At 31.2% G+C, this 56,107-nt stretch carries 68 protein-coding genes, 1 tRNA gene and 5 pseudogenes (2 of these 74 running past the window's edge); 37 read left to right on the top strand and 37 right to left on the bottom strand.

The window, feature by feature from the left end; genetic code table 11:
* Positions 1-751 carry the 5' portion of a hypothetical protein gene (locus tag B6F84_RS08530; protein ID WP_148691846.1) on the bottom strand. 26 nt of this gene lie to the left of the window's left edge, so only the first 751 of its 777 coding nucleotides appear in the window; it begins with the start codon at positions 749-751; its stop codon lies beyond the left edge, outside the window.
* Between the two features lie 218 nt (positions 752-969).
* On the opposite strand from B6F84_RS08530, the gene B6F84_RS08535 reads away from it, so the two are divergent.
* Positions 970-2,775, top strand: coding sequence for a glycoside hydrolase family 15 protein (locus B6F84_RS08535; protein WP_148691847.1), 1,806 nt, complete (start codon positions 970-972; stop codon positions 2,773-2,775).
* Here B6F84_RS08535 and B6F84_RS08540 read toward each other — a convergent pair.
* Positions 2,761-3,675 carry a glycosyltransferase family A protein gene (locus B6F84_RS08540; RefSeq protein ID WP_148691848.1) on the bottom strand — a complete coding sequence of 305 codons (915 nt, stop codon included), beginning with the start codon at positions 3,673-3,675 and terminating at the stop codon, positions 2,761-2,763. The two genes, B6F84_RS08535 and B6F84_RS08540, sit on opposite strands and share 15 nt — an antisense overlap.
* A 71-nt stretch (positions 3,676-3,746) precedes the next feature.
* Here B6F84_RS08540 and B6F84_RS08545 point away from each other — a divergent pair, with 71 nt between their 5' ends.
* The 3 genes from B6F84_RS08545 (at position 3,747) to tsaA (ending at position 5,400) form a co-directional block, all read left to right on the top strand.
* The gene (locus B6F84_RS08545; protein ID WP_148691849.1) at positions 3,747-4,019 is read left to right on the top strand and encodes a hypothetical protein; all 273 of its coding nucleotides are present in this window, start codon (positions 3,747-3,749) and stop codon (positions 4,017-4,019) included.
* A gap of 413 nt (positions 4,020-4,432) precedes the next feature.
* Positions 4,433-5,008, top strand: coding sequence for an XdhC family protein (locus B6F84_RS08555; RefSeq protein ID WP_148691851.1), 576 nt, complete (start codon positions 4,433-4,435; stop codon positions 5,006-5,008).
* The gene (gene tsaA / locus B6F84_RS08560) at positions 5,005-5,400 is read left to right on the top strand and encodes a tRNA (N6-threonylcarbamoyladenosine(37)-N6)-methyltransferase TrmO (protein WP_148691852.1); all 396 of its coding nucleotides are present in this window, start codon (positions 5,005-5,007) and stop codon (positions 5,398-5,400) included. Before B6F84_RS08555 ends, tsaA begins: the two co-directional genes overlap by 4 nt.
* On the opposite strand, the gene B6F84_RS08565 is transcribed toward tsaA, so the two are convergent.
* The 5 genes from B6F84_RS08565 to B6F84_RS08585 all read right to left on the bottom strand — a co-directional run bounded on the left by B6F84_RS08565 (position 5,397) and on the right by B6F84_RS08585 (position 8,692).
* Entirely contained in the window at positions 5,397-6,449 is a 1,053-nt protein-coding gene (locus B6F84_RS08565; RefSeq protein WP_148691853.1) for a metallopeptidase TldD-related protein, read from the bottom strand. The genes tsaA and B6F84_RS08565 overlap by 4 nt on opposite strands.
* A 74-nt stretch (positions 6,450-6,523) precedes the next feature.
* Complete coding sequence (locus tag B6F84_RS08570; RefSeq protein WP_148691854.1) at positions 6,524-6,763, bottom strand: DUF2207 domain-containing protein; 240 nt, start codon at positions 6,761-6,763, stop codon at positions 6,524-6,526.
* A gap of 45 nt (positions 6,764-6,808) precedes the next feature.
* On the bottom strand, positions 6,809-7,243 hold the full coding sequence (priX, locus tag B6F84_RS08575) for a DNA primase noncatalytic subunit PriX (protein WP_148691855.1): 435 nt from the start codon (positions 7,241-7,243) through the stop codon (positions 6,809-6,811).
* Positions 7,227-8,177: a PP-loop family protein gene (locus B6F84_RS08580; protein WP_148691856.1), complete on the bottom strand. Its 951-nt coding sequence runs from the start codon at positions 8,175-8,177 to the stop codon at positions 7,227-7,229. Before B6F84_RS08580 ends, priX begins: the two co-directional genes overlap by 17 nt.
* 32 nt (positions 8,178-8,209) lie before the next feature.
* Positions 8,210-8,692, bottom strand: a complete 483-nt coding sequence (locus B6F84_RS08585; RefSeq protein WP_148691857.1) for a hypothetical protein — start codon at positions 8,690-8,692, stop codon at positions 8,210-8,212.
* Between the two features lie 76 nt (positions 8,693-8,768).
* Here B6F84_RS08585 and B6F84_RS08590 point away from each other — a divergent pair, with 76 nt between their 5' ends.
* The 4 genes from B6F84_RS08590 to B6F84_RS08605 all read left to right on the top strand — a co-directional run bounded on the left by B6F84_RS08590 (position 8,769) and on the right by B6F84_RS08605 (position 12,498).
* Complete coding sequence (locus B6F84_RS08590) at positions 8,769-9,440, top strand: hypothetical protein (RefSeq protein WP_148691858.1); 672 nt, start codon at positions 8,769-8,771, stop codon at positions 9,438-9,440.
* Between the two features lie 155 nt (positions 9,441-9,595).
* A complete protein-coding gene (locus tag B6F84_RS08595; RefSeq protein ID WP_148691859.1) occupies positions 9,596-10,645 on the top strand; it encodes a DEAD/DEAH box helicase in 1,050 nt (349 codons plus the stop codon).
* Positions 10,646-10,682: 37 nt separating this feature from the next.
* A complete protein-coding gene (locus tag B6F84_RS08600; protein ID WP_148691860.1) occupies positions 10,683-11,075 on the top strand; it encodes a MarR family transcriptional regulator in 393 nt (130 codons plus the stop codon).
* A 211-nt stretch (positions 11,076-11,286) separates the two neighbouring features.
* A complete protein-coding gene (locus B6F84_RS08605; RefSeq protein WP_148691861.1) occupies positions 11,287-12,498 on the top strand; it encodes a radical SAM/SPASM domain-containing protein in 1,212 nt (403 codons plus the stop codon).
* Between the two features lie 5 nt (positions 12,499-12,503).
* On the opposite strand, the gene B6F84_RS08610 is transcribed toward B6F84_RS08605, so the two are convergent.
* Together B6F84_RS08610 and B6F84_RS08615 are read right to left on the bottom strand one after the other, a co-directional pair.
* Positions 12,504-14,096: a sodium:solute symporter family protein gene (locus B6F84_RS08610; RefSeq protein WP_148691862.1), complete on the bottom strand. Its 1,593-nt coding sequence runs from the start codon at positions 14,094-14,096 to the stop codon at positions 12,504-12,506.
* Positions 14,093-14,293 carry a hypothetical protein gene (locus B6F84_RS08615; protein ID WP_148691863.1) on the bottom strand — a complete coding sequence of 67 codons (201 nt, stop codon included), beginning with the start codon at positions 14,291-14,293 and terminating at the stop codon, positions 14,093-14,095. The genes B6F84_RS08610 and B6F84_RS08615 overlap by 4 nt, the downstream gene beginning before the upstream one ends.
* A gap of 185 nt (positions 14,294-14,478) precedes the next feature.
* Between B6F84_RS08615 and B6F84_RS08620 the strand changes: the two genes are divergently transcribed.
* Positions 14,479-15,066: a hypothetical protein gene (locus tag B6F84_RS08620; protein ID WP_148691864.1), complete on the top strand. Its 588-nt coding sequence runs from the start codon at positions 14,479-14,481 to the stop codon at positions 15,064-15,066.
* On the opposite strand, the gene B6F84_RS08625 is transcribed toward B6F84_RS08620, so the two are convergent.
* The 5 genes from B6F84_RS08625 to B6F84_RS08645 all read right to left on the bottom strand — a co-directional run bounded on the left by B6F84_RS08625 (position 15,063) and on the right by B6F84_RS08645 (position 20,873).
* Positions 15,063-16,031 (bottom strand): hypothetical protein, encoded by a 969-nt coding sequence (locus B6F84_RS08625; protein WP_148691865.1) that lies wholly within the window; start codon positions 16,029-16,031, stop codon positions 15,063-15,065. The genes B6F84_RS08620 and B6F84_RS08625 overlap by 4 nt on opposite strands.
* Positions 16,032-16,074: 43 nt before the next feature.
* Complete coding sequence (locus B6F84_RS08630; RefSeq protein ID WP_148691866.1) at positions 16,075-16,635, bottom strand: DUF1404 domain-containing protein; 561 nt, start codon at positions 16,633-16,635, stop codon at positions 16,075-16,077.
* A gap of 32 nt (positions 16,636-16,667) precedes the next feature.
* A complete protein-coding gene (locus tag B6F84_RS08635; RefSeq protein ID WP_148691867.1) occupies positions 16,668-18,230 on the bottom strand; it encodes an APC family permease in 1,563 nt (520 codons plus the stop codon).
* A gap of 197 nt (positions 18,231-18,427) precedes the next feature.
* Complete coding sequence (locus B6F84_RS08640; RefSeq protein WP_148691868.1) at positions 18,428-20,173, bottom strand: ATP-binding protein; 1,746 nt, start codon at positions 20,171-20,173, stop codon at positions 18,428-18,430.
* Positions 20,154-20,873: a DNA double-strand break repair nuclease NurA gene (locus B6F84_RS08645; protein ID WP_148691869.1), complete on the bottom strand. Its 720-nt coding sequence runs from the start codon at positions 20,871-20,873 to the stop codon at positions 20,154-20,156. Before B6F84_RS08645 ends, B6F84_RS08640 begins: the two co-directional genes overlap by 20 nt.
* On the opposite strand from B6F84_RS08645, the gene B6F84_RS08650 reads away from it, so the two are divergent.
* Positions 20,839-21,747, top strand: a complete 909-nt coding sequence (locus B6F84_RS08650) for a thiamine-phosphate synthase family protein (protein ID WP_187152662.1) — start codon at positions 20,839-20,841, stop codon at positions 21,745-21,747. The genes B6F84_RS08645 and B6F84_RS08650 overlap by 35 nt on opposite strands.
* A 355-nt stretch (positions 21,748-22,102) precedes the next feature.
* Here B6F84_RS08650 and B6F84_RS08655 read toward each other — a convergent pair whose 3' ends face one another.
* Positions 22,103-24,541 (bottom strand): MMPL family transporter, encoded by a 2,439-nt coding sequence (locus B6F84_RS08655; RefSeq protein WP_148691871.1) that lies wholly within the window; start codon positions 24,539-24,541, stop codon positions 22,103-22,105.
* Between the two features lie 94 nt (positions 24,542-24,635).
* Here B6F84_RS08655 and B6F84_RS13865 point away from each other — a divergent pair, with 94 nt between their 5' ends.
* Genes B6F84_RS13865 through B6F84_RS08680 form a run of 7 tightly spaced genes read left to right on the top strand, consistent with a single transcriptional unit; the run spans position 24,636 to position 28,276 of the window.
* Positions 24,636-24,794, top strand: a complete 159-nt coding sequence (locus B6F84_RS13865; RefSeq protein ID WP_187152663.1) for a hypothetical protein — start codon at positions 24,636-24,638, stop codon at positions 24,792-24,794.
* Between the two features lie 16 nt (positions 24,795-24,810).
* Complete coding sequence (locus B6F84_RS08660; RefSeq protein ID WP_148691872.1) at positions 24,811-25,425, top strand: hypothetical protein; 615 nt, start codon at positions 24,811-24,813, stop codon at positions 25,423-25,425.
* A gap of 37 nt (positions 25,426-25,462) precedes the next feature.
* Positions 25,463-26,119, top strand: coding sequence for a zinc metalloprotease (locus B6F84_RS08665; RefSeq protein ID WP_148691873.1), 657 nt, complete (start codon positions 25,463-25,465; stop codon positions 26,117-26,119).
* Entirely contained in the window at positions 26,116-26,673 is a 558-nt protein-coding gene (locus B6F84_RS08670; protein ID WP_236748926.1) for a rhomboid family intramembrane serine protease, read from the top strand. Before B6F84_RS08665 ends, B6F84_RS08670 begins: the two co-directional genes overlap by 4 nt.
* Entirely contained in the window at positions 26,670-26,831 is a 162-nt protein-coding gene (locus B6F84_RS13870) for a hypothetical protein (protein WP_187152664.1), read from the top strand. Before B6F84_RS08670 ends, B6F84_RS13870 begins: the two co-directional genes overlap by 4 nt.
* The gene (locus tag B6F84_RS08675) at positions 26,828-27,385 is read left to right on the top strand and encodes an adenylate kinase family protein (protein WP_148691875.1); all 558 of its coding nucleotides are present in this window, start codon (positions 26,828-26,830) and stop codon (positions 27,383-27,385) included. Before B6F84_RS13870 ends, B6F84_RS08675 begins: the two co-directional genes overlap by 4 nt.
* 3 nt (positions 27,386-27,388) lie before the next feature.
* The gene (locus B6F84_RS08680) at positions 27,389-28,276 is read left to right on the top strand and encodes an Mrp/NBP35 family ATP-binding protein (RefSeq protein WP_148691876.1); all 888 of its coding nucleotides are present in this window, start codon (positions 27,389-27,391) and stop codon (positions 28,274-28,276) included.
* On the opposite strand, the gene B6F84_RS08685 is transcribed toward B6F84_RS08680, so the two are convergent.
* Entirely contained in the window at positions 28,262-28,468 is a 207-nt protein-coding gene (locus B6F84_RS08685) for a hypothetical protein (protein WP_148691877.1), read from the bottom strand. The genes B6F84_RS08680 and B6F84_RS08685 overlap by 15 nt on opposite strands.
* 97 nt (positions 28,469-28,565) lie before the next feature.
* On the opposite strand from B6F84_RS08685, the gene B6F84_RS08690 reads away from it, so the two are divergent.
* Positions 28,566-28,913 (top strand): helix-turn-helix domain-containing protein, encoded by a 348-nt coding sequence (locus B6F84_RS08690; protein WP_148691878.1) that lies wholly within the window; start codon positions 28,566-28,568, stop codon positions 28,911-28,913.
* Here B6F84_RS08690 and B6F84_RS08695 read toward each other — a convergent pair.
* The gene (locus B6F84_RS08695) at positions 28,897-29,451 is read right to left on the bottom strand and encodes a LysE family translocator (protein ID WP_148691879.1); all 555 of its coding nucleotides are present in this window, start codon (positions 29,449-29,451) and stop codon (positions 28,897-28,899) included. The genes B6F84_RS08690 and B6F84_RS08695 overlap by 17 nt on opposite strands.
* A gap of 123 nt (positions 29,452-29,574) precedes the next feature.
* Here B6F84_RS08695 and cbp1 point away from each other — a divergent pair, with 123 nt between their 5' ends.
* Positions 29,575-30,009 (top strand): CRISPR DNA repeat-binding protein Cbp1, encoded by a 435-nt coding sequence (cbp1, locus tag B6F84_RS08700; protein WP_148691880.1) that lies wholly within the window; start codon positions 29,575-29,577, stop codon positions 30,007-30,009.
* Positions 30,010-30,011: 2 nt separating this feature from the next.
* On the opposite strand, the gene B6F84_RS08705 is transcribed toward cbp1, so the two are convergent.
* Positions 30,012-31,160: a tryptophan--tRNA ligase gene (locus tag B6F84_RS08705; RefSeq protein WP_148691881.1), complete on the bottom strand. Its 1,149-nt coding sequence runs from the start codon at positions 31,158-31,160 to the stop codon at positions 30,012-30,014.
* A gap of 33 nt (positions 31,161-31,193) precedes the next feature.
* A complete protein-coding gene (cdvB1/B2, locus tag B6F84_RS08710; RefSeq protein ID WP_148691882.1) occupies positions 31,194-31,838 on the bottom strand; it encodes a cell division protein CdvB1/B2 in 645 nt (214 codons plus the stop codon).
* Positions 31,839-31,907: 69 nt separating this feature from the next.
* On the opposite strand from cdvB1/B2, the gene B6F84_RS08715 reads away from it, so the two are divergent.
* Both B6F84_RS08715 and alaXM read left to right on the top strand, forming a co-directional pair.
* A complete protein-coding gene (locus B6F84_RS08715) occupies positions 31,908-32,174 on the top strand; it encodes a hypothetical protein (protein ID WP_148691883.1) in 267 nt (88 codons plus the stop codon).
* Positions 32,175-32,190: 16 nt separating this feature from the next.
* Positions 32,191-32,901 carry an alanyl-tRNA editing protein AlaXM gene (gene alaXM, locus B6F84_RS08720; protein ID WP_148691884.1) on the top strand — a complete coding sequence of 237 codons (711 nt, stop codon included), beginning with the start codon at positions 32,191-32,193 and terminating at the stop codon, positions 32,899-32,901.
* A gap of 10 nt (positions 32,902-32,911) precedes the next feature.
* Here the strand turns inward: alaXM and B6F84_RS08725 are convergent, their stop codons facing one another.
* From B6F84_RS08725 to B6F84_RS08735, 3 genes are read right to left on the bottom strand one after another with little or no spacing between them, the layout of a single operon-like run.
* Positions 32,912-33,346, bottom strand: a complete 435-nt coding sequence (locus B6F84_RS08725; protein WP_236748927.1) for a GtrA family protein — start codon at positions 33,344-33,346, stop codon at positions 32,912-32,914.
* A 23-nt stretch (positions 33,347-33,369) separates the two neighbouring features.
* Positions 33,370-34,326, bottom strand: a complete 957-nt coding sequence (locus B6F84_RS08730; protein WP_148691885.1) for a pyridoxal phosphate-dependent aminotransferase — start codon at positions 34,324-34,326, stop codon at positions 33,370-33,372.
* Positions 34,323-34,904, bottom strand: a complete 582-nt coding sequence (locus B6F84_RS08735; protein WP_187152665.1) for a helix-turn-helix domain-containing protein — start codon at positions 34,902-34,904, stop codon at positions 34,323-34,325. Before B6F84_RS08735 ends, B6F84_RS08730 begins: the two co-directional genes overlap by 4 nt.
* An 88-nt stretch (positions 34,905-34,992) precedes the next feature.
* On the opposite strand from B6F84_RS08735, the gene B6F84_RS08740 reads away from it, so the two are divergent.
* Together B6F84_RS08740 and B6F84_RS08745 are read left to right on the top strand one after the other, a co-directional pair.
* A tRNA-Glu gene (locus tag B6F84_RS08740) sits at positions 34,993-35,083 on the top strand.
* A gap of 113 nt (positions 35,084-35,196) precedes the next feature.
* Positions 35,197-36,456, top strand: coding sequence for a tyrosine-type recombinase/integrase (locus B6F84_RS08745; RefSeq protein ID WP_148691886.1), 1,260 nt, complete (start codon positions 35,197-35,199; stop codon positions 36,454-36,456).
* Here the strand turns inward: B6F84_RS08745 and B6F84_RS08750 are convergent.
* Genes B6F84_RS08750 through B6F84_RS08775 form a run of 6 tightly spaced genes read right to left on the bottom strand, consistent with a single transcriptional unit; the run spans position 36,434 to position 37,947 of the window.
* Positions 36,434-36,721: a hypothetical protein gene (locus tag B6F84_RS08750; protein WP_148691887.1), complete on the bottom strand. Its 288-nt coding sequence runs from the start codon at positions 36,719-36,721 to the stop codon at positions 36,434-36,436. The genes B6F84_RS08745 and B6F84_RS08750 overlap by 23 nt on opposite strands.
* 6 nt (positions 36,722-36,727) lie before the next feature.
* Positions 36,728-36,973: a hypothetical protein gene (locus tag B6F84_RS08755; RefSeq protein WP_148691888.1), complete on the bottom strand. Its 246-nt coding sequence runs from the start codon at positions 36,971-36,973 to the stop codon at positions 36,728-36,730.
* Complete coding sequence (locus B6F84_RS08760; RefSeq protein ID WP_148691889.1) at positions 36,973-37,173, bottom strand: aCcr1 family cell cycle regulator; 201 nt, start codon at positions 37,171-37,173, stop codon at positions 36,973-36,975. The genes B6F84_RS08755 and B6F84_RS08760 overlap by 1 nt, the downstream gene beginning before the upstream one ends.
* Entirely contained in the window at positions 37,174-37,341 is a 168-nt protein-coding gene (locus tag B6F84_RS08765) for a hypothetical protein (RefSeq protein ID WP_236748928.1), read from the bottom strand. It abuts the gene before it with no gap.
* A gap of 38 nt (positions 37,342-37,379) precedes the next feature.
* Entirely contained in the window at positions 37,380-37,631 is a 252-nt protein-coding gene (locus tag B6F84_RS08770; RefSeq protein WP_148691891.1) for a protein D-63, read from the bottom strand.
* The gene (locus B6F84_RS08775; protein WP_148691892.1) at positions 37,624-37,947 is read right to left on the bottom strand and encodes a hypothetical protein; all 324 of its coding nucleotides are present in this window, start codon (positions 37,945-37,947) and stop codon (positions 37,624-37,626) included. Before B6F84_RS08775 ends, B6F84_RS08770 begins: the two co-directional genes overlap by 8 nt.
* Before the next feature lie 126 nt (positions 37,948-38,073).
* On the opposite strand from B6F84_RS08775, the gene B6F84_RS13875 reads away from it, so the two are divergent.
* Complete coding sequence (locus tag B6F84_RS13875) at positions 38,074-38,244, top strand: hypothetical protein (protein ID WP_187152666.1); 171 nt, start codon at positions 38,074-38,076, stop codon at positions 38,242-38,244.
* On the opposite strand, the gene B6F84_RS08780 is transcribed toward B6F84_RS13875, so the two are convergent.
* Positions 38,241-38,546 (bottom strand): helix-turn-helix domain-containing protein, encoded by a 306-nt coding sequence (locus B6F84_RS08780; protein ID WP_148691893.1) that lies wholly within the window; start codon positions 38,544-38,546, stop codon positions 38,241-38,243. The two genes, B6F84_RS13875 and B6F84_RS08780, sit on opposite strands and share 4 nt — an antisense overlap.
* Positions 38,547-38,635: 89 nt before the next feature.
* On the opposite strand from B6F84_RS08780, the gene B6F84_RS08785 reads away from it, so the two are divergent.
* The 6 genes from B6F84_RS08785 to B6F84_RS13880 all read left to right on the top strand — a co-directional run bounded on the left by B6F84_RS08785 (position 38,636) and on the right by B6F84_RS13880 (position 41,438).
* Complete coding sequence (locus B6F84_RS08785; RefSeq protein ID WP_148691894.1) at positions 38,636-38,920, top strand: hypothetical protein; 285 nt, start codon at positions 38,636-38,638, stop codon at positions 38,918-38,920.
* A 16-nt stretch (positions 38,921-38,936) separates the two neighbouring features.
* A complete protein-coding gene (locus B6F84_RS08790) occupies positions 38,937-39,533 on the top strand; it encodes a hypothetical protein (RefSeq protein WP_148691895.1) in 597 nt (198 codons plus the stop codon).
* Positions 39,534-39,537: 4 nt separating this feature from the next.
* The gene (locus tag B6F84_RS08795) at positions 39,538-40,086 is read left to right on the top strand and encodes a helix-turn-helix domain-containing protein (protein ID WP_148691896.1); all 549 of its coding nucleotides are present in this window, start codon (positions 39,538-39,540) and stop codon (positions 40,084-40,086) included.
* A gap of 528 nt (positions 40,087-40,614) precedes the next feature.
* Positions 40,615-40,812, top strand: coding sequence for a DUF5678 domain-containing protein (locus tag B6F84_RS08800; protein ID WP_148691897.1), 198 nt, complete (start codon positions 40,615-40,617; stop codon positions 40,810-40,812).
* On the top strand, positions 40,772-41,215 hold the full coding sequence (locus tag B6F84_RS08805) for a hypothetical protein (protein ID WP_148691898.1): 444 nt from the start codon (positions 40,772-40,774) through the stop codon (positions 41,213-41,215). Before B6F84_RS08800 ends, B6F84_RS08805 begins: the two co-directional genes overlap by 41 nt.
* 52 nt (positions 41,216-41,267) lie before the next feature.
* On the top strand, positions 41,268-41,438 hold the full coding sequence (locus B6F84_RS13880; protein ID WP_187152667.1) for a hypothetical protein: 171 nt from the start codon (positions 41,268-41,270) through the stop codon (positions 41,436-41,438).
* Here B6F84_RS13880 and B6F84_RS08810 read toward each other — a convergent pair.
* Positions 41,435-41,737, bottom strand: a complete 303-nt coding sequence (locus B6F84_RS08810) for a MarR family winged helix-turn-helix transcriptional regulator (protein ID WP_148691899.1) — start codon at positions 41,735-41,737, stop codon at positions 41,435-41,437. The two genes, B6F84_RS13880 and B6F84_RS08810, sit on opposite strands and share 4 nt — an antisense overlap.
* A 95-nt stretch (positions 41,738-41,832) precedes the next feature.
* On the opposite strand from B6F84_RS08810, the gene B6F84_RS08815 reads away from it, so the two are divergent.
* From B6F84_RS08815 to B6F84_RS08825, 3 genes are all read left to right on the top strand, one after another.
* Entirely contained in the window at positions 41,833-42,111 is a 279-nt protein-coding gene (locus B6F84_RS08815; protein ID WP_148691900.1) for a transcriptional regulator, read from the top strand.
* 127 nt (positions 42,112-42,238) lie between these two features.
* Entirely contained in the window at positions 42,239-42,868 is a 630-nt protein-coding gene (locus B6F84_RS08820; protein WP_148691901.1) for a hypothetical protein, read from the top strand.
* 5 nt (positions 42,869-42,873) lie between these two features.
* Positions 42,874-43,398, top strand: coding sequence for a conjugal transfer protein (locus B6F84_RS08825; protein WP_236748929.1), 525 nt, complete (start codon positions 42,874-42,876; stop codon positions 43,396-43,398).
* A gap of 1,651 nt (positions 43,399-45,049) precedes the next feature.
* On the opposite strand, the pseudogene B6F84_RS08830 reads toward B6F84_RS08825, so the two are convergent.
* Positions 45,050-45,646 (bottom strand): annotated as a pseudogene (locus tag B6F84_RS08830) (MATE family efflux transporter); the annotation flags it as partial.
* 486 nt (positions 45,647-46,132) lie between these two features.
* Positions 46,133-46,421: pseudogene (locus tag B6F84_RS08835) on the bottom strand (transposase); the annotation flags it as partial.
* Positions 46,422-47,611: 1,190 nt separating this feature from the next.
* Between B6F84_RS08835 and B6F84_RS08845 the strand changes: the two are divergent.
* A complete protein-coding gene (locus B6F84_RS08845; RefSeq protein ID WP_148691902.1) occupies positions 47,612-48,781 on the top strand; it encodes a glycosyltransferase family 4 protein in 1,170 nt (389 codons plus the stop codon).
* A 220-nt stretch (positions 48,782-49,001) separates the two neighbouring features.
* Here the strand turns inward: B6F84_RS08845 and B6F84_RS08850 are convergent.
* The 3 genes and pseudogenes from B6F84_RS08850 to B6F84_RS08860 form a co-directional block, all read right to left on the bottom strand.
* Positions 49,002-49,781, bottom strand: a pseudogene (locus tag B6F84_RS08850) (IS1-like element transposase).
* Positions 49,782-50,102: 321 nt separating this feature from the next.
* Positions 50,103-50,546: a hypothetical protein gene (locus B6F84_RS08855; RefSeq protein ID WP_148691903.1), complete on the bottom strand. Its 444-nt coding sequence runs from the start codon at positions 50,544-50,546 to the stop codon at positions 50,103-50,105.
* Positions 50,547-50,855: 309 nt separating this feature from the next.
* Entirely contained in the window at positions 50,856-51,137 is a 282-nt protein-coding gene (locus B6F84_RS08860; protein WP_148691904.1) for a hypothetical protein, read from the bottom strand.
* A 742-nt stretch (positions 51,138-51,879) separates the two neighbouring features.
* Between B6F84_RS08860 and B6F84_RS08865 the strand changes: the two genes are divergently transcribed.
* Complete coding sequence (locus B6F84_RS08865) at positions 51,880-53,289, top strand: oligosaccharide flippase family protein (RefSeq protein ID WP_148691905.1); 1,410 nt, start codon at positions 51,880-51,882, stop codon at positions 53,287-53,289.
* A 314-nt stretch (positions 53,290-53,603) separates the two neighbouring features.
* On the opposite strand, the pseudogene B6F84_RS08870 reads toward B6F84_RS08865, so the two are convergent.
* A pseudogene (locus B6F84_RS08870) lies at positions 53,604-53,873 on the bottom strand (dTDP-glucose 4,6-dehydratase); the annotation flags it as partial.
* 507 nt (positions 53,874-54,380) lie between these two features.
* Entirely contained in the window at positions 54,381-55,205 is an 825-nt protein-coding gene (locus B6F84_RS08875; protein ID WP_187152668.1) for an FkbM family methyltransferase, read from the bottom strand.
* Positions 55,206-55,463: 258 nt separating this feature from the next.
* Between B6F84_RS08875 and B6F84_RS08880 the strand changes: the two are divergent.
* Positions 55,464-55,595, top strand: a pseudogene (locus B6F84_RS08880) (IS1 family transposase); the annotation flags it as partial.
* 165 nt (positions 55,596-55,760) lie between these two features.
* Positions 55,761-56,107 carry the 5' end (the start) of a hypothetical protein gene (locus B6F84_RS08885; protein ID WP_148691907.1) on the top strand. The gene runs 634 nt beyond the window's last position, so only the first 347 of its 981 coding nucleotides appear in the window; its start codon is at positions 55,761-55,763; the stop codon falls past the right edge of the window.

Raw genomic sequence — 56,107 nt, forward strand, 5'->3', positions numbered from 1 at the left:
AATCTGTTATAGGTAATTCGTATATTTCCATTTTTATACTTCCTTTCTTAGTTATTAGCTTACCTAAAGCTTCAGAATTAGCATAAGATTTCTCTCCTTCTATAAGTAACATATCAGTTAATTGTCCATTATTTATATAACTCTTAAATGTAAAATCATTACCTTTTATCGATAAGATTCCTGTTATTTTTGGTACGTCTCTTAATACTTTGATAGCCTCATCAATATCTACTTCCTTTGAGTCCAATTTAACTAGTTTAATATCTTGCTTTGTAGTTTTAATGCTCTCTAGGTAAGGAATTATATGGCATTTTACTATATGAGATGCAAAATCCCCATAAGATGACTTAAAAAGCTTGTCAAATAATCCTAATTTGATATTAAATTCAGAATGTACACCAACTCTTATACCATTTGGCAAAGTGGAAAGATTAAACATTATTTTTAGGGTGACTTTTTCATCATTTGAGTTTCCTTCATACGTTATACTATTAGGAAATATGTCTGGCCCTTTCCATTTACCAATGAAAGATTTCACATTACCTTTTTCATCCTGGAAAACTAGTGAAGCTAGGTATTCATTAAGAGGTTTTTTAGCTTGTAAAGGAGGTACGAAAGTATTTGTCTCTTGATCATATACTTTTAGAAGTGCTAAATGTCCGGTAATACCAGCTAAAAGATATGGCTCAGCAAGAATGCTAATTAGTTCTGATTTATTTATTCTTAACGTAATTTCGTCAGTATATTCCATGACTATTAAATTAACTATATTCTATAAAAACTTTTCTCACTTTTTAAATTTCTTTTTATCAGAAAAAACTAAAATATATGTATTTTATTAAACTTAAAAATTTTACGCTTCTTAAATTACATCAATTTAGATGCTATGTAAAAATGATATGAATTATTATATGAATAAAGAATTATAAGGTAGTATTAATATATTCCTTTATAGATTAGATATCATAAATGACAAGGTACATAATTCTGGGTAATAACAAGCTAACTATATTAGCTGATAAAGATTATTATTTGAGAGAATTATATTATCCTTTAAGCACAGATAATCACTTGCATGTAGGAAGGATTGGTATTTGGGTCGATGGAAAATTTTATTGGATTCACGATTTAAATCCTAAGATATCCTTTGAAGAAGATTCTTTAAGTGCTAAAGTTAATTTTAGTGTTTCCGGAGTAAATGTTGAAATAAAAGATTCAGTTGATATGGCGTACGAAATACTATCTAGACGAGTAAAAGTTAATGGAAACAAAGAATTTACAATTTTCTTTGCATGGGATTATCATATTTATGGCACAGAATATGGTGATACCGCATTATATGATCCTGCTACTGATGCAATAATTCATTATAAGAGAGATAGGTGGTTTCTATTCACTTGTGATATACCATCTTATCAATACGCTACTGGATATAAGGAAGTTATGGGATATCAAGGCACATGGAAAGATTGCGAAGATGGGATTTTATCTGATAATCCTATAGCTCAAGGTGCTGTAGATTCAGCAATAAGTTTTAAGCTAAATACTGGAACAACATTTTATTGTTGGCTAATTGCTGGTACCAGTTATGGCGATTTAAGAAGAAAAAATGAGTATGTGCAAAATAAAACTCCTCAAGCTTTATTAGAAAGAACAGACAACTATTGGAAAGCTTGGTTATCAAAAGCAAAAAGTTATGAAGAGCCCGTAAGAAGATCTCTTCTAGTAATAACAGCTAATTGGCAAGATAATGGAGCATTACCTGCATCATTAGACACTGATATAATGAGATTTAATAAGGATACATATAATTATGTTTGGCATAGAGATGCAGCATTTTCCTCTATAGCCTTAACCCTGCTGGGATATGAAGATTTTAGTAGAAAATTTTTTGAATATTCTAGGCAATTATTATATACTGGGTTTCTATTTCAAAAATATACTGTTGATGGTTATTGGGGAAGCACCTGGCATCCATGGACTACAGGTTATATTCCAATTCAAGAGGACGAAACAGCACTTCTAATATATGCATTATGGGTTCATTTTTCTAGATTTTTAGATGTTAATTTTATAAAAGATTACTATAGGCCTTTAGTTAAAGCTGCAGCAGATTTTTTATCCTCCTATATTGATGAGAAAACAGGTCTTCCATTACCTTCTTACGATCTTTGGGAAGAAAGAAGAGGAACCCATTTCTTTACTTCTGCTGCTGTATATGCTGGACTAATATCAGCATCAAAGTTTGCAGAATTCTTTGGAGAAGAAAATGTAAAAGAGAAATACTTTAGTGTAGCTCAAGGTATAAGGAATGCTTTAGATATGTTTTATCAAGAGGATCATTTTGCTAGATCTTTAACGGATAATGGTTTCGATAAAACTGTAGATTCTAGTACTGTATTAGGTGCTATGTTAGTTTATGATCCTATGGATCCTAGAGTCGTTGAAAATAGAAAAACTGTAGAATCTAAATTGTTAGTTAATGGTGGAATAATAAGATATGAAAATGATTGGTACTTAAAGGAGAGCGACAAACCTAATCCTTGGTTTATAACTACATTATGGATAGCTCAGCAGAATATTGCAGAAGGTAATATAAATAGAGCTAAAGAGTATATTGATTGGGTTTTAAAAAATTCTCTACCAACAGGAATAATTCCAGAACAAATAACTCCATCTGGAAATTATCCGTCAGTATCTCCATTAGTTTGGAGTCATGCAGAGCTGATAAAGACTTATTATTTCCTTAAAAATGGATTTTCAAAGTTTGTCTAGTATTTCTTTTTGTTTTTTAAGTATTTCCCTAAAACTGTGCGGAATCATTTTTTCTTTTATTCCCTTTAATGCTAATTCTAAGCCTAACCTGGGTATTTCATCATCTACTATTTGTAAAAAATTCTCAAGTAATTTCTCATCTATCGGAAAAATAAAATTTACTCCAAATGGTAAAGTATGTTTTTCTAAAATTAGGTATTTTTCTATTTTAGTATTGGTAGTCCTAGATAATGATTCTTCTCCTTGATGAAATACTATTGCTTTATTGAAGGTTGCTGATGAATATCCTTCTTTTATTGCTTGTAATGCTAATATTGTCTCATTATAACTTCCTCTTAAAGTGAATTCGATAATTTGCTTTTTTTCAAAAATTTTAGGTTTTAAACTCATATTAACTCCTGCTATAGCTAATGATTTTTCAAAATCTTTTTCTCCTATATTTTCTCTATCTACTGATAATCCAGTTTTAGTTAAAAACGCAGTATATTCAGAAAATGCGATATTATAAGGTTTCATAAACTCAGTATTTTTATATCGCATAAACAAGCTATTAGGATAATTTTTCCATTTTTTTCCTATTACCTTTCCGGAGGCTATAGCAACATTAGGATTCTTCTCATGAAAATCTAAGTGTTCTTCTATCCATTTTTCTGAAACTATAGCATCATCATCAGTAAATAATACAAGATCTTCATCTCCATTTATATTCTTTAATGCTAAATTTATTGCTTCTTCAAAATATCCATTACTTTGTTTGATTACATTTATATCATTTACTGTTAAATCGTTTTTTGTTATGAGTATTATTTCAAAATCTTTATACGTTTGCTTATTTAAAGAGCAAATTGTTTGTTTTAATGTATGCCTCCCTAAAGTAGGGATAAAAACCTTTATTGACATATGTTAACTTAGAATTATTTGCATTTAAAAAAATGAGTAAATTATTTTAAAACACAATATTTTTATATTATATGCCATGGATGCCTGCAAGATCAGCTGACAAATTAGTTATAAGCCAATGCATGAAGTTAGAAAAAGGGAAAGTAATAAGAGTAGAATCTTTTAAAGGAGATAGATGGATAGAAATCAGAAAGTTAGATGAAAACAATTACGAAATTACAGAAAAGGGATATAATAATACAACATATAATATTACGTCAGAAGACTTAAAAAGCTTAATAAGGAAATTATTTGATATTGAGTTTCCAAGAAGCCATCAAGTAAGAGTAAACATAACTTCATAATATTAACATATTCCTATTATAAAGTAATACACGTCAATATATTAAATATGGACATTATATTTGATGATATAATCGATGTAAGTATTCTAAGAAATAAATATGCAGAATATGAATCTAGCATTAAGTCTAACTTTATGTCAGCTATTAAAGATTTTTTATCTTTTGTAAAATATATAAAGGAACATACTAAATCGTCTAAACTTTTAGAGATTTTAAATGAGCAAGAAAAGATATCTAAAAAGATTCTCCTAGTATACAAGATAAGATTTATCCTACTAATATTCTATAGAGATATAATTGAAAAAATGATTAACAGATTATTAAGTTTGATAAATGCATTTATATCTATGATCTAAGGGAACACATGATTTTACCATTATTATTTTTATTTTCCTTTTCCTTATATTTTTCTTATGAGAATTGTAATATTCGCCTCTAGTAGAGAGGCAGAAATGGAAGAGCCAGTATTTTGCGACAAGGATAGTGTAAGGGTTGATTCTTCAAAATGTTCAGGTAAAACATTAACAATAGCTTCTCCATTATCTAGATATTTAAAAGATTTAGGTTTTAACGTGACAGTAATAGACCCTTTTGCGGAAGATGGCGATTATGATGCTGATCAAATAATTAAAGGAACAGTATTTACTATTCCGGATGAGCTAATTAAAGATAGTTACGTAATTGTAGCTACTAAACATGTTTATGATACGTGGGCTATAATGAAAAGTATACAAGCAAAAGCGAAAAGCATATCTGTGGTAATGAGCCTAAAAAGAGCTAAGATTATTTTAAAGAGGCTTATAGAAGCTGGAATATCGAAGGACGAATTAAAGGCTTTAAGAATACCTGCAGGATTAGATATAGGAGCTAAAACAGATAAGGAAATAGCATTAAGTATAGTGGCAGAGATTCTTTCCGTAGACAGGAATACTACTGGTATGCCATTGAGAGAAATTAAGGGCTTTGAAAAGATGGTTGATGAACTTTGAACTTTATTCCTATTGGGTATGTTAGAAGAGGCGAAGGATGTAGCCTAGACGAAGAAGTAGAAATTTATGTAAATAAAGAATTTGAAGATGGATTAAAAGGAATAGAATGTTTTTCTCATTTGATAGTAATATATTATTTGCATCAAGCTAAATTTAATGGATTAATTAAGAATAGGCATGGCTTAGAGGTAGGAGTTTTTGCTACAAGGTCACCTAACAGACCAAACCCAATTGGTATTTCTGTAGTTGAATTAATTAAAAGAAACGGAAATATTCTCAAAGTGAAGAGAATAAATGCTTACAATCAAACTCCAGTACTAGATATAAAACCCTACGATGCATGGGATTCGGTATGTAATCCAAAAGTTCCTAGTTGGCATAATGCGCATTAATAAATTATAGGTTTTGCTTTTAGTCTAATAAATGGAGTTATTGCTCCATGCAATTCATCTATGTAAGCACTTTTCATGTCTTTAGATATTGCATCTATAGTAATTAAGTCTTGTAACGTTATTGCGATTTCTCTTACAAATATTCTTCCACTATTTAGTAATAACGCATTTTTAGGAAATCTTCTTATACTATTTTTTATTATTTCGCTTCTTGTTGAGCCTAATACTAAAAGACCAAATTTTGTATCATCTAATAATTCCTTAAAATTCCAGTCTCCTGGTTTAACTTCTAAATTGAAATAATCTGGATGAGGTAATATACCTCTTGCATTACCTGGATTACCGTATTTGGACGTAAGAGTACCAAGATACTCTGTTACTGTTCCATCTGAGATTACTTGTTTTTTTCTAGTTTTTACACCTTCATCGTCAAAAACTTGAGATCCTATTAGATATGGATTTCGTGGATTATCAAAAATTGAAATATCTTCTGAAAATATTCTTTCTCCTAGTTTTAATTTGGGATTATCTCCTTTAATAAAATTCATTAGTTGATGAAACAAATTAGCAGTGGCTTCTGGATCTAAAATTACATAAGTCCTATCTATAGGCCATACTCTCTCTATACCACTTATTTTTTGTACACTCGATAACTCATTTAATAATCCAACTGCACTTTTTATATCAGATAAATTTCCTATAAATGCGAATTTTTCATTTTCGTATTCGATATAATTCATTATTTTTTCTTCTACACAAGATATAGAATCTTCGAATGAAATTTTTCTGCTTACCTTTTTTACTTTTATATTAGCATCTTGAATCTGAGATAATATGTCAATAGCATTATTCCACTCGTTTATTGATGGATGAATAAACGATTCGCAAACATCATAATTTTTCTCTATTTTATCTTCTTTATCTATTTTTTTATTTATATACCAATTTCCATTTTTAAAGTATCTGACAGTTTTTATCTCATAGTACTCGTTAAATACACCATTAGATGTAGAATTAATTATATTCTCTTTAACTTCGTAAGTTTGCATAGTGTAAATATTTTAATACCTAAAATAAAATGTTTTCTTAAATTCTTATAAGGAGGAATAAAAAAGTTAGTTACTTAAATCGCTAGTCTTCCAAATTTACTTCTTAGAAATACTCCTACTATAAAGAAGAATATAGCAAAACCTACTATTACTGGAGCTACTGCTCTCCAGGGTCCAAAATTAGTTAGATAATCCGCTAACATTATTGATAATATAAAGAAGAATAATAAAGGTCCTATAACGACTCCCCACGTAAATTTACTCCATCTTTTACTATCAGTTTCTTCTTGTTTCTCTTCTTCTCTAGAAGACATATTTTACTCTACTCTTTTACATTAATAAGTCTTATTTAAACAAATTTAACTTAAAATCTTAGAAACTTCTTCATACAATTCTCTATCTTTTTCTTGCAATTTTTTCAGTGACGGTGGCCTAAGTCCTTTTGACTTAACACCTTTTATTACTGACCTTATCCATGCATCGTATATTTTTCCAGAACCATTTTTATAATAAAATTCCTTTAGTCTTTCTAATGCTTCATCTTCGCTTAATCCTTTTACATTAACTAAATATCTAGAAGCTACGTAAAGGATAAACCTTTTTCTACCATCATTTATACCATTTTCCAAAACTTTTTCTATCCATGAGTAATTTACTTTACTAGGTAATGGAGGAAATACGCCATTCACTTCAAAAATTTCATTTCCCTTTTCATCATAAACTTTTGATAAGCCGTTTTCATAAATTACATAACCTGCAGGAGTATCGTCCGGATATCTAAGTTGGATTTTCATGTGCCTTCACCGTCAATTTTAATCTAGTTGCACAAAAAGAGCATATATCTCTATTATTGTTTGTAGGCATTCCGCATATTTTACATTTTCCTAGTGTTAATTTTGGTATGTCTGCCATTAAAGGTCTAAATTTGTCCTCGAAATTTTGTACTAAAGATACCATAAATCCAGGAATTTTATCTTCCATTTCTTCAATGGATCTCCTTATTTTGTCTTGAGTTTCTCCACCTACTCTAAAAGTATGAGGGCAAGATTGATATAGAAATGGAATTTGTTTTACAATAGCATATGTCATTGTTTCTTTTTCCGAAGATAAGAATAATGGCTTTATTTTTTTAATATAACCATTTTCAGCAGGCGAAACAGGAGATAATCTGGCTAAACTTAAAATATCTCCATTATAATAGCCCGTAAGTACATATTGAGAGATATCATTTAAGTTGTGTCCGGTAGCTAAAGTATCAGCACCTTCTTCTTTTGCTGCTTTTTCTAATACGTATCTTTTTGTTAATCCACAAGTGCTACATACTGGTCTTCTTATTTTGAATCTAGCTTCATCAATAGTAAATCCATATTCCTCTTTTATTTTAATTATTTTGTATTTTATTCCTAACATCTCGTAATTTTTTACTGCAAAATCTACACTATTTGATGAATATTTTTTACCCATGTCTATACCTAGATCAATAGTAATTCCTACTAAATCTATACCTTTTTTTAAAGCAATATTATTCATTACATGAAGTAAAGTAGTACTATCTTTTCCTCCGGAAACAGCTATGGCTAACTTTTTAGTTCCATCTAACATATGATATTTATCAATAGTCTTTTCAATTCTATTTTCAAACCATTCAATAAAGTGTTTATTACATAGATACAAATTAGCATATCCTATCTTAATTATTGCAGGATTATTGCACTTTGTACATCTCATTAACATAAGGTAAGGATTAGGAAAATAAAAAACTAGATTTCTGTTATCTTTTTAACAAATTTGCACTTTGAAAGTAGAAGGATCTTGTTTATTCCTTTAGGTATTATTAGCTCGTCAACACCTATAATAGAGTCAATATTTTTTAGTGTATCTTCATCAATGTTTAACTGAAGCTTTCTTATATTTCTAAACGATATTATTTTACCAGATTTGATAATTTCATCCTTATTTAATGTTAGTTCGTCAACATTAGAAATTATAAGCAAATTTTTCTTACTATCTTTGTATCCTTCAATAAAAGACTTACCTGTATCTTTCACTCCTGAAATTAACTTATCTATTTTCTCTTCTGCACTATCAGTTAAACCTAAAAAACTAGATAATGCTTGATTGACTATATCTCCTACGGTTTTTCCTGTCTGCCTAGCAGTTATTACAGCTTTATCATATAAGGAAGAATCTACTCCTCTAACAGTTATGGTTTTCTTTTTTTCTTCGTCATTATTGTTTGACATGTTATACATGTTTTCTTTCTCATTTTAAAATTTTTCTTCTATAAAGCTTAAAAGGTATTTTTAGTATTACTTTTTAATGCAATTATTAGTAGAGCTTCATCCCAAAAGCAAAATCGAAAAGATAAAGAAAGAGATCGAAGATTTAAGTCAATTTGATGGCTACGACATACCAGACTTACCTTTAGGAATCCCATCAGTTCTTCCAGTATCCATAGCATCTTTAGCTAGAGATAAATTCGAAGATAAAAGAATAATAATAAACCAAAGACTCTTAGACGTTAACGAGTTATACGTTCATGGACTATCAATTACTGCTAAGGCATTCAATTTAGAAATAGCATTTACTAAAGGAGATAAGCCGAAAATTGGTAAGGAAGTTGGATATTTATCTTCAGAAGATGCAGTTAGCATAGCTAAGCAATATAATATAAGATCTGGAATGATGCTAAGTTTAAGGAAATCAAAGATAGAGGTCCAATCAAGGCTAGAATTTACTAATGCTGATTTTTTCCTTGGCTTAAACTTCTCAAATGTAGAAGAATTAAAATCCTTAGTAAATATGGAAAAAATCATACCTTATATAATTATAAAAACTGAAAGAAACAAAGATATTTTAGCTAGTATATCCCAGCCATCAATATCAATAGAAAAAGTAAAAAATGTAATAACAGAATTAGAAGATATTGGTGTTAAATCTGTTTTATTGTCTTCTCCAAAAGATTTAGATGCTTTAAGGAAAATTAGTTAAAAATATATTTATATAAGAATGTAAATATTACTATATAAGATTTTTCTTCATTTTTATCTAATTTATATAGAAATTTTATGTTAAAAAAGTTCCTTAATAATAGTAATGTTAATTGTATATAAAGATTTATAAGCTTTAAAAATGAATAGCGGGGTATGTTTAAAAACTTAAGCGAAGATTTGATTAAGGCGTTGAATGACGCAAATTACGTTAATCCTACTAAAGTCCAAGAAAGGGCAATTCCTTTGCTTTTACAAGGTAAAAGCGTATTAGCTCAAGCAAAAACAGGATCAGGAAAAACAGCAGCGTATTTGATACCAGCAATAGAAAGGAAAGAACATACTTTAGTTTTAGTTCCAACTAGAGAATTAGCATATCAAGTAAAAGATGAAGCTAAAAAATTAAGCAAATATTCTAATGTTTCTATTGGCGTGATAATAGGTGGAGTTTCATATTCTGGTCAAGAAAAAGAGGGTAAAAGCGATATAGTTATAGGGACTCCTGGAAGAATACTTGATTTATGGGGGAAAGGAGATTTAGATTTATCAGATTTTAGTTTTGCGGTGGTCGATGAAGTAGATAGAATGTTTGATATGGGATTCATCGATGATATTAAAATGATATTAAGCCATTGTAATCCTAATTTTTACGGTTTCTTTTCAGCTACAGTACCAGAAGAAATAGAAAATTTAGCCAGAGAATTTAGCCCAAATATAGATTTTCTACAATTAGATGAATATAAACCAGTGGAAATTGATCACTTATTTGTAGAAGTAAAAGGTTGGAGAGATAAAATTGAAAAACTAAAAAACAAAGTTAATGACTCTAATAAATCAATAATATTTGTAAATACTAAGAAAAAAGCAGAGGAATTATATGATCAAATTTCTGATTATTACGATGTATCACTTTTACACGGAGATTTATCACAAAAAGAGAGATTAAGGAATTTAACTTCATTTAGGAAAGGAAGAACAAATATTCTAGTATCAACAGACTTAGCATCTAGAGGAATAGATGTGATAGATGTAGATGAAGTTATAAATTTTGATGTACCGAGAGATGTAGAAACCTATATTCATAGAGTAGGTAGAACAGGAAGAATGGGAAGAAAAGGTATTGCAGTAACATTTTACACTAGAAGAGAAATATTAATGATAAATAAAATTAAAGAATTAATAAGTAAAAAGATAGAGATATCCTAGCAATAATTAAATACTCCTTTTTCTAACTTTTATCTGTATGAACGCAAGAGATAAAATACTAGCTTTACTTGACGATAAAGGAGAACTAACAGATGCGGAAATAGCTGAAAATTTAAGGGAAGATATAGAAGATATTCAACTGATTTTAAAGGGAATGGAAAAAGAAGGTTTAGTAGTACAGAAACAAAAAGGAATTATTTTTAAAAAGAAAGTTTATGCATTAACTCCTACAGGTTTAGAAAAAGCTAAGACTATAAAAGAAGAGTTACAAAACAAAGCTAATAAACTGATGGAAGCCATACAAAGAGGCGATGATCCACAGACAATATACGAAGAGTTTGGAGATGTACTTCCATTAATGATGGCTATGTCATTAATAGACATGATGATGCTTCAAAGCATGTTAATGTTCGATTTCTTCAACTTTTAAAGTAATTAAAAATTAATTTGCTTAACGTTAACTTTTATTTCATTATTCTTTAACAAAGTTATACATAATACATGTTAGATTATTTTTAGTTATCTCTATATGTTATCATGATTCTCTTTTTTTATGAACTCTCCAAAAGTAGTAAAAATCCAAAGAAAAACAGGTAGATGTAACTACTCTCCTTCTTGGGGACAATAAGGGTGGGAAGGAGATGAAACTATCTAAATTCAACGTTTTTCTTTACGATTATAATATTATTTTTAATACATTAACAGGTTATGCTATAAAAGTATCTAAAGAAGAAATGGAAAAGTTAGCTAATGGAGAAGTACCTGAAAACCTAAAAGAAATTATAGAAGAAGGTTTTGCAGATCAAGAATTTGATCCAGACAAACTAATTATGAAAAAAGAGTATCTAGAACCTACCCTAGTTTTAACATATGATTGTAACTTTGATTGCCCTTATTGTTTTCAAAAAGCATTTAAAAATAAATTAAGAGTAACGGATTCAGTAATTAAAGGATTTATAAATTATATAGATAAACATGTAAATAATAGAAAAATAAGAGTAACTTATTTTGGAGGAGAGCCATTACTCGAACTGGATAAAATCAAAACAATATCAAAAGAATTGTTATCTAGGTACGGAGATAAATACTCCTTTAGCATAGTCACTAATACTTCCCTATTATTCCCTAGAATATTAGACGAATTGAATTCTCTAGGATTAAGATATGTTCAAGTAACTTTAGATGGGCCAAAAGAAATTCATGACAAAAGACGATATTTTATAGGTGGAAAAGGTTCATATAATATTATTATAGATAATTTGAAGTATGCTCAAGATCATACTAATGTAGTATTAAGAATAAATATTGATTTTACTAACGCCAATTACATTAAAGATTTGCTTACAGATTTAAAAGAAAAGAAAATAACAAAAATAAGATTAGATCCTCATTTAGTGCACGATAACGTATTCAATGATAAGTATTGGAATAGAATAATGCCTAAAGAAAATGAAGGAAAAATACTGACAGAATTTTGGGAAACAGCTAAAGATCTTGGATTCGAGATACCTCAAGAAGTTTTTAGATTAGGAGTATGTGTTGCTCATATAGATGAAGATATAGTAGTAGATCCAATAGGAAATATATATCCATGCTGGGCTTTTACTGGAAATCCCCTTTATATAAAAGGCAAGCTAAAAGAAGATGGTACTATAGAATATCTTAATAGTAAATTATCATCTGTTGTAGCAAAAAATATATGGAAAGGGAAATGTGAAGATTGCCCATATTTACCAATGTGCTTAGGAGGATGCAGATTCTTTTCTGTATTGGATGGAAATGGATTTGACGGAATAAGTTGTAAGAAATCCAATTATGAAGAAATAGTAAAACTAATAAAATATTTCGTATAAAAAAATCATTTCGTATTTGCTTTTATTATCTCCTCTTTCTTTATTGCACTTTTAGGTTTCCATCCTAAACCATATGCTATAGCAGTTCCTACTAATGTTACTGCTAAATTAATTCCTAAAGCTATTAGAGCAATGAAAATAGGACCTAGTGGAGTAGTAAATAACGATGTTTTGAACACTCCAAAGTGATATTCTATGAAATTTACATAGTAAGTTATTCCTACACCAGATAATATACCAGCTGTCCATCCTGCAATTACTGAATTCTTTTCTAGTTTATCAGTATATAATGCTAAGAATATTGCTGGTAATGTTTGGGTTACTATTATACCTCCTAATAGCTGTAACTGTATAGCATAAGTCGAAGGAACTACAAATACGAATCCTAATGCAATAAATTTGAATAGTGTAGAGAACCATTTAGCTAATTTTGCTTCTGACATTGGAGGTAAATCTGGTTTAAATTCTTTTACTACATTCCTTACGAACAAGTTAGCAGATGCTATTGCCATTATGGATGCTGGAACTAACCCTCCTACAAAAATTGCTAAATACGCTATTCCGACAAACCAACTTGGCATAGTAGAAGCTATTAATGCGGGAACTACTAAAGCACCATTCCCAGTCTTAGCTATTACTCCTAATGCTGATGGAACAGCATAAACTAAGACCCCAAATAATGAGATAAATACTAATCCTATACCATATATTGGCAATAAAGACGTACTATAGACTAATTTCTTTTCGCTTTGAGAACTTAATGACCCATTGATAGCGTGAGGATATAAATATAATGCGAACGAACTACCTAATGCTAAGGAGAAATATGCTGGAATTAACTTACTTGGTAACGTTTCCATAGCAGGTGGTACCTTGCTTCCAGTTACTGAGGCTAAGTTGTATGCTGCAAAATTCGTAGCTAAATCATGGAAAGCAGCCGAGAAGCCCCCTATTTTTAATGGTACTACTATGATAACAGTTATAACGGTGATCCAAACTAGTATATCTTTAAATACTCCAGTTAGTGCTGCACCTCTTAAACCACTTACAAATGTAAAGGCTGCTAAAATTATGAAAGCTATAACTAGTGAGATCTCCGTAATTATTTTGCTAGATATTCCAAATCCTAATAATAATAAATCTAAAACTGCTTCCATTCCAACAATTTGTAATGCTATATAGGGCAATTCTGCTACAATTCCAGTTAAAGCTACTAAGATAGCTAATGTTTTGCTGTTAAATCTATCCTTTACAAAATCTGAAGCAGTTACATATCCTTTATTTCTTGAAACGTTCCATAATCTAGGCATTGTCAATAAAGCAACTCCAAATCCCCATGCAACGTATGGTACTGCGAAGAAGTATAGTGAACCACTAGCGAATATTCCAGCAGGTACTGCAATAAATGTATATGCTGTAAATAAATCTGCTCCTAACAAGAACCAAACGAACAATGTACCTAATCTTCTTCCTCCTAAGCTCCATTCGCTTAATTTATTTAGGTCTCCTTTTCTCCATCTAGATCCATAGAATCCTAAAAAAGCAAATATTCCAAATAGTATAATAAATATAGCTAATGTAATTGCATCTATATTCATTTTGAATCACCCCTAAATATATAACTTATTAGTAAATATAGTGCAGACGTTACAATTAATAATACAGTTTGTATCCAGTAAAACGCTGTTAATCCTAGGAATTCTGGTTCTACTGCATTAATTAGTGGATAAATCGAGTATATTACTATATCTACAACTAGAATTATAGCTAATCCAATATAGAATTTTCCGTCCATTGCATTTATAACAGACGGAGGTCTATTTTTAATACTTTTAATATAATAAAAATTATCTATGTATTGAAAATACCAAATAAACAAACAAATAATATTATGTTAGTTGAAAGATACGTAGTAAAGTTTAATTATATTTACTAAAATAAAGCAAAAGAATAATTAAGCAAAAACATGAAGTGTTTTATGTGGACCTAAAAATAGAAAAGCCAGAAGATTTATTTTTACCTCCATTGGGAGAAATTACATATTTATGTAATGGAGAAGTAACTGATACTAAATGTTCTTCTACCTCTATATATCGTGATGTTGATTATATTTCTATCACGCCTTCCGATGTAATATATTCAATTACATTATCTTCAATTATAAAAAATAAAACAAGAGGAAGAAAAAGAGAAAGATGGTTATCATATTTAAATAAATATAAGCTTATACTAGATCCAATAGAATTTTCAGCGATAATAAAATCTGGCTCTTTGCTTACTATTTATGTTGACGGTATTGATATTGATGAAAGATATGGTGACATAATAATAAAGGACTTTAGAATAGCAGGTAGTGGAAATTACGAGAATTCTTTAAATAAAATTATGGAAACTAACCCTAGGCTAATAACTATTAATAAAAAAGGATATTGGTTTCTTATAGATGCATATAAGGTAGACTATTTAGATTTAAATTTAAAGAGAATAGCAGAAGACTATATAGGATATAAAAGAATGGAATGTAAAGAAATCAGATTTCTTAAAGAGTCTAGAATTTGCTATACTTAAAAGTCTATTACTTTTATAGTCTCTTTATCTATTATTTTCTTACCTTCTTGAATATCTAGGCTAGAAGGTATTTTTTTATCTCCTACAAGAATTATTCTAGAATATTTTCCTTTAGCATCTTCAATAATTTTTGTAGTATCAGCAAAAAGGCTAGGTAACAATGAAATATCATAATATCTAGCTGACGTTAAAAGTCGCTTATAACTCTCATCATTTTGTATTGCATCCAATATTTTTCCATCTACATATTTCTCAACGAATATAGGTATTATTGCTGTTTCGGCTTTATTATTAGAAGAATATTTTCCTATAGCTGAATGAATTACATTAAATAGTCTTTGCATATAAGTCCTTCCTAATTCAATGTCATATGTTTTATCTTTATCATATTTTTCATGAAAACGTTGATTCAACCATAGATAAGCCTCTATTATTTCATCTTCTCTTTTAGATATATTATCAATAAATTTCACATCAAAATTGGATAAACATGTAACTGGAATATATCCTGCTAAAGCGGAATTAAGTATTACCGCATTTCCTTTTATATTTTGACAGATTTCGTTTACATCAAAGGAGTTGCCAGGTGATGATAAAGGTTCAGCTGAAATCCCTACTGTCATGCCTTCACTAGGATCCACATAAGAATAGAAAGTAAATCTATAATGATCATACATTATTATATTAGGGTACCATTGTTTATATGTTTCTGCATTTTTTCTTAGTTTTTCTACTTCACTTAATATCTTTTCAAATGCTTCGTGAGTATTCTTAAATTTTCCATCTAGTTTGCCATAAGGTATGAATATTGGCTCACCTAGTTTAGGGTAAAGATATCTAAATCCGTATGCATGAGCAACATCTGGTATAGAAGAATCTATGATAGTTTTTATTGCAACTTTCATCTCTTCTGGTAAATGATCTATGTGAAAAATCTTAGTTTCTTCTTTCTTAAAGAATGACATGATTTAGAAATGTTTTTGTGTTAATAAAAATCTAATCTATAACTCAAATTTTAAAGATAGATCTTAGCATTCTTGTTACAATATAAATAAATATAACAGTCATTATTCCAAACATAATTAAACCAGTATATAATTCTTCAGATACAGTAAATGGAGAAAATCTATATACTTGATTTGAATATGGTGGCCATCCCACTATAAGGATTACAGACAAAACGCTATCCCCCATCATCCACAATACGAAAAGAATAACTTTACTAGCATTATTTAGGCTCCATAAAGTAGAACCAGCTAATAATCCGCCAAAATATAAACTGAGGTCTTCCACTATTCTTATATCCAAATAAGCTCCACCAATATTAAAAAATAGAGGAATATGCCAAAATACTGGGATAATAATACCTGGAAGTAAGTAAAGTCTAGATCCTTTAAATGCTTCATAACCTAATATAAATCCTCCTATGTAGAGAACGTAATGCATTGACATATATAGCGCTTCATAGTTTGGCTCTAGAAGTTCAGTTATTGGATTAATTGCTATAAGCAAAAACGCAATAGGGATAACTAAGTTTTTCTTCGTAAGTTTATCTCTTAAAACTTGCATAAGTGAAATATACTACGTTAAAAAATAAATTTTTATTCAGGCGGAATTTCTTTAAAGGCTATATTTATATCTATTCCTTTCTTTTTATTTTTGTACCAAGAGATTAAGTATACTATTGCTCCCATAACAAGAACAGAAATTACGAAGATTTTTGTAATAGGAATATTGTCAACAGTACTATTAAATCCGAATATTGGATTAATCCCAGCTTCATAAGTTAAGAAAGCAAAATATAGAGCAGATATTATACCAGCTATGGATAAAATTGATATTTTGTTTCTAATTCCATAAAATGCACCAGCAATACTAACGATAAGGAAATATAAAGCACCTAAAATTGTTGCACCATATAATGATACCGCTGCTTCCGTTGAAAACACTGGAATCAATAATAACAATAACATTATGCCTAGATCTAATGCATGAGCAAACACTGGAGAGCCATATTTGTTTACAGTAGAAAACTTCTCTGGTAAAACTCTATCAAACGATAATGCGAAAACATATCTGGAGAATACTATGACACCATAAGATAAGACGTAAAAGTTCCAAATTATCGTTCCTAAACCTAAAATCCATTGAATTACAGGATTACTAGATAATGCTATAGCCACAGTCCAAAAGTTATAGATAAATGAACCATAGGCATAATAATTAAAATAATATCCTGCAGCTAAATCCATCTCAAAAAATCCTAAAGTTACTATTAATCCTGTAATAATTAAAGCCAATAAGAGATTTAGTTTGATAACTTTTTGTTGTTGCTTAAATTCTGCAGATACTGCTGGTCCTGCTTGCATCCAAGGATAAGTATAAAGCGCAAATAAAGGAAGTAAAAATAACGTGTAACTCCAATTCACTGAAGGTATGACAGAATATTTTACTGGTGGAATTGATATATTGAAATCTGATATAAATGGTGCTATGCTAGAAGAGAAATTGTGAATATTAATTGCTATTAATATCATGGCTAAAATTAATGAGAAAAATGAGAAAAACCCTAGAGCAGTAACTATAGTATAACCCCATCTAGCTTTGAATATATTTATTAAAATAACAATAATAAAGAATGCTGCTGATATACCATAAAATATTATTTTTTGGCTAAGATCTAAAACACCGTAAGGATTTACGAAAATGTTTTGAGCTAAACTAATTAATCCTGCCGAATGATCTAGATTTCCTATTGTACATAATACTGCATTAATAGAACTTCCAGAAAAGAAAGCTACTAGTGCAAAATATGCTACTGATTCTATCATAAGAGATAAAGCCATTACTGCTCCAATAGGTCCATTTAAACTTCTAGATATCCATACATAATCTCCACCAGTTCTAGAAATTCTTCTATTCATGATAGTATATAGAATAAGTTGAGGAATAGCAAAAATAAATCCTAGAATAGAAGCTAACCATAAAACTCCTCCAGGTCCACCAATAGTAGGATTATTAGCTGAATTAACATACGGAGAGATAGACTCAAATAGAGCTATTCCAGCTGACATATTTCCAAGGTTAAGCATTATAGCATCAAGAAGATTTACTTGCTTTAATAATCCAGAACTCTCTCTAACGAAAATTGATTTATTTGACATGACATTTTTGTCTCTCTTTATCAGTATAAAAGATTTACTAGTTAAAGTAAAATATTAACAACATGCATCTGTGCAAATTTACATGGTTAAATAAAATACTTTCAGATTTAGGTAATATTTAGGGTTTAAACTAAAATAATCAATAAGAAAAGTTAATAAAGACGATAAAACTACATAAATAAAAATGATGACTACGCTCAACCGATAGATGAAGACGATCTTGAGTTCTGAAAAGATTCCTTTAGCTCATTAAAATTATTTGGTGCAGTAAAGAACACTGGAACATCATGTGATAATGCAGCTTTAAAACTAATTAATAACCATTGACCTACTTCTAAATCTAATGTTCTATCCATTAAAGCATCACTAATGCCAAAAGTTTCAGATATTAATTGCCTATCGTAAGGTCTAGGTAATGTGCTAATAAAATAAGTATGAAGCTGTTGTAAAACGTTAGTATTTAAATAAGCTAATCTTTGAGTACTTATTAGTCCATGAAGATGATACTTCCTTCCATGTCTTAATAATTTTTCTACAGCATTACTAGATAATTCACTATAATCCTTTTGTCTAGTATCAAATGGAATAAATTCTTGTGCTTCGTCTAATACAAATAATATGGGGGTTGTCGAATAAGATCTTTTTCTTCTAGCCATTATTGTATTTATTAATTGCGCTACTATAGATCTCGCTTCTTCCATATTTGACAATTCTAAAATGAATAGTTTAGGAGAATTTTGATCATTATCCATTATTTCTATTGCCAATTTCTCTATGTCGTATTCTTCTCCTTCCTTTACTTCTGATGATAAATATACTTTTAAAGAATTCAAGAAAGCAAAAATTGACGCATTTTCTTTCAAACCACTACTTTTTCCTAGCTCTTCAATTTCCTCTAATGCAGGATTTAAAGTGTTATCAGCTATATCTTCTTTACTTAATTTGTTTTCTCTCATTATTTCATCAATTTTTTTAAGAAGTAATCCAAATAGTGGTTTTTGAGCAAAAGCAGTATATTTATCATTTATTTGCGCTCTAACCATATCTATAATTTCTCCGTAAGTAAGGTAAGTAGATCCTTCTGGAGGGACATATAGTTGCTTCATTTTTCCCTGATTGTAGATTTCAGAAGAAATTTTCATTATTTCGTCTTTCAAATCTAAAAGTTCTTCTGGAATTACATGAGTTCTTATAAATCTTCTTCCTGCATCAATACTATTTATAGGTAGTCTTTCTGTAGTTATAAGCCTTGAGTTTTCATTTAGTAATAGATCTAAAAGTAAAATACCATATTCCAAAGAAATATCAAATACTACAACTTTTACATTTTTCTTTAGTATTCTTCTTATAAGAGTCGAAGTTAAATTAGATTTTCCAGATCCAGTGAATGCAAAAACGCCTATATGATAATTTATAGCCTTATCAAGATTTATTCGTAAGTCAGCATTCTCTCCAATTATTGTACCTATTTTTTCTCCATTCTTCTCACATACAAAATTCTCATAAAGACTTTTAGAAAAAATATACACTGTACTACCTGGTATTGGTGGAGAATATCCCTTATAAAATTCTATATTATTATTAAATTTCAATAAGTACCCTATTGGATATGCATATACATCTAGCCAAGATTCATCATCGCTCTTTCCCCAGCTTTCCTCTACTTTTTTCATTACTTCATCTCTTATTTCTCTAGGTATAGAATTATCTAGATTTATCATTCCATAATGAACTGGAAGAATATCAGTAACTTCAAGAATTAAATAGTCATTATTAATTGCTTTTACTGCAAGCAGTTTTCCTGCTGATAAATTGGAATTAACTGGAAATTCTATTATAAAACTCCTGAAGCTTACTGATCCTCTACCATCAGCAGTTTGTCTAGAATATACTTTTAACTCTCTTAATTTTCCTATAGTTTGCTCAAAAAGACCTTCTTCCATTTTCAACAATCCTTCTGAAATTCCTATATCTAGATAACTTCTTATTAGCTATAAAGTCAAGAGCTTTTACATTTTGATTTCGGTAATACTTGGCTAGCTTATCTGCTAAAAATAATGGATAATTATATCCTAATGCTTCTGGTATAGGCTCAAAAGCCAATCTATATAAGATGTTAAATACGTAATTTAGATCATCGAGATTAGTTTGATACATAAATATCCAATTAAAAAATCTAAAATAACCAATAGTAATACAGTCTTCCTTACTTTCTATCGTAAGCCATGGAGAATCTAACGTTACATTAATTTTACTACGATCAAAGTCTTTGACTATTCCAATTACCTTAGCTGGAATATTAAATCCTAAACTCCTATCCATTGATAATTTTCTATCCATAAAAATCAAATCTACATTATTTATTTCATTTGCTAGCTTATACTCCATTTTTCTCATTAATTCTTCTCCATTTATATTTTCTTCGATATCTTCTGATATTAAGCTTTCCTCGTAAGATATTGATTTATCACTAATCCTTAAGAATACAGCACCAGCTATAACATATGATAATTTAGAATTTTCGTAATTTACTTCATGTAAACTTCCGTCTATAGCAGCCACTCTGATATTAAAAGCGCATTTATTTATGTCATTTAATGTAATAATCGTGCTTGACACTCCTCTATCACTAATAACAGACATTTTACTACCTAATATTAGAGCTTTAGAAGCTAAAAGACTTAGAAATCTAGGTTTAAGTCAAAGTAAGATAGCTACAACTATCGGTGTTACACAGCCAGCAATAAAGCAATATTTGGATATTCAAGAAAGATTTTACCTAGAAAAATTACACGAATTAGGCCTAACAGATGAAGAAATAAATTATCTTTTAGACATGTTAACGGAAATATTATTGGCAAATAATATAAAAAATTCCATGCAATTCGTTACAACTTTTGGTTTATCTAATTTAAGTAAATTAAAATTCTGTAATTTTCATAGATCACAAGATCCAAGAATTCCACAGGACTGCAGAATATGTGAAACAATATATAGACAAGACGAAGAAGAAGAACTAAATTTATCATTAACTATGATACAAAATTCATTAATCTCTCCTTTGATTCCAGAAGTCTTAAGTAATATAGCATATGCTAAGAAAAATCCGAAAAACATAGAAGACGTAATTGCAGTAGCAGGTAGAATTACTAAAATTAGAGATATACCAACGCCAGCATCTAAGCCAATGTGGGGAGCTAGCAAACATTTAGGTAGAATACTCATAGGGATAAATAAGAAATCACCAGAGATAAGATCAGTGATGAACATAAAATACGATGAAAAAGTTCAGAAATCATTAGATAAATTAAAAATGAAGTATAAAATAACTGGACCTACAGATTATGCAGACGACGAAACAATAGAAAACTTAGTAATAGCAAATTATTCAGATAATATTGATGCCATAGTTCATCTAGGAGGAAAAGGAGTAGAACCAATAACGTACATTTTTGGTAAAGATCCTTTAGATGTAGCTAAAAAGATAATAATGATAGGTAAATTATATAACGAATAGAGTAAAAATTTCATTAATTTAACATTAATGGGGGTTAAGGGGCGGAAGTCTCCATCCGTAAGCTTAAAGCTCCAGGTTGAGTTCGGCCTCACCCTGATCGGGTTTGTATAAGTCAAACCCGACTAATATGTTTTATATGAGGTTGGGGATGAATAGCCTTATAGAAAAAGTTTTTGTATCAACTAAACGAGAATTCATTTGGTTCTACTGGGCTGAAAGAGCTGGCTGATGAGGGATGGGACTGCCTGTGGAGGGGATACCTCTACTATACGCTTGTGCATATAATAAGTTTCCTTAAAGAAGCAGGAAATCCTCATCGCTAGGTGGGGATGCTCCGTCATAAGGGCGGAGTAGTTCACGTAGAAGTCTTTGATTCTCTGGCAGGCCACCAATTGTACTGTTTAAGTATTGACATTATTGCAGGAACAAATATAGGCCTAACAATAAAAGTATCGAATAGAATTGAAAAACCAACAGAAAAGCCAATTTCTTCCAAAAATCTCATGTTTGCCGACATTAAAGAGAAAAATGCGCCGGAAAGAATTAATCCAGCAGCAGTTACAACTAAACCAGTATTAATTACGCCCTTCAATATTCTTTCATTTTCATCTTTTTCTTTTTCTTCTTTTATTCTTAAAATTATAAACATATCATAATCTATTCCTAAACTAAATAGTAATGCAAATACTATAAGAGGTGATAGCCAATATACACTCTTGAATACTAAAAACATAACAGCTACACCTACTATTGAGCTAACAAGTAATGTAGCTGATAGTCTTAACGGCACTATTACAGATTTAAGTATAATTGAAATATAAATTATAATAAAGATTATAGTTAATGGCAAAGTGAAAGAATAATAAGTACTTACAGTATTATCTACAATATCAATTCTGTTAGCATTACTGCCCCCTACCATAAAGCCTTCATTTATTAGTTCTTTTGTTAAATTTATGGCATTATTGCTAAATACAGGATATGGAATATACACGTATATTACTGAATAATTATGATTATAATACAAATTAGTTAAATATGAAGGAGTAGCAGATGCATCAACGCCATAAGATGCAGGACCATAAACTAAACCTCCTTTTTCTATAATCATCTTACTTACATTATAAATTGTTGCATAAGATGAATTAGGATTTCCTTTTATTATTATATAATCTATACTATAATTAAACATGTTTGACAAAATATTTTCTCCTTTTACTGTTTCTGAATTAGATGGTACTATTTCATAGATAGCTACGTTAGTATTATGAGTAAGAAATACTCCAAGCGAAATTATCGCAAGAATAGCCATTATTGTTACAATAATATATTTATGCTTTATTGAAAAACTTGAAACAATCTTAAGATATTTTTGCCTAGCATCAATTGGATTTGGTACTTCCTTCTTTGGAAAACTTAAATATTTATCAGGAATTTTGCTTAGAGCAGTGTAATTAAATAATGTTGCTGGAATTAAAGCAGATAAAGAAGCTATAATTAATGCTTCTCCTATATTCCTTAACAGAGGAGAAGGACTTAATAAAAAAGAAGAAAATCCTAAAGCAATACTTAATCCACTAAAAATTGCTCCTCTACCAGCAGTTCTAAACGCTTTCTTAAGCGGGTTAGAATCATTTTTCTTTAATTCCTCAAAATACCTATACATGAATAGTATTGAATAATCTATAGTAATTCCAAATACAATTGGTGGAATTACTAATCCAGAAATATAGTATATTTGATACCCAAAAATAGTACTAGTATAAAGAAATCCATATGCTATCTCAATACCTAATAATGCACTAAATATTAAGAGAATTATAGGTAATAAAGATCTAAGCAGAACTATTAAAAGAATTCCAACTAGAATAAACGTAACGATGTCAATTGTTTTTAGATTTTCACTAGTATAATAGGCAGATTGAGCATAAATAGGAAAATGACCTGTAACAATTCCATGAGTATGCTGAATAAAATTTTCTACATTAGTTAAGCTCTCATTATCAGGAACTGTTATTATAAATAACCAAGTATCATTTTTATGAAAGTTATCTAAAGATATAGGAGGAGGCGGAGCTTCATTTTCTATTTCCTGCAAAACAAAACCTTTCGGATTAGCTAAAGCTTCTTCAGGAATATTTACTCCTTTAATTTTATAAATTAAATATGAATAATTATTGAAATTTTCTAATGTATATCTAATTAATGTAACATTTGTAAAATTATTTCGTGAGAAAAGAAAGATAAACGGATCATGAAAAGTATAATAACCAGCTAACTGCGGGGAATGAGTTTTATTAAGATATTCCTTGTAAACATTAACATAACTAGAATTTGTAGCATTTCCACCATAGGTAACATTTAATTGATATTCAAAGCACGTTATATTATTTAGTAATTCTAATCTTTCTCTCGTAAGATTATTGTATAATTCTAAGTATGGTTCTAGAATATTAAGTCCTTTTGATATTAAAGGAGATATAGCATTTAAATAACTTTCATTTATCTGTTTAATATAGGAATAAGGTGTAATTATATTATAATTTTTTAGGTATTTAGAAGAATTCTCTATTTCATGAAGAGAATAATTATAACTTCCATTAATAAGAACAAAAATTTCTGATTCTTTCGTATAATTAAAATATTCTTTTAAAATATTTTCAACTTTAACGCTTTGATACTGAGTATTAAGAAAAGGAGCATCACTATATACGAAATGATTTTGAATACTTAATGCTATAGGGGATAATAAAATAGCAATGATAATCCAAGGTAAAAGTAATACTAACTTCATATACTTGTATTATACTTACTCTCAATAAAATCGTTTAGGAAATACCGATTTAAAGAATGGAACCTATTTATTTAAGTTATGAGGAAATTTATTCATGCGCTCTCTTGACGATGCATTAAAAATGTTAGAAGAAGTAGAAAAAATAATATCAGAGTATAATCCTAAATCAGATGACAAGGAAATTTTAAATAAATTATTAACAAAAAATATGAAAATTGAAGCAGAAGCATATGCAAAGTATATAAGGATATAAATATAATTTATTTTTTGTGCTATTCGAAATATCTTTAGATATAATAACACCAAATAATAAGAGAATATTAACTGAATCAGGGCATATAGCATCAATATCTACAGCCTTAACTAAAGAATTAGAAAATTTGAAGATAAATCCTAAAACATTCGCCGAAATAGCTTTAAATTTTATAGAAGAAAATACAAAATTTTTCTCCACTTATATACATTCTCTACCAATAAAACAAGGATGCAGATACTATTCAAGAATAATAGACTTTTGGATAAATTATGGATCCCAGTCCAGACACCTATTTTTACTTTTAATAAATTACGATGAGATAAGCGAAGTTCTAATTCTTGATCCCCAAATATTCGAAATGGCAACAGATAAACTACTAAACTACGCTTCATCTAAAGACTGTATGGAAGTATCAATGCCATATCCTTATAAATTTGTTGTATTTGAAACTTTTAATACATTTAAGAAAAAATTTGGAATAGAATTTGAAGGTATAATAGGTAATAATGAAAAATACTTAGTAGCTATGGATAAAACTTCAAAGGCATTAATTTGGAAGATAGAATCAACTAAATTAGATTATTTAAAAAATTTTCAATCTGACAAATATATCTACCAAATTAGCTAGAAATTTATATTACAACTCTATAAATACTTTGATAACATTGAGTCTTATACAAGAACTAGAATACAAATTTCAGAATCTAAATGAAGTCTTAGCTTTTGTATTAGCAATTTTTTCCATAGCCGTATTAGCAGTAAATAGAGTAATTTACTATGGACTTATAGAAGGTCAAGCTATAACACCTATTTTTCTTACTATTTATGTGGGTTTTCCTATAATAGCGGCTACAGTTGCAATAGTACCTCATGAATTAGCGCATAGACAAGTGGCAAGAAGATACGGATGTTTATCAAGGTTTACTCTTAGTTTTACTGGATTCTTAGCTACTACATTAATTAATTTGATAGCTTTCTTTGGCTTAGTATTCTTCTCTGGATATACTTTAATCTCATGTGTATTTTCCATGAGAGATAGAAAATTAGATGGAATAACTGCAGCAGCAGGACCAATAACAAACATAGGAATATCCATTTTATCATATATTATAGCTGCTAGCATACCAGCGACTTCTACTTCCATCTTACTCTTAAATTACTTGTTCTTCTATATTTCGGAATTTAACGCCGTAGTTGCATTCTTCAATCTCTTACCATTCTGGGTTTTAGATGGATTAAAAGTATTTAGATGGAACATAGCAGTATGGGGAGTACTCATAGCTATATCGTTAGTATTAATGTTTTTGACTGGGGAACTATGAAGCAGACTTTCGTCCTAATGATATTAGTATTAATAGGATATATTATAGGTTTAATTACTTCAATGTATTGTTTTTCATGTTTTATTTATTTGATTCAAGTAAATTATTTGGTATTTAGAGGGGATTATTTATCACTTATTACATCAATTTTAGTGACTAATAGCTATATTGATTTCTTCTTCAACTTTCTCTCTCTACTAGTTATTTACTATCTTTTTGGATCAAAAGCAGGAAGATTGGAGTATTTAATTTTCTTCTTTTCTGGAATAATAGGTAACATTTTTAGTTTATTTCTATTTCCTCCCCTTACTGCTTCGGCTGGTGCATCAGGAGGAATATTTGGAATATTAGCTTTCTATTTAACCATAGATATGTTAGAAAAAGGAAAATTTGATAAATATGGTTTCGCTATACTTTTAATGGTATTTGTATTTAGTGACATATTACCAGACGTAGACTATTTTGCTCATGTTGGAGGTATACTAGGAGGAGTAATATTAGCTTTTACAGTCTCATACTTTAATAAGAAAAAAGGCATAAGTTATAATTTATGATTATAATCGAAGAAATTCTTATTATAATTGGTTTAATTATGATGCCTTACGGTTTGTATGAAGTCGCTAAAGGTGACACAACCAAAGACGTAAAAATAATTTTAATCACAATATCAATAGGATTATATATTGCTGAGCTATTATTAGTAGGATTGTGAAAATAGTAATTACTGGTACTCCTGGAGTAGGCAAAACTACTATTTCCAAATTTCTTTCATCAAAATTGTCGTATGAATATTTCCAAGTTTCATCTTTTATTATTCAAAATAAATTATATTCATCTTTCGATCCGCTTAGGCAAACTTACAATATAGATGATGAAAAGGTAGCAGAAAAAATAAATGAATATTTAAAAAATAAGGATAACATAGTTGTAGAGACTATATATCCTTCTTTAATAGATTACGCAGATAAAGTTATAGTACTAAGAAGATATCCTTTAGATTTATATGAAGAATTAAAAAATAGAGGATGGAACAACATAAAAATTGCAGAAAACGTAGAATCAGAAATTCTAGGAGTAACATTACAAGAAGCAATAGATTGGTTTAAGAATCCTTGTCAAATAAACGTTACTAGAAAAACAATAGAAGAAATATCAAATAAAATAATTAATAACGAATGTGAAGAGATAGATTGGCTTTCAGATAATAATGTTCAAGATCTTCTTTTTAAATTAGATAAGGTTATTAGTTCTATTGAGAATAACTAAATAATGTCTAATAATCCTTTCAGAATTCAACCACCACAAAGACAACCTAGAGATTTAAGAAAAACCCAACAACAGCAACAACTTCCTGCAGTAGATCTAAAAATTCAGATGAGAATGAAAAATGTAAAATATAAAATACCAGTCCTAAGCGGAAAAGGAGGAGTAGGAAAATCATTTGTTTCCTCTAATTTAGCTATGGCTTTAGCTTCATCAGGAAAAACCGTAGGAATAATAGATGTAGATTTTCACGGTCCTTCAGTTCCTAAGATGTTAGGAGTTAGAGGTCAAGTACTAACAGCAGACGATGATGGAATAAACCCAGTTAATGGTCCATTTGGAATAAAAGTAGTTTCCATAGATTTCCTGTTACCTAAAGATGATACTCCAGTAGTTTGGAGAGGAGCAATAAAACATACTGCTATAAAACAATTTTTAGGAGACGTAAAATGGGGAAACCTAGATTATCTAATAATTGATATGCCACCAGGCACAGGAGACGAAGCACTGTCAGTAGCCCAATTAGTTCCAAATATTTCTGGATTCGTAATAGTTACTATACCTTCTGAAGTTTCTACTTTAGCAGTTAAAAAATCTATAAATTTTGCTAAAACAATAAATACTAAAATTCTAGGTGTAATAGAGAACATGAGTTACTTCGTTTGCCCAGCTGATAATAAACCATATTACATTTTTGGTGAAGGAAAAGGCAAGAAAATGGCAGAAGAAATGGGAGTTGACTTATTAGGTCAAATACCAATTGAGCCAAAAATAGCAGAATCTAATGATTTAGGAGAACCTTTCTTTCTAAAATATGTAGATTCACCTGCATCAAAAGAATTCATAAATATAGCAGAAAAAGTTATGAAATTAATGGAATCAAACGGAAAATAAAAATTTCTTTTTTGTATAATCTGGTATTTTTTTGATCTTACCTTCTCTTACCATTTCCGCAAGTACTTCTCTAAATTGCATAGGCGTAAACTCAACGTTTCTTTCTAATAATTCCATCCTTATTTCTTCTGAAGTCTTACCACCAGAACTAACAATTTCAAGGATTTTCTTCTTTAATTCGGTATTATCCATGATATTAGTTTAACTTTACTTTTATAAAAAATTAGGTGTGATAATACATAAAACTTTAAAAAGAATAAAAACTTTAAGTTAATATGGTGAAACTAAAGTGAGTATCGAAATTAGTGAAAAAAGCGTATTATTGAGAAGATTCTTAATGGTTGCTTACGGTCTATCAGAAGCTGATGTTGATGCATTTATGAAAATAGTAAACAGCAGTGAAGGAAAAGATGTAGACGCAATATCTGCAGACTTAGGAATAAGTAAGAGTAGAGCAAGTTTAATTTTGAAAAAACTTGCTGATGCAGGATTAATAGAAAAACAGAAAAACAGCGGAAGCAAAGGAGGAAGACCAAAATTCATGTATTATGTAGATAAAAAAGAAGTAATAGACAAAATGCAAAAGAAAGCCCAAGAAGTATGTAAAGACTTATCAAGTATCATACAAGGACTCTAAAACCATCTATTAACATATATATTCCAAATCCAACTAGCACTATAATGGAAAATATTTTTATATAATTAGCATATCTATTTCCAATTTTATTAATTACTAGAGGAAAAGACACTATCCAAATAATTATACCTCCAAAAAAAGACGGTATTATGGCAATATTAAATTCATTAACCATAAACAATCCTACAGTAAGCCACCAAGTTATTTGATATGGATTAGAAATACCCATGAGCAACCCAGTTAAATAATTCCCCTTTTTTGATCTATTACTAGGCTTAGATTTAGTTATCGAATATGCTAGATATATCATTAGTAATCCGCCAAAAATATAAAACCAATGAACAACAAAGTAAGGAATAATATTTCTCAAGAAGTAAGTTATCAAGAAAAATATGAAATCCGCAGTCATTGCTCCTAATCCTACAGCACTTCCATGCAATTTAGAGATCAATGCCTCATTTGCTATTATCGCATTAACTGGACCAGGAGGAGCAGCCATCGATAATCCAATAAAAATACCTACAATCTCTACTAACATCGAATAATCTAAATATTTGAAGAGAATTTATTTTTATTGTTTAGATTACGCCTTATTTCTTTACATAGGAAACTCGTTCAGAATCTGGAAAAAATTTAAAAGTAAATTAGTCTTTCAAATCATATGCAGAGTGACGAATTAAAAGAAGAAATAAAAAGCCTATATGAACAAGGAAAAACAATCAGACAAATAGCTAGTGAAAAAGGAATGAGTTATTCAAAAGTAAGAAGAATATTATTAAATTCAGGTATACAATTTAGAGGAAGATTATCTACAGAGATAGTAAATAAAGTTATAGAGCTAGCTAAAGAAGGAAATAGTGCAAATAAAATTAGTAAGATGCTAGATATAAATTCCAATACTATCTTAAGAATTTTAAAGAAAAACAACTTAGCTTCTAGAAAAAGAAAATTAACAACAGAAGATATAGAAAAAATCAAAGACATGTACTTAAAGGGCGAGTCAATCTATAGGATAGCTAAAGATCTAAAAATTTCAACAAACTTAGTTGTATATCATCTTAAAAAAATGAATATATATAAACCTAAATCTTATTGACATCACTCATGAATCTTATTCCACATCTCTCTAGCTAACTTTCCATCATACTTGAACATATTAACTAAATCCTTAGCCTCCTCTCTTTTTTGCCTATGATTCTCTAGGAAATTATTAAGCTTCTCTACTAAAATTTGCTTTAATTCTCCAGTCAAAAGTTTACCACTCCTATAATCCTCTTCAATTTTCTTTATCTTTGCATCGTCATCTTCAAAAATCATGTATAGCCATTGAAAAGATACGTCAATATCCGGATTTCCTCCGTACTTTCTGTGAAGTTCTATCGTAGGTTGCCCACCGGAAAATGCATATTTCATGATTTTTCTTTCTACAGTTTTAGGATCATCAGTAAGATATATTGCGCTTTCTGGAATTGACGAACTCATTTTTCCCTCAGGTCCAGTTAGAGGAGGAACAAATTTACTATGTATTTGAGCTGCTTTATAATAGCCCAAACTTTCAGCTATATCCCTTTGTAATCTCCAATATGGATCTTGATCTATCCCAGCAGGAATTAAACATCTTTTTTTCTCAAACATTGTAGGAACTATTTGTAAAGCTGGATAGAATATTATACCTATATTAGAAGAATTATCCAAACCAAAAGTTGCTTTAACTTCAGAAAAAGTCAATTTTTTAGCTATTTTAGTAGCTAAAGGATACATATTTCTTATATACTCAGTATCTTGAAAGATAAATGTTCTATCTGGATCAAAACCTACTGCTATAATATCTAAGATATTATCGTAAGCGTACTGCCTAGTCTGGTCTAGAGTTAAATCAATGTTTCTCATAAATTTCTCGTCATCAGTTATTTCAATATATAAATTGACTTTGAACTTTTCCTGTAACCATTTTGTAAAAATGAAAGGCAATAGATGTCCAACATGCATTCCTAAAGATGGAGCTCTACCAGTATAAAGGAAAAATCCTTTCCCACTTTCATAATCGTTTAAAATCTTATCAAAATCTCTATGTGAGAAAAATACGTCTCTCCTTAACATTAAATGTAAATCTTCACCAACTAGCTTCTTTACCCTCTCTTTTATTTCAGGAGTTATTTTTTGTGTTCCAAACTGCACAATAAGCTTATCATAATCTACTTTTCCCTTTACTTCCCAGGGAGTTACAGAGAAATTTGAGTCAGACACAATCAAAATTTTAAAGGAAAAGAAAAAATAAACTTATGCCTTTTGGTTAATAGCAGCTGATGATAAAGGTAAGTCTGGGAATTTCTCTTTCATTTTCTGTTCAGCCACAGCAGATGCTTCTTCTAAGATCTTTCTGGCTTCTCCGCTAGGAGCTGCAGAGTATGAATATGCACCAGTAAAGTCTCCTGCCTCTACTACTACTTCTTGTAATCCCTCACCTAATTCTCCTATCTCAATGGACAATTCTGGCATTACTCCTCTCAAAGTAGATTTCAATTCATTTATTACGCCAACTACTGGAACCAAATTTACAAAGACATCTCCTAATTCACTAACAGTCTCTAATCTTAATTCTACTTGCTCTAATGCAATCTGTGTAGTTAATAATTGTTTACTTATTTTTCTTATCTCAGCTACTTCATTAGCATACATAGCAGCTCTTGCAGGATCTTTACTCATTTGAGCTTCTACTACCCTTTCAAATAATAATCTATCTCTCTCCTGTAATCTGCCTATATAAGCATCTAATCTACTTACCATAGCGCTTATTTGATAGTGAGCATGGACGATCTTATACTTTAATGGTTCTTTACTTTTGAAAGCGCCTTTTATTCCATTGAATAAATTCTTATCTGATTGATTTCCATCCCAATATTTTTGGAAGTCTTTTCCAAGCATCCTAATATAATAGTTGATTGTTAATACCTTATAAAGGAGATAACACAATATCAACATAAGTGACAAGTATTGTCTTATACAGCTATTGATGATCCAGATGTAGATATTATAAGCACTAAGAAGTATTTAAAAGTCTTTGTAGACCTAAGAGGAAAAGACTTGCAAGTCGATAAACTACTTCTTAGAGCAGACAATTTACATATTTACATTTATGATCCTATTAGTAATATGATAATAAAGATAATTAATTTACCAGAAATAGTAGAGCCATTAAGTTTAACCATAAACCAAAGAAACGATACAATAACATTAACAGTAAAGAAAATAAACTACTAGCATAAACATTATATTTATGACAGAAGAGCTTTATTTAAAAGATTCCTATTTGAAGGAATTTAAAGCAAAAATAACAGATATTACCAATTCAGGAATAATATTAGATAAAACTGCATTTTATCCAGGCGGAGGCGGATTAGAAAACGATACTGGTAAAATTGTATATAATAATAAGGAGTATATAGTAAAAAATGTAAAACGAGGAGAAGACAAATCGCAAATAATACACGAACTAGAATCAACAGAAGGATTAAATGTAGGTGACGAAATACAAGGAATTATTGATTGGCAAAGAAGATATAGCATGATGAGACTACATACAGCATCTCACATAATGGCTGCTTTAGCATTCTCTAAATACAATGCGCTAGTTACAGGAGGGCACATTTCACCAGACTACGCTAAAGACGATTTTAACTTAGAAAATAAAGATCAAATATACGAAATAGTTAAAGAAGCTAACGATATTATTTCTAAAAATATTGAAGTAAAAGTATATTTCCTATCTAGAGAAGAAGCACTAATGATACCTGGAATTGTTAAATTAGCCGAAAGAAGTCCTCCCAATATCCAGACATGGAGAATCGTAGAAATACCTGGAATAGATATACAAGCTGATGGAGGACCACACGTCAAAAATACTTCAGAAATTGGAAAGATAGAAATTATAAAAATAGAAAATAAAGGTAAAAAACAAAAAAGAGTATATTACAAATTATCCCAATAACTTTTTTGAATTATCCCCACACGTATTTCACTGCAGTTATAAATCTTACAGCAAAAGCAAATACTATACCAACAAAGTTAATAGCAGCTAAATACAAAGCTTGCAACTTTAAATAAGAGAAGAATAACAACAGTACAATTTCTGACAAGCTAGAAAAGTGAAGTAGTATTACTAAAAGTAAAATCACAATAGTATAGTGAACTATTCCTCCGGAATAAGAAGAAGCGTGAAATCTAATCATTCGTTTCAAGAAACTTCCTTTTCTAGCATCAGCAAAAGTCCATAAATCATTAAGTATAAAATTGAATATAACAGAAGCCTCAATAGCTAGCGCAAGTGAGAAGACAATAGGAATAAATCTAGACAAAGAGATAAATATTCCCTCATTAACTATAACTCCTCCTCCACCAACTATCAAGAACTTTAATAATTTTGGATCAAACACAATTAGTACATCAGATGAAATATTTATAAATCTTTTCCTGCTAAAATAGCATTTAGTAGATTAACAAAACTTGAAAAATTTCTCTTTACAGATATTCTTCCATAATAATTATTTAATCCTATATAATTCGAGCAATCACGTATCTTGAAAACTTTCAGTTTTGTATTTATTTCCGCTATTGGCATATTAAATTTAACAAGAACATAAGGCGCAGAAGATGCATAAACTTTTCCAGGCAATTTAAAAATCATATCCTCCCTTAATTTTCTCACATACTCTTTACTCTTAGCAAAGAATAATCTAACCTCTTTTGAATCAACGTTAGCAAAAACATAATACGCTATACTATTTACCCTCCAAGGAATGGCTTTCTTTTCTAAATACTCACTTTTTCTACCAATAGAGAATCCTAATCTTAGTCCCGGAACGCTAAAACTCTTAGTAAAAGTAGAAACAACTAAGAGATTTTCGTAATCCTTAACTAATGGAATAGCAGATTCAACATCACTTATATCGGCAAAAGATTCATCAACAACTAATTTTTTACCATTATCTAAGAACTCCTTAATTTCAGAAATATTTATTTTACTTCCAGTAGGATTATTAGGATTACTTATTATAGTTTCATCTCCTTGTAAAGAATACAGAAAACGACTATCTTCTTCTCTAGCAAAGTATATCCATTTTCTAGGATATTCTAGAAAATTAGGTTCTTCAACTACAGCAGGATCTAATAATCTTATAACCTCAGTAGCACCATTAAAAACCCCGATAAAATCAGGATCAACATTATATATTTCTGCTATATTTTCTTTTAAGCTTTTGTAATTATCTGGATATAATTCATATATCCTATTTCTTATAGCATCATTAATAAGCTCCTTGACAAAGTCTGGAACCCCTAGAGGATTAAGATTAACGCTAAAATCATCTATATCGCTTGGTTTACCTTTTATCCACTCTACTCCTCCATGCTTCAAAGTCCTCTCTCCCTAAAGAATGCTGTTATTACGTTTTTTTCAGCTCTACGTAAAATTTCCGATAGATTAGAAATACTAATATTCAATTTTTCAGCAAGTTCATTAATCTTAACCTTCTTAGGATAATCAAAATATCCAGCCTCCAAAGCAATCTTAAGTATCTGCTCTTGTCTAGCCGTTAGTATATCCTGCGACTTCAATTTAACAATTTTTAATATTTTAATATTAATTTTTGAATCCACAAATTCCTTTAACATTCTTTTTAACTCAAAATAATCCGTTAACACAACAGTCCAATAAAAACCAGATTCACTACCACTTCCATTCATTATAATATACTTTGACAAAATTTTTTCAACTTTATCATCAATATCTATAGTTCCCAAATATTTATACCTAGATACCTTAGAAAGATTCCATCCCATTTTCTTAAACTCATTCTCATCACCCTTAAATTCAACTAAAACTCTAACATAATCGTTAACATCTTTAATATCTAGAATAGAAAGCGAATTTTTAGTCCAATCTATGTTTTTAGTCCAATTTTCATGATCCACTTTAAAATTAACGTATAGCATCCCGAAAATTTATGGGAAATAAGTATTAAAGATTATATGAAGGTAGAAAGAGGAAAAATTTAAAATTATTACGTATCGAAATATATATGCTCCGGTAGTATAGCCCGGTCAAGCAATAAGCGCCGAGAGTATGCGGGCCTCTCAAGCCCGTGGCCCGGGTTCAAATCCCGGCCGGAGCACTAATTTTGTGTTGATTTGAAAGAGTGTTACGTTCTCTCTATAAAGGCGTAAATGGAACATAAAGCCTTATTTTTGGAACAGTGTCACTTTCTAATAAGTAAGGTAGGAAAATATGCTAACTGACGTAACTAAGTTAGATGAAGAACAAAGAAGGAGAATGTTAAAGAAATTAGTAGAGAAACTCGGTCTGACGCAAACAGCTAAGTTACTGGAAATAGGAAGGAGTACTTTATACAGATACATAAATACAAACCAGAATATTCCTTTAGAAACTGTAAGAAAAGCTGCAGACATGTTAACACTAGATGAACTTTCAGACGTGATCTACGGACTGAAAGTAGTTGAAGTCGACGCTACTACTGCATTATCAGTAGTTATCAAAGCCATGAAAGATGAGAAGTTCCGCAACTTTTTCGTCTCGGTTCTCTATCAGTATTTAGGAGAATATCTGAAGAATATGTCATCAACATACATAGTTACGGAAGAGGACGTAAAGAGATTCGAAAAATCACTCCAGGGTAAGACTAAAAGCACCATAGATATGAGGATGAGATATCTAATACTGGCACTCACAAGGTTAGGGTATGAGCTGAGCCCAGACGGGATCCGAGACCTATTGGCTGAGCTGAGCGAAGAAAGCAGCAATATAGCTAGACATGCTGCTAATTCTTTGAAATTATTCATAAAGACGGTAATAAGAGAGAAGAACTTACAGTTAGCCCAATTTCTTTATAACTCATTCAAAGTTCCAAAATCAAGGTATAAGTACAGACCACAACCCCTCTCTCTGGAGACTATAAGAGACATATTTGATAACATAAGTCATTTAGGGGCTAGGGCTTTCTTCTTATTGTTAGCAGAGTCTGGACTCAGGGTAGGAGAAGTTTATTCATTAAAATTAGATCAACTAGATCTAGAAAACCGCGTAATAAAAGTTATGAAAGAAACGGAAACTAAAAGAGCCTACGTTTCATTTATACATATTGAAACTAAAAAGTGGTTACAAGAAATCTATTTCCCGTATAGAGAAGAATTCATAAGGACTTACGAGCCTGCAGTTAAGCAAATAGGAGCAGATGTTGAAGTGTGGAAGCAGAAATTATTTCCTTTTCAATTAGCAGATTTGCGGGCTTCTATAAAAGAAGGAATGAGGAAAGTCTTGAGTAAGGAGTTCAGACTTTACGACTTAAGATCATTCTTCGCTTCTTATATGATAAAGAACGGAGTATCGCCCATGATAGTGAACTTATTACAGGGGAGAGCACCCCCTACTCAATTCCAAATACTCCAGAACCACTATTTCGTTATGAGTGAGATAGAGTTACAAAGAATTTTTGATGAAAAAGGACCTAAGCTACTTTCTCTAAAATAAGGTCAATCTCTTTACCTAAATATTGCTCCCATATCTGCCTAAGTGAAATAGGTAATGTAAGCACAAAGTAGCTTCCATGTCTGTATATGCTTCTTAGGCCTATCAGGATTTCACGCTCATTAGTTATAGCTGTCACGCTCCATTTCCCGTAACTTAGATATTTGTCGAAACGCTGAGGCAAATAAACATAATAAATTTCCTTCCTACCATTTCTCATTTTAGACACTGTAACTCCAGGTATCAATAATTTACCTATTTCGGCCATTCCAGTTCACCTAGTAAACTCCCCAGTTTCACGTAATTTTTCGACAATTTCTCTGAGCTTAGTTTCCTTATGCTCCGAAAGTTGCATAGTCCTAATTATAATATTTTGTAGAGTCTGATATTTCTTCTTATACTCCTTATTCTCTTTTTCGAGTCTTTCTATCTTCTTTTCTAATCTTTCAGCTAGTTCCCTATAGCGCTGCAGCTCTATCTTCAGTCTCTCATTCTCTTTAACGATCTCGCTTATTGCCATCATAACTCCCTCGTAAACGTTTCGTTTTGTAAATTCTCTTCTATTTTAGCAGCCTTTCTGTAGACTCTTCCCTTTCTATGGTTTAAGTAAAGTCTTATTGCTTCTCTGATAACTTCACTACGCTCTTTTCTATTATTTAAACAGTAAAGATCCAATTGCTGTAGTAATTCTTCGTTAACTTTGAATGTGATTACTCTCATTTAGCTCACCTCGACAACTTCTAACTTGCCAATCCTGAGCTCCATTTTTACCGTAAATATCTCTTTGTCCTCTTCATAGATCTTTACTAGTATGTGTTCCGAATCAATTATGAAGTAGTTGAAATAGTCGTATACTCTTATCTTGTCTTCCAGTACGCTTTTTATCATATCTTCCACGTTATCCCAATCTAATTTTAGTAAATCCGTCATTCGTCCTCCAGCCTTCTTTTTATGTCATTCTTGTCATATCTTACTTCTCTTTTTAGAGAATACAAGTTAGATTCTATTTTCTGTGCTAAGAATATTGACTTCTCTAATCTGCTGCTTATTGTTTCATCGTCTATTACGTCAGAAAATCTAAATTCTGTTTTCAGCATTCTAACTAAAGATAATAGTTCTCTAATGTTTTCATCGAGTTCGGTGAATAATTCGTGTAGTTCTGTTGTTTGCTCAGTCATCTTTCTCACCTATTGTTGCAATTATTTCCAATGCCTTTCTCGCCTTCTCTTTCACTCTTTCAATTATCCATTTTTTCGCATTTTCGTCCATCTCAACGACCTGAAGTACTCTGTCATCTGAAGGAGCGTAACCCTTCAGTAGTTTGTAGTAGCCCGTCTTGCTTAGTTGCTTCATCTGTACCATTTCTTCGAAATCACTACTAAACTCCTGAACAAATTCTACTTTATCTTCTTTGTCTAGCAACGAAATCAAAAAAATCAAATCTTTTTTCCCGTTAACTGGGGGGTTTTTGCTTCGGATTTGAAGTGTGGACATTTTTGTTATTACCTATTACTTTCTAAGTTAGAAAGTAATATTTAAGCTTTTTGTTTTCTAACTTACAACATAGAATGTCATATAATTTTGTCTGGGTCTCTCTTTTTTTTTAAGAACAGATTTGATATGGACCGGGCCTATTATCTAGGCGCAAAATACGTAATCCTAAAATTAAGAGAGAGATTAGTAACCAAACTTGATGACAGGTCCTTTAATTTACTAGATGAAGAATTAGAGAAAATTGAAAAAGAATTGGACTTAAGATTTTTCGTTTCCGAAGAGCAGAAAAAAGATTAACGTATTTCAGAAATCTTTGAGAATCCTATATCCTTAAGAACTTGTAATAGTCTCTTACCTTTCTCCGTAAGAATAGCCATAGTGCTTCTTCCTTTTTCTTCGTATTTTATTAGATCTAATTGTAATAAATTCTTTTCTATTGTGTTGTAGTATATCCCAGGGCTTATTTTAGCTTTGTTCCACAGTTCAGATAAGGAGCATGGCTCCTCCAGTGCTATAAGGATTTTATACAGGTGTTCACACCTTAACGGGTTCGACAGATCTCTAGGCATAATTCTTCTATCTTCCAATTTGTAAGCCATGATTAAGATATTTTTTTATGTACCTTATAAATTATTAAGCAAAACATAAGACTTATAAGTTATGATTTGTAATTTCTACTTTAGAAAGTATGAGAAGGAACACAAACCCGTTAAGATGTGAGCATGTATTCAAACTACTAATAAGTTTGAGTTCTTCACCTAAAGCAATAACTGAATTACAGCTAGAAACTAGAATAAGTCCTGCAGCATTTTACAATACGGTTATTCCGTCTCTCAAAGAATTGGAATTAGTAGAAGAAACATATGAGCAAGGAAAACATAACAGTGTAAAAAGAATAATAAAAATTACAGAAAAAGGACGGAAATTGATAGAGACTTTGATGGAAATTTGGAGTACGGCAATAATTGAATAAACTGGGGGGGTAACGGATGATACTGGCAATTGGTTATAATCCTTTAATTAACAAACTTCAGAACCTTAACGATTATATTATCTATCCGCGATTTTTCGACGACAAAAAAACTCTGCTTATCGAAAAAAACTACAAAGCGTATTTGAAGAAGCTGTGGGCGAATAGAAAGAAGATAGAAATAGCACTATATCCTGACAACATCAATTACGTACTGCCAGTCCCGCGGAATATACTATATGTAATTCCTATCCACGATTTGAGCCAGATTGAAATCGCTGACAAACTCCGAGAGAATAATTACAGCGTAATAATGGGGTATGCAAGTGATGCCAGGTATAGAAATTATGATATTCATAGCTTCATAAAGGAAAGCAAAAAATATGAAAAATGGTACCTGGGTATTTCTACAAAGAGAGAATTAAGAGAGGCGTTGAGGTATAGCTTTGATTACGGAGACATCACACTGATGCTTCTAGGGAAGTTCGAACAGATAAAGAACTTAGATTATGTAATGAGAAAACTCACAGAATTACTAAACTACATAAAATCCCAAGGTAGGCAAACAACGCTTTCTGAATTTCTTTCAGTAAACTGGGGAGTTTATTCTAGGTGAGACTATGGAAATAACACCGCTCTTTAGATCTGAAAAGACGCTAGCTACATTTGAATTATTAGCCGATCTTAGGCCCCACACTGCTGCAGAAATAGCTGCATATGTAGGAATAGATGATTCACGCGAGGTCTACCCGAGGTTGAAGAGATGGGCCACTCTCATAGATATTAAGAAGATAGGGATCAGAAAGAATATATACAGACTTAAGGACAGGGTAGTAGAGGCGGTAAAGAAGGGTTTGAAGATATCAACGAAAGCTGAAAAGGTCCTAAAGAAGGCTGAGAAAGTGATGAAGAAGACTATGGGGAGAGAATTGAATGAGGAAGAGAAGGCAGTACTAGAATTCCTTATTAATTATTGGAAGCAGACAGGGAAGAAGTGGTATGAGGGGAAAGTAGAACCTGTAGTGCAGACAATTGCCAGGATAAAAGGGTTAGATCCTAGTGACGTTGTTTCTGCGATACTGTCTCTATATCAAGCAGGGCTGATAGCATTATGGCCTGACGCTGATAGGCCTAAGAAAGTTGCCGTAACTAAAACACTTCTTGCATGAGAGAATAACAGTTAGTTAATGTTATCAACCTTTTTTCTTAATTTTGTAAAATAAATTCTAACAAGCGTTAACTCCCCAGTTTAATTTGTAAATTTTTATCTAAAAGTGTAACTAACTCTTTGAATAAACACCCCAGTTTATTAAAATAAAATTCAATCTTCTCTAAAAAGAGATATAATATATATAACTACTACTGAAAACATTCCAAACACATTTACTACAAAACTCACTTCACTTTTTACTTTCAATCTTACGTATTTTTACATAAGCTAACATATAGCAATTGTTTAAGCTAATTGTATTTTACACTTTCACTTTTAGAAAAATTTTAGAAGATGAGAGGCCTTATACTGAGGAAACTACCCTGGGCCTAAACTTTCATCCAAAAAATCACATGAGCTTTTCACTTTAGTAGTAGTTAATAGTGGTAAACCGGGGAGTTTTCCTTTGTAACGTATTATATATATAAATTTTTTGATACGTAAAGCGTAAAGAAAGTTGATATTCTTAGAATAACAGTTTTAATATATGCCTGAAAGTTTGATAGTGAGGGATCCTAAATATCTAGGTAAGTTTATTGCAGTGGATAGAGAATTCAATATTATAGGTTATGCTGATTCCAGGGAAGAGCTAGAAAAAGAGTTAAATAAAAAAGGTTATAGTATAGCCGATTACGATATAATATATGTCCCTAAATCCCTCAAAAAAGATCCTGAAAGCTATTAATTTTTCAGATTTTTATGAAAATAAGATTCCCTTGCTTCAGGTTGAGTTAGAATGTCCTAAAATCGGAAGGGGGAAAATTGTTTTAGGGCTCATAGATACTGGTAGTAAGTATACGATAATTAATAAGCATGTAGTAAAAGAATGTTTTACGAAAGATAACCTAAAAACAAAGTATGCTAACAAGGTAGTTATTAATAATAAGGAATATGAAAGATACTCCTTTAGATTTACGTTTCCCCAGTTGGACAATATAAGTGAGATATTCAATGCCGCAATTATGGAGTACAATCTTTTCCCTGAAGAGTTAGTACCGAGCGTTATTTTGGGCAGAGAAGATTTTTTGAAAGGGGTAGTAATTTGCATGTACAAATCTGAATGGATAGCAATATATAAGGAATTTTAACTTTCGGAGCTCTCTGACCGATATTTATTACTTTTGTATATTTTGATATAAAATGGATAAAGATAGTTATGTGAAAGGATTCGAAGACTGCTTAGATTTTGTTTTAATAGAGTTAAAGAAATCAAAAGATCTAAACGACGCAAAAACTAGAATTGAAGTAATCTATACAGAGTTTAAAGAAAACAAATATGAAACTATAAAGAAAATGTTAAACTTAGATTAGACTTCTACGGACGGCCTTTGTGGGTGCTTTGAACTTTCACTGATTATATCTACTATTTCTTTCAGCTTCTTAGCAACTTCCTTTCCATAGTCAGTCAAAAATATAAGCCTTCTTCTTGGGAATGTGTCTTCTCTCTTATCGTAAACCAAACCTAACTCCATTAACTCGTCTATAGCCTTTTTTATTGCGTTAGGATTACTCTCTGTCTTATCTGATATATCCCTAAAGGCCGATCCATTATTTTCGAGCAGAAATAATAATACCCTTTGTTGTATTTCGGTTAACTCTGTACGTTTCACGTAGTAAAAATGCAATTATTACATAATGAATATATGCAATTCGCTACGTGTCACGTATAAGAAGATTTATATATTCGCTACGCGTAACGTATCATATGAAAATAAGAGACATACTGGTCCTTCCATCTGCAAAAATTTTACTAGTATTGTTAGATGGTCCAAAAAACGATAAGGAAATAGTCTCTACACTAAAGATGAGCTCAACAACATATAACGAGAATATAACATGGTTATTGGCACACGGATTTATACAAAAGATCGACAGTAAATATTCACTTACAGATAAGGCTAAACAACAGTTAGTTAACGTATTTCTGCCTCTTGTGCCATACATAGAGAGATTGAAAGAATTAGCTATTACTACAACAACTTAAAAAAAGGAAAAGATGTGCAGGGGAGGTCAATGAAAATATTCTCAAAGATCCTAATAAGCATTGCGCTAGTTCTGATTCTCTACTTCATTCTTCTTCAGATTGAGAACGATAAACTGGGGGTTAACGCATGATTATCGGTATGGGAAAAAGTCCAATATCTACACTTCTACAGCAGTATAGTTCTATCTGTGCATATCCTTGCTTCTTTGACAATAAAGTATTGTTAACTGGGGATAGAAATAGGGCCTATATTCAATACATTAAACTATTAGTAAGGCATTATGCGAAATACGGTAAGGTACTTAAAATCGCAATATGGCCCGATTATACTTCATTGTATAAAGTAGAGAAAATAGCAAACATATACTTATTTAATAATATAAGGTTCATAGTCCCTATTCATGATTTATCAGAACTCTCTATTGCTGATGAACTAAGAGAAAATTGTTTCAGGGTTTTCGCGGGTTACGCTTCCGATAAGAAACTTAGAAATTATGATCTTGCCGATTTCAAAACGGTAAATTATGATCTCTGGTATTTAGGAGTATCATCTAAACATGAGGCAAGAGAGGCAGTACTGAATAATTTCCAGGGTTTTGACATAACTACTTTTCTCTTTGGAAGACATGAGGATAGAAAAGACAGCAAAAAACTTGTATCGAATATACTAAATTTCGTTAAAGAGATTAAGCACCAGGGAAGGCAAACAACACTTTCTGAATTTGTTTCAGTAAACTGGGGAGTTTATTCTAGGTGAGAATGATGGAAATTACTCTACCCTTCAGATCCAAAAATATGGCAACATTATTCAAGGAATTACACTCTGGGCCTAAATTGGCAAAACAATTAGCAAACTTAATCAAAACTGAATCTAAGGAGATTTACCCCAGATTGAAGAGGTATATCGTGAAGGGTTGGGTGAAGGTCCGGAAAGTAAACAACGTGAACGTTTACTCACTCACCGAAGCTGCCAGGAAGATTCTCGAATCCAAGGGTAGTTTCGAAAAAGTGAAGGAGAAGGCCGAGGAAATTTTGGGCCATAGGTTAGATGAAGATGAGACGGAAGTTCTAAGAGTGTTTTACGAAAGCAAATACATAGAAAATTCAAGGGACGAAACCATAGCTGAGCAGGTATATTATGCTGTAAGGAAGAGGAATAGAAAAATAACGCTGACCAGGGTAGAAGAAATACTCAAGGAGTTCACGCTAAGGAGAATCGTATTCGCGTTCAGACTGAGAAGCGGGCAGATCCTTAAGGCCAGGTTAGATAAATCACTTCTTCAGTAAGAGGATAACGACTAACTAACGTTATCAACCTAATTTCTCTTGCTTGGAATAAAAATTCTAACATGCGTTAACTGGGGAGTTTATTTTCAAAAAATCTTTCTAAAAGTAGCTTAATTTTTTGAGTTAACTCCCCAGTGTACTGAAACAAATCCTAAATTCTCTTTATAAAGATTTCCTAATATATACTACTACTAACACAAAAACAAAAAATAAAAACAAACACAGAACTTTTATATTTCTTTCAATTTTACGTATTTTTACACAGACTAAATTACACTCTTATAAGACTAATTCATTTTTTACTTTAACTTTTAGAAAAATTTTAGAAGATGAGAGGCCTTACATTAAAGAAACTACCTGGGCTGGGATTTTCGTTTACAAAATTCATCTGGGCCTTTTCACTTTCTTAGTAGTAGTAAATGCTGGTAAACTGGGGAGTTAACGAATTATGGGGGTGTATTATACCTAAATAATAAAAATAGGATCCGCCCTGAGTGGACCTTTCTTCCCCTATATGCGCACTTCACTTTTTTGCGACTTTATGAAACTTACTTTTTCACTTTTTCTTACTATTTGCGAAATTTTAGCAATCTATATATTTTACTTTTTCTCACAACTTTCTAAAAATTTATTTTTTATATGTTTGAATTTATTTACTTTTTATTGCAATTTTTTTGCCTGTCCCATTTTCATTGGCCCCCCTTAAAGTCAGTCAGTTAGAAAGTAGGGATCTGGAGTTTAGTAGTTGGTCTGGAAAGCCAGTTAGTAGGTCCAATAGAAGCTGGTTCTGTAGTTAGGTCCATAGTAGGTAGGTCAGAAGTTTGTTTAGTCAGACAGTCAGTTTAAAGTAGGTCCTTTAGTAGGTCCAGAGTGGGGTTAAGGGGTGAAACCCCTTATACTAGTTTAGTAGGTTAGTAGTCTGTTAAGTTGATCTAGATAGTTAGTTGACCCTAAGAATAGTAGGTTATTAGGTTGGGTTATAGGGCGATAGCCCTATTAGTGGGGTTAAGGGGCGAAGCCCCTTATATATTGGGTTAAAATCTCTTAAAAGAGAAATATGAAAAAGAATAGATTAGAAGAAGAGTGGATTATATGTTGATTTGAAATATTTAGAGAATACGAAAAGAAGGAAAGAGAAGAAGAGGAAAGAGTAAGTAATGCAGATTTGAGAAAATCCTATGTAGATTCTTAAAAAAGAGATAGTGAGAGAGTAAGGAGGAGTAGAAGACAGTTAAGGAAGTGAGAGAGCAGACAGTTAGAAGTAAAGAAAAAAGAGCAGTGAGAAGAAGAGAGGATTATATAATGTTGATTTGAAAATTGAAGAGACTTTTAGATAATATGAAAAGAGAAATGAGAAAGAAGAATAGAAAAGAGAAGTGAGGGCATAGGTCCTATTTAGATAAGAAGAGCTGCAGAGAGACAGAAAGAATAAGGAAGGACTGAGGAAAGTAGAAGAGCAGTTAGAAAGAAGAAAAAAGAGTAAAGCAGCTTTGAAGAAGAGCAAAGTGAGTAGAGAAAAGAGAAGCTGATGAAGAGCTTAGGCAGGGAATTAAGAGAAAGAAGGAAAGTGAGGAAAGAAGAGAAGGAAGATTTAGCTAAAAGAGATTTGAAGAGCAAAAAGAATAGGAAAAGAAAAGAGAAGAAGAGCTGCAAAGTATATAGAGAGAAAGGCAAAGTCTGGCGTAGGTAGCACTAATCCAACCTTTTTACTAATAAATGTGTAATTCATAGATACTGAGAGTATTCCTCCCAAAGTCCATATTTCAACGAAGAGATATATATTGTGGTAGAGAACAGCGATTATTGCTATCCCCCATCTTATGACTAGAAAGGAGTTTCCAGTAATCGCAGATTCTGTAAACATATCCATTCCTATCATTATTGCTACCATTACGCTATTAAGGAGGTAAAGGAGGAGATAAGGTATTGCTAACTTAACATAATCTGGAAAGAAAAGAAGGATAAGGAAAATCGGTAAAACTAGAAAAGGGAGCGAAAGGAATTTTCCTACTACCTCTTTAGTTATCTCTTTTCTAGCATAGAGATAAGATATTTCCCTAGTTATTATTTGGCCTGGAATAAAGTAAAAGAAAGCCGACGTAACTACCTCAAGTAATTGAAGTATTGCAACTTTTCCAAAGAATGCTGGATTAGAAATTTTCGCTGTAATAATGAAGAATATTAAAGCAATTATTACATTAGTAGTAGTAACGCTAAGACTCTTCAATGCATTCTTAATAGGATTCATTCAGTTTTAGCTCTTTGAAAGAAAAATATTAAAGCTTTCCCTTAGATTGCTTGAGAATGGGCCATTCAGGTCTTCTTTGCGAATTGTATTTTCTAAATGATACTGTTGTAAAAATGTTAACATTGGTGATCGTCTATCTTTGTTAGTTAGTCATCTTCATTTAGTTAATTTCTAGTTATCTTCGAAATAAAGTGAATTCGCAAAGGACACTTGAATCGCCCCTTGAGAATATTGTATTGACAAGGAGTGTTCTCATGCAGTCATCTTATTCGATATCATATAGTAAAATTAAATTAGGTTAGAAATTTTCACAATTAATCGTTTCGATCGAGATGCAGCCAATGAATTAAAACGTGAAAACAGCCTCTGAAAAAGCTTATGTGTGAGGGCGTTCAGTAATAAATCTTTTGGTCCAATTTTGAGCATAGTATCAGCTACTATTGCCACGCGGATCTCTTTCAATCCACGTGATAGGGGAGGGTCACTTCACCTCACATTATTATACCAAACACTCCACACTATCCTAGCTAAGGCAGTGTACAACTTCTTACCCTTCAGTTTGTCCTTGTGGGTTTCGTAGAACTTAAAGGAGAGTTGGGTTACGCGAATATTGAGTCTCGGCAAGGAAATAAAACAAGCTACGCAAATACTTGTTACCCCTCTTGGAGATACCCTTTCTAACCTCAATCCTACCACTCCTCTCAACTATCGGGTCTAAACCGCAATAAGCAACGAAGGATTCAGGTCTTGGGAAACGCTTAATACCACCCACAACAGTTGTGTTTCACCAATTTTACTAGAAATGATGTAATTTCTATGTTAGGGGAAAATATCAGGTGATAGTTGAAAAAATCGGCCTATTTCAACAACATTATCAAAAAGTTTTTAGATTAAACGAAAAGAAGGTTAAAAAAGGAGTTTGTATATAGTGCGTAATATCATTTGTTTAGTATTATCAAGGGGAGAGGGGAGGTCTAGGAAAGTGACCAGGGAAGGGTTAAAGCGAGGGACTTCGTGATTCCGTTATGTAAATCATAACACATGCATCTAAAAAGGAGTTGAGTTCCTCGCTAACTTCTTAAACTTCCTCGGCGTACAGAGGACGTTATGCACGCCGTTCTAACTGCGTGATAAAAATTCATATAGCATTTATCGGAAAATCCTGGCAGTTCAAGAGGCCCATAAAAACTTTTTAAAATTAGAACCTTTAATTTTTGTATGACCAAAGAATTGACGAGGGAGGAGTACTATAAGGCATTGGAAAAGGCAGTTAACGAGGTCATACTAATTCATATTTCGTTTCTTTAATCTAAATCTACACGCTATGTTTATTGCAAATTTCATTAACATGTTATGTTTCATAATAATTTTATTGTTTTTCTCTATATCAATCTCTTTTTGAAAGGACTTATATTATATCTTTCAAGTGAGATAATTTGGTGAAACACCACTGCGTTCATCTTGTCAAGAGTTCTAAGGGTCAAGATAATATTAATCTAGTGTTATATTGAAAGATATAATTGTATTTAATTTTTCAGTTTCTATAATATTATATTTCTTTCTTACTATTTTTATTCAATTATTTATACTTGAGACGCTCTCTTGAGGAATCTACACCTCGTATAACCCCACCTCTTCAAGCTCTTTCTCCTCTGATACTTTGGGTTGATCTTCTCAGTCCCCTCTTTATTTAATAGCTCCAGTTCCTAGGGAGGTTGGTGAAGATCGTTGAATTATTTAACTCTTCATAATATTACTTCCACCTAAACCCATATTGACATTACTCAAAAGTGTAAGATCAGTTATGTTTATATAACTTTATAGAAATAAAACAATCTCATAATAGAAATCTGAATTGCCAGAAAAATTTTCCTTGATTATAAAATGTTGAGCTAAGAATTTATTACTAATGCTACACTAATGGATATACTAAATATTTATAATCTCAACTAGTATATTGAAGTTATGAAGATCTCATTCGTTTTGATTTCCACTGGTTTAACTGGTGGCGTGAGATATATATTCGAAGTAGCAAATGGATTAAAGAATAAAGGGCATGACGTTAAAATTTTATCGTTAGCTGGAGATCATAGTTGGTTTAAAGGGTTAAAAGTAGAAGTAATTTATAAAGAACCAAAGTTTAATAAAATTAATAATATTCTTTATAAATTATTTCAATTATATGCATATCTGAGATATGATAGTAATATAAAAATCAAACCATACGACTTTCTTTTATCCTCCGCTTTACGTCTTGGTATAAAATCTGATGTTATATATGAGCTCGCAGAGTTTATTCAAAATTTTAGTAGCGATGTAATGGTTGCTACTTATTATTTAACAGCTTTTTCAGTCTTACTTTCAAATAATTATTCAAAACCATTTTATTTAATGCAAGATTTCCCTGAATTAGTAGAATCCAATGAAGGCACGATCGAACTTAAAAGGTTTCTATTATCACTGAAATTACCTTTCTCTTTTGTTGCAGTCTCTAATTATTTGAGACAACTCATTCTTGATAACAATCCTTCAGCCAAAGTTGTAGTAGCTCACCCTGGAGTTGATTTAAATATTTTTAGACCTAGAAAGAAACATTATGAAAACGACAAGAAAAAGAAAGTTATGATAATACTACGAGGAGATAAATATAAGGGAGACGAAATTACAATAAAAACTTTAAATGATATTAATAAAAAAATTCCTGTTCATGCAATAATAGTAGGAAGAAAGAAATTGATAAATAGTTATTTAAAAACTATTGGAATAAACTTTAAATTTTCTTCTTTCTTCAATGTAGATGATGAAACTTTAGCTAAACTTTATTCTACATCAGATGCATTTCTTTATACATCGTATGCTGAAGGTTTTGGATTACCTCCATTAGAAGCTATGGCTTGTGGTACTCCTGTAGTAATGACTGATAATAAAGGTTCTAGAGATTATGCAATAAATGGCTATAACGCTCTAATAGCTGATGCGGGCGATACAAAAACTTTAGTAGACTATTTAGCCAAGGTTTTACAAGATGATAAATTAAGAGAAAAACTTATTGAAAATGGACTAGAAACTGCCAAAAAATTTACATGGAGTTCTACAGTAGATAGATTCGAAAAAGTGTTAAGGGAAGATTTTTAACGTTCTCGATAGAAAGAGGCCAGAAAGACACTACAATACTTCAATGCGATTAGACTACAGTTCATTTTCACGAGTGTTTTATATCTTATTGATAAATAACTATATGGAATAGTATTAGATTACTATCTTATTGTTTTTCGTGCTGTATCATTCTGGTCTCTTTTAAGTATTATGGGGAGTGTTCTCATGCAGTCATCTTATTCGATAAGTGCATGTAAAATTATATCAGATGATCTCTAATATACTGTACTCCGCTCAAATAGGTTCAAGGGAGTTTCCTTATCTGAGAAAACTTGCGGGTACATGACGTTCAACAAGGTCAGTCCATCATGCCTCTGCTCCTGTTAACGTTCGTCCCCCTGGCTAGCCGAGCTAAGTACCTACAGAACGAGTTGTAACTCTCCACGCAGTGCCTACGACGCAGTCGAGGTCTTGATAAATTGAGTAGTCGGTGTAGTCGCACTTGGGAAGAGAACTCCGGAGGAAGGTGTTATAGTCATATCACTGGTGACGAAGGGATTCCGTCGATCAAAGCATTCCAGAGGTTCTGTCGTTTTGGACAGCGTCTCACGTGTAAGTCCAACTCCCGTCTATGACCGCGAACTTCGCCTTCAATTGTGCAGGATCAACAGGTTAACATAAGCCTTCAAGGTCCTTTTCACAAAGCTGTAAATCGTGGTCAAGGTCCTTTCCTCAAGCTCATCCTGTTGGTGTACTCCTTCAAGATCCTCTCCTTCTGCTCATCCTGTGACTAGCGTCGTAAAAGACCCTACCGCAGACCTTACATCTGTACTTGCTCTTCCCTCTCGAAGAACCTTACTAAGCTGTCCGAGTTGCACCGGCCTCTTTACCCCGAGTTTCCTGGTGTAGTAATACAACGTGGAGTGTATCCCGAGCTTCGTGACTGTACTCTCATCACGTAAGCTGTAATGGCGATTTCCTCCAGACTATGCTTTCTGGGCTTAAGGTTTAAATTTCTTAGGTTGTGCATGAGGTTCATGGCACCTATCTAAAGAACCTCGAACTCCTCGCACATAAGTCTTTTCAATCCCACACGTCCTCAAGTCCACTCGTTGTAACGACTATAAAAATCCTTGAAGAGATTTCTGCCCTACCCTAATATTTTTACAGATATCTATCGAATAAGACGACTGTATGAGAACACTCCTAGCAGAGCTATGCTGTGTTTTCCAGCAGTAATTAATATAAGGTGTTATAATAAAGAAGTGGACTCAACTTAATTATGGAAGAGGAGGAAAAGGATAAGAGCATTGTACACTAAATGTTTGACCACAAATAGCTAGCCTCTTATATGTCCATTTTATTCTTTTTCTGATAAACGCTTAAATTTCCTCTTTAGGTAAAATTCTGCTCCTCTCCTTTTGCCAGGAGCTAATGGCAAACTTATCAGAGCTAAGCGAAACATAAATTCAGATAATGAAATTTCCTTCTTGATAAGGTATCGAATACACTTAACGACTAATGAGAGATATGAGGGAATTTTTGCCTCATAGGTACAATTAAAATATCCACGTAATAAATATAGGTAAGTCTCTTTATTTAGAATTTCAACTTCCACTGGAGCTTTGCAGCTGTCACAATTATTCACAAGTTGTAACATTTTTCTCAAATCCTCTAGATTCCTATTATCTCCGCATGCTATTTTATGCTCATTTTCAAGAAATTCGCTATAATTACTAAATTTTCCGTAGCTACTAGATCCAGATCCCACTCTGTAATATGTTAATTTATCTGGAATATGCAATACATTGCCTTCTAATAATGAAGCAAATAATAAGGCAGAATCTAGAGCAAGATCAGTATTACTTATAAAAAATTTGTATTTATCTAGAATATACTTTCTAATACTAATTGAAGAATTATTAAAAAGAATTCCTGGATAATGCCTATATACGATTGAGATATTCCTTGAATTTATAATTAGCCGTTCATGAGGCTGACTTTGATCCAGCGTTTTAGTAAAAAAAGTTTTCTATCCTAATTCCATGATCGTCTATGTATTCTTGATGATTGTGAACCATTACTATATTGTCGTTTTTCTCAAAAATACTTCTTATATATTCAATTTTGTTATTTTTAAACATATCATCGTCGTCAAGAAAAACACTACATCAACATCATCCAAATTATCTAATGCAGCAGAAATCTTTTTACCATATTGAGGGTAATTAGCTTCAATTACAGTAAGGTTTGGTATTTCCTTAATTGAGAACATATTTCTTTTTAACATATTCACATTACCTGCTACTACAATTACCTGATCGGGTAATATTGTCTGCGATAGTATTGAGTTTAACGCCTGAGCAATATAATTATAGCGCTTATAAACTGCCAATATTTACAGCAGATTTCATAGTTCAAGATATTGGAAGTTAGTTTAAAAATTTACCAATATGAATATAAATGTAGGAAAGTGGAAGAGACATGATGCTCATTTGAAACACTTTAGAATACCTAGAGGAATACTTTAAGTGAAAGAAGACAGAGTCACTTATCTCCTCTATCAAGAGAAGAAGTGCTGCATGATAAATAATGCCGGAAGGAGAGATTACAATAGATTTTAAATTCATTTTACAAAAATAATTATATAGAATAATTCTTTTTAATTTATAAAATTTCGTAATTAGAATGAAAGTTAATAGATAGAATTGTATTATATTAAGAAGAAAAAGACTTTATAATATACAATAGTATTTTTATGTGTTCTTCACTTCTTTTAACAGCATCATATGACCTTAATAGAGCCTGATAGTCTCTATATAAGTTCAAAGAAGATATAATACTAATTAACCATTAACATTACTACTTCACAATGTGTTTTGGCGAGCTCTTCAATTTTCTTAAATATTATTGTATAAATTTCACTAAATTCTAGACTAAGCGATAAATTTAAATTATTCATTATTAGTTTATACTCATATAGTATAAAGGTCAACATTTCTAAAGTCACTTAAAGACCTTTCTATATGATATGGAGAAAGCCTTGTTCTTTTATGAAAATATAGATAAATTGTGAAGCAATACACAAAGTAAACCCTAAAAGCTTTAATATTTTTCTTTCAAAGAGCTAAAACTGAATGAATCCTATTAAGAATGCATTGAAGAGTCTTAGCGTTACTACTACTAATGTAATAATTGCTTTAATATTCTTCATTATTACAGCGAAAATTTCTAATCCAGCATTCTTTGGAAAAGTTGCAATACTTCAATTACTTGAGGTAGTTACGTCGGCTTTCTTTTACTTTATTCCAGGCCAAATAATAACTAGGGAAATATCTTATCTCTATGCTAGAAAAGAGATAACTAAAGAGGTAGTAGGAAAATTCCTTTCGCTCCCTTTTCTAGTTTTACCGATTTTCCTTATCCTTCTTTTCTTTCCAGATTATGTTAAGTTAGCAATACCTTATCTCCTCCTTTACCTCCTTAATAGCGTAATGGTAGCAATAATGATAGGAATGGATATGTTTACAGAATCTGCGATTACTGGAAACTCCTTTCTAGTCATAAGATGGGGGATAGCAATAATCGCTGTTCTCTACCACAATATATATCTCTTCGTTGAAATATGGACTTTGGGAGGAATACTCTCAGTATCTATGAATTACACATTTATTAGTAAAAAGGTTGGATTAGTGCTACCTACGCCAGACTTTGCCTTTCTCTTTAGGCATTTTAGGGAAGGTTTACCTGTTTATTTATCTTCTTCAGCTAGTTTTCTTTCTTCCCAAGGGGATAGAGTGACTACTGCATATTTATTAGGTTCTTATTATCTGGGAATTTACCAGTTTTCAGCTTTAGTTGCCGGAGTTCCGTCAATGATTTTAGGAGCTTTAAATAATGTTCTATTACCTACCGCATCATTTTATAAGGCTTTAGGTAAGGATGAAAAGAAGATGTCATCTCTTTCTTTTAGACTCCTCTCACTTTTGACTTTTCTAGTAGTAATAATTTCTATTCCGATAGGTGAGATAGTAATTATTCACTTCTTTCCTAATTATAAAGAGGGATTAGATGTCTTCGTTTTACTCTTAATTTCGTCCACTCTTCCGTTCCCTATAGGCTCTCTTATGTATTTTATTATAGCGTTCAAGAGAAATTTAAGGCCTTTTCTTATCCTTTCAACCTTGAACGGAAGTTTAGTCTTACTCACTTCCTATTTATTAATTCCGAGGATAGGAATAATGGGCGGTGCTATATCTCAAGTTATAGTAGCTACAATTTCTTCTCTCTTTATCATATTCTACTCTATAAGAACGTCGGTGTTCTCAACTGGAAGAAAAGAAATAGTTTTACTTTCCCTTTTACCCATAGTAGGAATTTATGAGGCTATGGATCCACCGTTTCTAGATTTTCTTCTTATTCTTCTTATCCTTTTAGTGTTTAAAATGTTTAGAATAATCACTAAAGAAGACGTTAAAATAATTGAAGATTTCTTACCGCGTGGTTTGAAGTTCGTGTCAAAAATTTTAAGCAAGTTGTTAACGTAATTTAGTTTCTTCATCTATTTCTGACTTTATACTTAGTAGTTGTTTAGACGAGAATGATACATTTCCAAAATTACTAAGTAAGTTAGGAGGAGATATTGCCCTTTAAGATATTAGAAAGCATCACTTTACACGTTAAAAATGAGCTAGGTAATGGAAGTAAACAGATATACTTTGGATTTAGCAAGTAAGTTTTCTTTTTCCATTTGCTAATAAAAAGACTGATCATTATTCAACACAATCACTTGATGTAAAGTACATTATTCCTTCCAAGGTTCATCTTCAGTAAAGAACTTATCCTTTATTAAATCCTCCCACTATCTATTATTCAAATACTACTCCACAGTCTTTCTCAACCCCTCCTTCAACGGTGTAACCTCATACTTAAGTTTCGTGGTCATGCAATATCTTCTATCATGCCCAGGCCTATCGCCAACGAACTTAACTTTAACTTCCTTCCCCATTATCTCACCCATCATCTTCACCAAGTCAAGAACGTTATACTTTTGCCCTCCAGGAATATTGTATACTCCTCCCCTCACTTCTTTCCATAATATCATATCATATATTATTCTAACAGTATCCTCTTAGAATAATAAACGTTAACATTTGTAACACATAAACTAAGTGACCTTAATGATCTTGTACTCGCTCTGACAAATTCAAAGATAGCTTTAGGGGGCTGATAAGGATGCTTTTAGAAGACATTGATATGAAGGAATATACTGAGTTCTTACAAGCAGTACTGCAGGTATTAGGACTTTCTCGTTAAAGGTTACAGGCCTGGTGTTTAGGAGTGATAGGTATGAGGAATAATTTATATTACTTCTATAATATTAGTTTTTCTCGGAAGATGGTGAACTCCGAATAATCTTAACAGATTGTTACTCATCCTCTGCTTTCTAGGCGATTTATCTGATCTAGAGGATTTTATATCTAACTATATTGAATCATACTAAAATGAAGAAAATCATAATTCACAATAAATCCTTGAATAGCCTCTTAGTATATATTCAATTCTCACTATACTTATACAAATAGAAATCGCAAAGGAAATCTGAATAGCCCATGTAGAGATTATAATATTTTTCTCTTTAGCTTTCACTTTTTTCAGCGATTATGTTTTTTGTTCCTTCTTCTATAGTTACTATCTCAAAATTATTTTGCTTAAGTATATCTAAAACTTTTTGTTCGGTATTATTTCTAACCTCTATAATTATCCTTTTTGCTTTCTTTAGAGTTTCTTTAGCACCTCTCAATACGTTAACCTCTGCACCTTCAACATCAATCTTCAATAGGTTTACTGAAACTCCAGAAAGCAAGTTATCAAGGGTTGTTGACTCAACTTCTACATACTTAGAATATGTATACCCTTCCATGAATGACGGAAGAATACTTGAAACTTCATGAGCTTTCCCTAAGTAAAGCTTTACCTTCCCTTCAGAGTCGCTCACAGCCTTGTTTATTACTGTTACATTTTTAAAATCATTTAACGTTATGTTGTAGTTTAGTATTGGAATAATCTCAGGATTTGCCTCAATAGCAAAAACCCTTTCAGCATATTTAGCTGCAATTAAAGAATATATGCCTACATTTGCACCAACGTCAACTACAACTCCCCCGTCTTTAACGAACTCTAGAAAATATTTGAAACTAACTGGCTCACTAGTAGAGATAAAAAGACTATATAATGGTGGCCAAAAGCAAGGTTCTAATGAAAGTTTAACTCCGTAAACCTTAAAGTTTATGTTTTTTTCACAAAGATCCTTAGCTAAGTCAAATAAGTAGCCTTGTTTTTTATTCCCATTTTTAAGGTAATCTATTCCAAGTTTTGCTAGCAGTGTATAATAAGTTAATATATTAGTAGATCTAAATCCTAATGTTAATAGCCTCATAAGAATTTTATTTAATTTATCCATCTTTTTCATTGTCTCTTACTAAATATATAAACATTATATTCACATCGGATACATAACGACGTCAGTATGGGAATCTCATTCTTAGCGTAAAAAACGAAATGAACAAAATACAGAAAATATTAAGAGAAGACTAATTTCTGGAGAAAAATTTGCATAAGCTAGGGCGAACCTAGACATATGAAAGTTAAGAACCAAACTAAACATGCTAAGCACGACAGGGACTTCGCCAGGTCCGCCATCAAGTTAATATACGCATTGAGTATGAGAATGACGGAGTACAGTTTGGCCTTGTTGAATGTAATGTACCCTCACGTATTTTCAAATGAGAGAACTCCCTTAAATGAGGCTTACTTGAATGGAGTACAGTATATTAGAGAAAACTTGATATAATTTTACTATATGATATCGAATAAGATGACTGCATGAGAACACTCCCGCTCTGCTTTTATCTGAACTAGCTTTAGTAGCGTAATTTGCAGTTCAGTAACGATACTATGTCCACACTCATAATAGTCGAGGGAAAAGTTTTATTTATACAATTAGCTAATTTAACACATGAGATTGTTAGTATTATTACTTCTTTTACTTTTTTTATTGCCTATACTTTCATTTTCAGCATCTATTTGTGTTCAATATCCTAAAGAAGTCTATATAGGTAATAAAATCTCAATAAATTTTACTTTAGTTCAGCAAAGTATAAATAGCACAGCATTTCCTTTCATCACGCCTGGAGTAAGAGAAATAAGTACTTCACCGTTAGTACTTCAAGGGATTCCTATTGGTGGAGCTTACGCAGTTTTCCATATTCAAAACATATCTAATGAAATAACCATTACTTTCATAGGTAAAGTAGATACTCCGTATTATTGGAATCCAGGGATAGCAATATATGGAGGAAATCT

It is taken from the genome of Acidianus manzaensis (genome assembly GCF_002116695.1).
Classification (GTDB): Archaea; Thermoproteota; Thermoprotei_A; order Sulfolobales; family Sulfolobaceae; genus Acidianus; species Acidianus manzaensis.

Excerpts from the sequence above, each read along its gene's own strand:
- B6F84_RS08790 (WP_148691895.1), top strand. The coding sequence starts at position 38,937 with ATGATACTGGCAATTGGTTATAATCCTTTAATTAACAAACTTCAGAAC.
- B6F84_RS08645 (WP_148691869.1), bottom strand. The coding sequence starts at position 20,873 with ATGTCTGTTATTAGTGATAGAGGAGTGTCAAGCACGATTATTACATTA.
- B6F84_RS08825 (WP_236748929.1), top strand. The coding sequence starts at position 42,874 with ATGGAAATTACTCTACCCTTCAGATCCAAAAATATGGCAACATTATTC.
- B6F84_RS08750 (WP_148691887.1), bottom strand. The coding sequence starts at position 36,721 with ATGGCCGAAATAGGTAAATTATTGATACCTGGAGTTACAGTGTCTAAA.
- B6F84_RS08535 (WP_148691847.1), top strand. The coding sequence starts at position 970 with ATGACAAGGTACATAATTCTGGGTAATAACAAGCTAACTATATTAGCT.
- B6F84_RS08755 (WP_148691888.1), bottom strand. The coding sequence starts at position 36,973 with ATGGCAATAAGCGAGATCGTTAAAGAGAATGAGAGACTGAAGATAGAG.
- B6F84_RS08605 (WP_148691861.1), top strand. The coding sequence starts at position 11,287 with ATGAAACTATCTAAATTCAACGTTTTTCTTTACGATTATAATATTATT.
- B6F84_RS08780 (WP_148691893.1), bottom strand. The coding sequence starts at position 38,546 with ATGGCTTACAAATTGGAAGATAGAAGAATTATGCCTAGAGATCTGTCG.
- priX (WP_148691855.1), bottom strand. The coding sequence starts at position 7,243 with ATGAAAATCCAACTTAGATATCCGGACGATACTCCTGCAGGTTATGTA.
- B6F84_RS08570 (WP_148691854.1), bottom strand. The coding sequence starts at position 6,763 with ATGTCTTCTAGAGAAGAAGAGAAACAAGAAGAAACTGATAGTAAAAGA.
- B6F84_RS13865 (WP_187152663.1), top strand. The coding sequence starts at position 24,636 with ATGCGCTCTCTTGACGATGCATTAAAAATGTTAGAAGAAGTAGAAAAA.
- B6F84_RS08820 (WP_148691901.1), top strand. The coding sequence starts at position 42,239 with ATGATTATCGGTATGGGAAAAAGTCCAATATCTACACTTCTACAGCAG.
- B6F84_RS08770 (WP_148691891.1), bottom strand. The coding sequence starts at position 37,631 with ATGACTGAGCAAACAACAGAACTACACGAATTATTCACCGAACTCGAT.
- B6F84_RS08695 (WP_148691879.1), bottom strand. The coding sequence starts at position 29,451 with ATGTTAGTAGAGATTGTAGGTATTTTTATTGGATTATCGATGGCTGCT.
- B6F84_RS08795 (WP_148691896.1), top strand. The coding sequence starts at position 39,538 with ATGGAAATAACACCGCTCTTTAGATCTGAAAAGACGCTAGCTACATTT.
- B6F84_RS08630 (WP_148691866.1), bottom strand. The coding sequence starts at position 16,635 with ATGCAAGTTTTAAGAGATAAACTTACGAAGAAAAACTTAGTTATCCCT.
- B6F84_RS08865 (WP_148691905.1), top strand. The coding sequence starts at position 51,880 with ATGAATCCTATTAAGAATGCATTGAAGAGTCTTAGCGTTACTACTACT.
- B6F84_RS08775 (WP_148691892.1), bottom strand. The coding sequence starts at position 37,947 with ATGTCCACACTTCAAATCCGAAGCAAAAACCCCCCAGTTAACGGGAAA.
- B6F84_RS08585 (WP_148691857.1), bottom strand. The coding sequence starts at position 8,692 with ATGTCAAACAATAATGACGAAGAAAAAAAGAAAACCATAACTGTTAGA.
- B6F84_RS08735 (WP_187152665.1), bottom strand. The coding sequence starts at position 34,904 with ATGCTATACGTTAATTTTAAAGTGGATCATGAAAATTGGACTAAAAAC.
- B6F84_RS08590 (WP_148691858.1), top strand. The coding sequence starts at position 8,769 with ATGCAATTATTAGTAGAGCTTCATCCCAAAAGCAAAATCGAAAAGATA.
- B6F84_RS08805 (WP_148691898.1), top strand. The coding sequence starts at position 40,772 with ATGTCCCTAAATCCCTCAAAAAAGATCCTGAAAGCTATTAATTTTTCA.
- B6F84_RS08670 (WP_236748926.1), top strand. The coding sequence starts at position 26,116 with ATGAAGCAGACTTTCGTCCTAATGATATTAGTATTAATAGGATATATT.
- B6F84_RS08785 (WP_148691894.1), top strand. The coding sequence starts at position 38,636 with ATGAGAAGGAACACAAACCCGTTAAGATGTGAGCATGTATTCAAACTA.
- B6F84_RS08635 (WP_148691867.1), bottom strand. The coding sequence starts at position 18,230 with ATGTCAAATAAATCAATTTTCGTTAGAGAGAGTTCTGGATTATTAAAG.
- B6F84_RS08685 (WP_148691877.1), bottom strand. The coding sequence starts at position 28,468 with ATGGATAATACCGAATTAAAGAAGAAAATCCTTGAAATTGTTAGTTCT.
- B6F84_RS08625 (WP_148691865.1), bottom strand. The coding sequence starts at position 16,031 with ATGTCATTCTTTAAGAAAGAAGAAACTAAGATTTTTCACATAGATCAT.
- B6F84_RS08640 (WP_148691868.1), bottom strand. The coding sequence starts at position 20,173 with ATGGAAGAAGGTCTTTTTGAGCAAACTATAGGAAAATTAAGAGAGTTA.
- B6F84_RS08845 (WP_148691902.1), top strand. The coding sequence starts at position 47,612 with ATGAAGATCTCATTCGTTTTGATTTCCACTGGTTTAACTGGTGGCGTG.
- B6F84_RS08600 (WP_148691860.1), top strand. The coding sequence starts at position 10,683 with ATGAACGCAAGAGATAAAATACTAGCTTTACTTGACGATAAAGGAGAA.
- alaXM (WP_148691884.1), top strand. The coding sequence starts at position 32,191 with ATGACAGAAGAGCTTTATTTAAAAGATTCCTATTTGAAGGAATTTAAA.
- B6F84_RS08800 (WP_148691897.1), top strand. The coding sequence starts at position 40,615 with ATGCCTGAAAGTTTGATAGTGAGGGATCCTAAATATCTAGGTAAGTTT.
- B6F84_RS08655 (WP_148691871.1), bottom strand. The coding sequence starts at position 24,541 with ATGAAGTTAGTATTACTTTTACCTTGGATTATCATTGCTATTTTATTA.
- B6F84_RS08875 (WP_187152668.1), bottom strand. The coding sequence starts at position 55,205 with ATGGATAAATTAAATAAAATTCTTATGAGGCTATTAACATTAGGATTT.
- B6F84_RS08580 (WP_148691856.1), bottom strand. The coding sequence starts at position 8,177 with ATGAGATGTACAAAGTGCAATAATCCTGCAATAATTAAGATAGGATAT.
- B6F84_RS08555 (WP_148691851.1), top strand. The coding sequence starts at position 4,433 with ATGAGAATTGTAATATTCGCCTCTAGTAGAGAGGCAGAAATGGAAGAG.
- B6F84_RS08815 (WP_148691900.1), top strand. The coding sequence starts at position 41,833 with ATGAAAATAAGAGACATACTGGTCCTTCCATCTGCAAAAATTTTACTA.
- B6F84_RS08765 (WP_236748928.1), bottom strand. The coding sequence starts at position 37,341 with ATGATAAAAAGCGTACTGGAAGACAAGATAAGAGTATACGACTATTTC.
- B6F84_RS08545 (WP_148691849.1), top strand. The coding sequence starts at position 3,747 with ATGCCATGGATGCCTGCAAGATCAGCTGACAAATTAGTTATAAGCCAA.
- B6F84_RS13880 (WP_187152667.1), top strand. The coding sequence starts at position 41,268 with ATGGATAAAGATAGTTATGTGAAAGGATTCGAAGACTGCTTAGATTTT.
- B6F84_RS08615 (WP_148691863.1), bottom strand. The coding sequence starts at position 14,293 with ATGGACGGAAAATTCTATATTGGATTAGCTATAATTCTAGTTGTAGAT.
- B6F84_RS13875 (WP_187152666.1), top strand. The coding sequence starts at position 38,074 with ATGGACCGGGCCTATTATCTAGGCGCAAAATACGTAATCCTAAAATTA.
- B6F84_RS08680 (WP_148691876.1), top strand. The coding sequence starts at position 27,389 with ATGTCTAATAATCCTTTCAGAATTCAACCACCACAAAGACAACCTAGA.
- B6F84_RS08565 (WP_148691853.1), bottom strand. The coding sequence starts at position 6,449 with ATGCAAACTTACGAAGTTAAAGAGAATATAATTAATTCTACATCTAAT.
- B6F84_RS08745 (WP_148691886.1), top strand. The coding sequence starts at position 35,197 with ATGCTAACTGACGTAACTAAGTTAGATGAAGAACAAAGAAGGAGAATG.
- B6F84_RS08595 (WP_148691859.1), top strand. The coding sequence starts at position 9,596 with ATGTTTAAAAACTTAAGCGAAGATTTGATTAAGGCGTTGAATGACGCA.
- B6F84_RS13870 (WP_187152664.1), top strand. The coding sequence starts at position 26,670 with ATGATTATAATCGAAGAAATTCTTATTATAATTGGTTTAATTATGATG.
- B6F84_RS08760 (WP_148691889.1), bottom strand. The coding sequence starts at position 37,173 with ATGAGAGTAATCACATTCAAAGTTAACGAAGAATTACTACAGCAATTG.
- B6F84_RS08610 (WP_148691862.1), bottom strand. The coding sequence starts at position 14,096 with ATGAATATAGATGCAATTACATTAGCTATATTTATTATACTATTTGGA.
- cdvB1/B2 (WP_148691882.1), bottom strand. The coding sequence starts at position 31,838 with ATGCTTGGAAAAGACTTCCAAAAATATTGGGATGGAAATCAATCAGAT.
- B6F84_RS08540 (WP_148691848.1), bottom strand. The coding sequence starts at position 3,675 with ATGTCAATAAAGGTTTTTATCCCTACTTTAGGGAGGCATACATTAAAA.
- cbp1 (WP_148691880.1), top strand. The coding sequence starts at position 29,575 with ATGCAGAGTGACGAATTAAAAGAAGAAATAAAAAGCCTATATGAACAA.